Origin of the sequence: Lacrimispora sp. 38-1 (genome assembly GCF_049890855.1) — a bacterium.
Lineage (GTDB): Bacteria > Bacillota > Clostridia > Lachnospirales > Lachnospiraceae > Lacrimispora.
In genome coordinates, this window is the sequence record NZ_JBANEW010000064.1 from 57,672 (window position 1) to 102,636 (window position 44,965).

Annotated in this window: 42 protein-coding genes and 1 pseudogene (1 of these 43 running past the window's edge); 8 read left to right on the forward strand and 35 right to left on the reverse strand. The window is 44.7% G+C overall.

Going from position 1 to position 44,965, the window contains the following annotated elements:
- The 11 genes from V7D18_RS19235 to V7D18_RS19285 form a co-directional block, all read right to left on the reverse strand.
- On the reverse strand, positions 1–10 hold the beginning of the coding sequence (locus V7D18_RS19235; RefSeq protein WP_426156578.1) for a diacylglycerol/lipid kinase family protein. 887 nt of this gene lie to the left of the window's left edge; the window shows 10 of its 897 coding nt (coding positions 1–10); it begins with the start codon at positions 8–10; the stop codon falls past the left edge of the window.
- A 5-nt stretch (positions 11–15) separates the two neighbouring features.
- A complete protein-coding gene (mutY, locus tag V7D18_RS19240; protein WP_426156580.1) occupies positions 16–1,110 on the reverse strand; it encodes an A/G-specific adenine glycosylase in 1,095 nt (364 codons plus the stop codon).
- Positions 1,110–2,087 (reverse strand): biotin--[acetyl-CoA-carboxylase] ligase, encoded by a 978-nt coding sequence (locus tag V7D18_RS19245; RefSeq protein WP_426156581.1) that lies wholly within the window; start codon positions 2,085–2,087, stop codon positions 1,110–1,112. Before V7D18_RS19245 ends, mutY begins: the two co-directional genes overlap by 1 nt.
- A gap of 5 nt (positions 2,088–2,092) precedes the next feature.
- Entirely contained in the window at positions 2,093–2,401 is a 309-nt protein-coding gene (locus tag V7D18_RS19250; RefSeq protein ID WP_426156583.1) for a DUF6637 family protein, read from the reverse strand.
- A 2-nt stretch (positions 2,402–2,403) separates the two neighbouring features.
- Positions 2,404–3,339: an ornithine carbamoyltransferase gene (argF, locus tag V7D18_RS19255; RefSeq protein WP_426156585.1), complete on the reverse strand. Its 936-nt coding sequence runs from the start codon at positions 3,337–3,339 to the stop codon at positions 2,404–2,406.
- Between the two features lie 89 nt (positions 3,340–3,428).
- The gene (locus V7D18_RS19260) at positions 3,429–4,583 is read right to left on the reverse strand and encodes a patatin-like phospholipase family protein (RefSeq protein ID WP_426156587.1); all 1,155 of its coding nucleotides are present in this window, start codon (positions 4,581–4,583) and stop codon (positions 3,429–3,431) included.
- Between the two features lie 73 nt (positions 4,584–4,656).
- Complete coding sequence (locus V7D18_RS19265; RefSeq protein ID WP_426156589.1) at positions 4,657–5,586, reverse strand: SPFH domain-containing protein; 930 nt, start codon at positions 5,584–5,586, stop codon at positions 4,657–4,659.
- 1 nt (position 5,587) lies between these two features.
- Entirely contained in the window at positions 5,588–6,028 is a 441-nt protein-coding gene (locus tag V7D18_RS19270; RefSeq protein WP_426156591.1) for an NfeD family protein, read from the reverse strand.
- 113 nt (positions 6,029–6,141) lie between these two features.
- The gene (locus V7D18_RS19275) at positions 6,142–6,939 is read right to left on the reverse strand and encodes a TrmH family RNA methyltransferase (RefSeq protein ID WP_426156592.1); all 798 of its coding nucleotides are present in this window, start codon (positions 6,937–6,939) and stop codon (positions 6,142–6,144) included.
- A 13-nt stretch (positions 6,940–6,952) separates the two neighbouring features.
- Positions 6,953–8,863: an NAD(+) synthase gene (locus V7D18_RS19280; protein WP_426156593.1), complete on the reverse strand. Its 1,911-nt coding sequence runs from the start codon at positions 8,861–8,863 to the stop codon at positions 6,953–6,955.
- Positions 8,860–10,206 (reverse strand): MATE family efflux transporter, encoded by a 1,347-nt coding sequence (locus tag V7D18_RS19285; protein ID WP_426156639.1) that lies wholly within the window; start codon positions 10,204–10,206, stop codon positions 8,860–8,862. The genes V7D18_RS19280 and V7D18_RS19285 overlap by 4 nt, the downstream gene beginning before the upstream one ends.
- A 200-nt stretch (positions 10,207–10,406) precedes the next feature.
- Between V7D18_RS19285 and V7D18_RS19290 the strand changes: the two genes are divergently transcribed.
- Positions 10,407–10,835 carry an RrF2 family transcriptional regulator gene (locus V7D18_RS19290; protein ID WP_426156641.1) on the forward strand — a complete coding sequence of 143 codons (429 nt, stop codon included), beginning with the start codon at positions 10,407–10,409 and terminating at the stop codon, positions 10,833–10,835.
- An 81-nt stretch (positions 10,836–10,916) separates the two neighbouring features.
- Here the strand turns inward: V7D18_RS19290 and V7D18_RS19295 are convergent, their stop codons facing one another.
- The 8 genes from V7D18_RS19295 to V7D18_RS19330 all read right to left on the reverse strand — a co-directional run bounded on the left by V7D18_RS19295 (position 10,917) and on the right by V7D18_RS19330 (position 18,720).
- Entirely contained in the window at positions 10,917–11,186 is a 270-nt protein-coding gene (locus V7D18_RS19295; RefSeq protein ID WP_117417879.1) for a hypothetical protein, read from the reverse strand.
- A 111-nt stretch (positions 11,187–11,297) separates the two neighbouring features.
- Complete coding sequence (locus tag V7D18_RS19300) at positions 11,298–13,664, reverse strand: ribonucleoside triphosphate reductase (RefSeq protein ID WP_426156595.1); 2,367 nt, start codon at positions 13,662–13,664, stop codon at positions 11,298–11,300.
- 128 nt (positions 13,665–13,792) lie between these two features.
- A complete protein-coding gene (hflX, locus tag V7D18_RS19305) occupies positions 13,793–15,064 on the reverse strand; it encodes a GTPase HflX (RefSeq protein ID WP_426156597.1) in 1,272 nt (423 codons plus the stop codon).
- A 12-nt stretch (positions 15,065–15,076) separates the two neighbouring features.
- Positions 15,077–15,853: a tetratricopeptide repeat protein gene (locus V7D18_RS19310; RefSeq protein WP_426156598.1), complete on the reverse strand. Its 777-nt coding sequence runs from the start codon at positions 15,851–15,853 to the stop codon at positions 15,077–15,079.
- 34 nt (positions 15,854–15,887) lie between these two features.
- Positions 15,888–16,325 (reverse strand): dUTP diphosphatase, encoded by a 438-nt coding sequence (locus V7D18_RS19315; RefSeq protein ID WP_288828585.1) that lies wholly within the window; start codon positions 16,323–16,325, stop codon positions 15,888–15,890.
- On the reverse strand, positions 16,322–16,981 hold the full coding sequence (gene scpB, locus V7D18_RS19320; RefSeq protein ID WP_426156600.1) for an SMC-Scp complex subunit ScpB: 660 nt from the start codon (positions 16,979–16,981) through the stop codon (positions 16,322–16,324). The genes V7D18_RS19315 and scpB overlap by 4 nt, the downstream gene beginning before the upstream one ends.
- Complete coding sequence (locus tag V7D18_RS19325) at positions 16,974–17,780, reverse strand: segregation and condensation protein A (protein ID WP_426156602.1); 807 nt, start codon at positions 17,778–17,780, stop codon at positions 16,974–16,976. Before V7D18_RS19325 ends, scpB begins: the two co-directional genes overlap by 8 nt.
- A 79-nt stretch (positions 17,781–17,859) precedes the next feature.
- Positions 17,860–18,720 carry a metallophosphoesterase gene (locus V7D18_RS19330; protein WP_426156642.1) on the reverse strand — a complete coding sequence of 287 codons (861 nt, stop codon included), beginning with the start codon at positions 18,718–18,720 and terminating at the stop codon, positions 17,860–17,862.
- A 184-nt stretch (positions 18,721–18,904) separates the two neighbouring features.
- Here V7D18_RS19330 and V7D18_RS19335 point away from each other — a divergent pair, with 184 nt between their 5' ends.
- Positions 18,905–19,156: a helix-turn-helix domain-containing protein gene (locus V7D18_RS19335; RefSeq protein ID WP_426156604.1), complete on the forward strand. Its 252-nt coding sequence runs from the start codon at positions 18,905–18,907 to the stop codon at positions 19,154–19,156.
- A 70-nt stretch (positions 19,157–19,226) separates the two neighbouring features.
- Here V7D18_RS19335 and V7D18_RS19340 read toward each other — a convergent pair whose 3' ends face one another.
- The 3 genes from V7D18_RS19340 to V7D18_RS19350 form a co-directional block, all read right to left on the reverse strand.
- Positions 19,227–20,435 (reverse strand): serine hydrolase, encoded by a 1,209-nt coding sequence (locus V7D18_RS19340; protein ID WP_426156605.1) that lies wholly within the window; start codon positions 20,433–20,435, stop codon positions 19,227–19,229.
- Between the two features lie 147 nt (positions 20,436–20,582).
- Positions 20,583–21,254 (reverse strand): NUDIX domain-containing protein, encoded by a 672-nt coding sequence (locus V7D18_RS19345; protein WP_426156607.1) that lies wholly within the window; start codon positions 21,252–21,254, stop codon positions 20,583–20,585.
- 24 nt (positions 21,255–21,278) lie between these two features.
- The gene (locus V7D18_RS19350; protein ID WP_426156644.1) at positions 21,279–21,758 is read right to left on the reverse strand and encodes a COG2426 family protein; all 480 of its coding nucleotides are present in this window, start codon (positions 21,756–21,758) and stop codon (positions 21,279–21,281) included.
- A gap of 224 nt (positions 21,759–21,982) precedes the next feature.
- Here V7D18_RS19350 and V7D18_RS19355 point away from each other — a divergent pair, with 224 nt between their 5' ends.
- Positions 21,983–22,645, forward strand: a complete 663-nt coding sequence (locus V7D18_RS19355) for a phosphatase PAP2 family protein (RefSeq protein WP_426156609.1) — start codon at positions 21,983–21,985, stop codon at positions 22,643–22,645.
- A gap of 44 nt (positions 22,646–22,689) precedes the next feature.
- On the opposite strand, the gene V7D18_RS19360 is transcribed toward V7D18_RS19355, so the two are convergent.
- Both V7D18_RS19360 and V7D18_RS19365 read right to left on the reverse strand, forming a co-directional pair.
- The gene (locus V7D18_RS19360) at positions 22,690–23,709 is read right to left on the reverse strand and encodes a glycosyltransferase family 2 protein (RefSeq protein WP_426156611.1); all 1,020 of its coding nucleotides are present in this window, start codon (positions 23,707–23,709) and stop codon (positions 22,690–22,692) included.
- Positions 23,706–24,497, reverse strand: a complete 792-nt coding sequence (locus tag V7D18_RS19365) for a CPBP family intramembrane glutamic endopeptidase (protein WP_426156613.1) — start codon at positions 24,495–24,497, stop codon at positions 23,706–23,708. Before V7D18_RS19365 ends, V7D18_RS19360 begins: the two co-directional genes overlap by 4 nt.
- Positions 24,498–24,670: 173 nt before the next feature.
- Here V7D18_RS19365 and arcC point away from each other — a divergent pair, with 173 nt between their 5' ends.
- On the forward strand, positions 24,671–25,609 hold the full coding sequence (gene arcC / locus V7D18_RS19370; protein ID WP_426156615.1) for a carbamate kinase: 939 nt from the start codon (positions 24,671–24,673) through the stop codon (positions 25,607–25,609).
- A 57-nt stretch (positions 25,610–25,666) separates the two neighbouring features.
- On the opposite strand, the gene V7D18_RS19375 is transcribed toward arcC, so the two are convergent.
- Positions 25,667–26,569, reverse strand: coding sequence for a PhzF family isomerase (locus V7D18_RS19375; protein ID WP_426156617.1), 903 nt, complete (start codon positions 26,567–26,569; stop codon positions 25,667–25,669).
- A gap of 131 nt (positions 26,570–26,700) precedes the next feature.
- Between V7D18_RS19375 and V7D18_RS19380 the strand changes: the two genes are divergently transcribed.
- Both V7D18_RS19380 and pdaA read left to right on the forward strand, forming a co-directional pair.
- Complete coding sequence (locus V7D18_RS19380) at positions 26,701–27,030, forward strand: winged helix-turn-helix transcriptional regulator (RefSeq protein WP_426156619.1); 330 nt, start codon at positions 26,701–26,703, stop codon at positions 27,028–27,030.
- A 66-nt stretch (positions 27,031–27,096) separates the two neighbouring features.
- Positions 27,097–27,954: a delta-lactam-biosynthetic de-N-acetylase gene (gene pdaA, locus V7D18_RS19385; protein ID WP_426156620.1), complete on the forward strand. Its 858-nt coding sequence runs from the start codon at positions 27,097–27,099 to the stop codon at positions 27,952–27,954.
- 49 nt (positions 27,955–28,003) lie between these two features.
- On the opposite strand, the gene V7D18_RS19390 is transcribed toward pdaA, so the two are convergent.
- The 3 genes from V7D18_RS19390 to V7D18_RS19400 all read right to left on the reverse strand — a co-directional run bounded on the left by V7D18_RS19390 (position 28,004) and on the right by V7D18_RS19400 (position 32,175).
- Positions 28,004–29,641 carry a SulP family inorganic anion transporter gene (locus V7D18_RS19390; RefSeq protein WP_426156622.1) on the reverse strand — a complete coding sequence of 546 codons (1,638 nt, stop codon included), beginning with the start codon at positions 29,639–29,641 and terminating at the stop codon, positions 28,004–28,006.
- 111 nt (positions 29,642–29,752) lie between these two features.
- Positions 29,753–30,421, reverse strand: a complete 669-nt coding sequence (locus V7D18_RS19395) for a Crp/Fnr family transcriptional regulator (protein WP_426156623.1) — start codon at positions 30,419–30,421, stop codon at positions 29,753–29,755.
- Between the two features lie 20 nt (positions 30,422–30,441).
- Positions 30,442–32,175 carry a restriction endonuclease FokI C-terminal domain-containing protein gene (locus V7D18_RS19400; RefSeq protein ID WP_426156624.1) on the reverse strand — a complete coding sequence of 578 codons (1,734 nt, stop codon included), beginning with the start codon at positions 32,173–32,175 and terminating at the stop codon, positions 30,442–30,444.
- 275 nt (positions 32,176–32,450) lie between these two features.
- Between V7D18_RS19400 and V7D18_RS19405 the strand changes: the two genes are divergently transcribed.
- Positions 32,451–33,479, forward strand: coding sequence for an FIST signal transduction protein (locus V7D18_RS19405; RefSeq protein WP_426156626.1), 1,029 nt, complete (start codon positions 32,451–32,453; stop codon positions 33,477–33,479).
- Between the two features lie 9 nt (positions 33,480–33,488).
- The gene (locus V7D18_RS19410) at positions 33,489–34,424 is read left to right on the forward strand and encodes a methyl-accepting chemotaxis protein (RefSeq protein WP_426156628.1); all 936 of its coding nucleotides are present in this window, start codon (positions 33,489–33,491) and stop codon (positions 34,422–34,424) included.
- A gap of 86 nt (positions 34,425–34,510) precedes the next feature.
- On the opposite strand, the gene V7D18_RS19415 is transcribed toward V7D18_RS19410, so the two are convergent.
- The 7 genes and pseudogenes from V7D18_RS19415 to V7D18_RS19445 all read right to left on the reverse strand — a co-directional run bounded on the left by V7D18_RS19415 (position 34,511) and on the right by V7D18_RS19445 (position 44,843).
- Positions 34,511–35,674, reverse strand: a complete 1,164-nt coding sequence (locus V7D18_RS19415; RefSeq protein WP_426156629.1) for a DUF4317 domain-containing protein — start codon at positions 35,672–35,674, stop codon at positions 34,511–34,513.
- Positions 35,675–35,764: 90 nt separating this feature from the next.
- Positions 35,765–36,139 (reverse strand): desulfoferrodoxin family protein, encoded by a 375-nt coding sequence (locus V7D18_RS19420; protein ID WP_117417856.1) that lies wholly within the window; start codon positions 36,137–36,139, stop codon positions 35,765–35,767.
- An 87-nt stretch (positions 36,140–36,226) separates the two neighbouring features.
- A complete protein-coding gene (locus tag V7D18_RS19425; RefSeq protein ID WP_426156631.1) occupies positions 36,227–37,972 on the reverse strand; it encodes an ABC transporter ATP-binding protein in 1,746 nt (581 codons plus the stop codon).
- Positions 37,965–39,756: pseudogene (locus V7D18_RS19430) on the reverse strand (ABC transporter ATP-binding protein). The gene V7D18_RS19425 and the pseudogene V7D18_RS19430 overlap by 8 nt, the downstream one beginning before the upstream one ends.
- 98 nt (positions 39,757–39,854) lie before the next feature.
- Positions 39,855–40,472 (reverse strand): TetR/AcrR family transcriptional regulator, encoded by a 618-nt coding sequence (locus tag V7D18_RS19435; protein ID WP_426156632.1) that lies wholly within the window; start codon positions 40,470–40,472, stop codon positions 39,855–39,857.
- A 151-nt stretch (positions 40,473–40,623) separates the two neighbouring features.
- Positions 40,624–42,579 (reverse strand): methyl-accepting chemotaxis protein, encoded by a 1,956-nt coding sequence (locus V7D18_RS19440; RefSeq protein ID WP_426156634.1) that lies wholly within the window; start codon positions 42,577–42,579, stop codon positions 40,624–40,626.
- A gap of 209 nt (positions 42,580–42,788) precedes the next feature.
- Positions 42,789–44,843 carry a methyl-accepting chemotaxis protein gene (locus tag V7D18_RS19445; protein ID WP_426156635.1) on the reverse strand — a complete coding sequence of 685 codons (2,055 nt, stop codon included), beginning with the start codon at positions 44,841–44,843 and terminating at the stop codon, positions 42,789–42,791.
- Between the last annotated feature and the right edge of the window lie 122 nt (positions 44,844–44,965).

The following is a 44,965-nucleotide window of genomic DNA, read 5'->3' on the forward strand; positions in this document are numbered from 1 at the left end:
TCTTTTTCATTATTATCACCTAATCAACTTTGTATACGCCTTAAATGCCCCAGGCAGGGAATAAGTTTTATTCATCTCTTCCGGAGTAACCCACAAATAGTCACCTTCCGGTACTTCAGTCAGTTCCACACGAAAGCCAGTCATATGCCATTCCACATGGCTGAAAATATGTTTCGCCTCAGGAAGCGGTGTAATCTTCGCCTCATTAATCCCAAGTGTTTTCTTTATCATCTCCTGGGAAACCGCCCCGTCGAGCCCCGGCAGCTCATAAAGAGAGGCAAGAAGTCCTGTACTGTCTCTTTTACGGATAGCCACCCGTCCGTCCTTTGTCAGGATGAGAATTGTTCTGTATTCTGTTCTGCGGGCCTTTTTAGGGGCTTTTACAGGAATAGCCCCGGTAAGTTCTTTCTCTCTGGCTATGCATAAGGAGAAAAGGGGACAGCTGCCGCACAAAGGAGTTCCATTAGGCACACACACAATCGCTCCCACCTCAATAAGCGCCTGATTATAAGAGCCTGGATCTTCCTTTGGCATCACATCTTTTATCAGCTCTTCCATGGCTTTCTTTACAGACTGCCTTGTAATATCCTCCATACTCCCTGTCATTCTTGATATTACCCGCAGTACATTGCCATCCACAGCAGGAACCGGAATCTGAAAGGCAATGGAGGCAATGGCTCCTGCTGTATAGGATCCAATCCCCGGAAGTGCTTTAAGCTCCTCATAGGATGACGGAAGTTGTCCTCCGTACTTCTCTACAAGAAGCTCTGCCGCTTTTTTTAAATTTCTTGCCCTGCTGTAATAGCCTAATCCTTCCCAGAGTTTTAAAAGACGGTCCTCCGTCACTTCAGCCAGGGCTGCAACTCCAGGAAGAGCTTCCATAAAACGGTCAAAATATGGTTTTACCGCTTCCACTCTCGTCTGCTGAAGCATGATTTCCGATATCCATACACGGTAAGGCTCCGGTCTCTCACGCCACGGAAGGATTCTTCTGTGTTCGTGATACCAGGAAAGCAGAGGACGTCCTGCTGCCCTTAACCGTTCTTCCCGGTCCATAACCTGACCGGCCGGCTCTAAGACCTGTAATTTATCATATAGGGAATGATTCATTATACATATCCATAAATTCCCCGGACAGACACTTCTCCTGAGATCACATGTCTGACCTCACCATCCGGCATTTCTACAAGAAGCTCTCCTGTTTTATTAATTCCCAAAGCTCTTCCTCTGTATTCACCTGACGGATCCAGAATTCTTACTTCCTTTCCTGCATTGACCATATACTTATTATAGACACTTATCAGCCCGGATAAATCACCCTGGCTGATAAATTCTTCATAATAATGCTCAAATGCTTCTAAAACAGCGGCAATCAGCTGGCTTCTCACTACCTTTTTTCCTGTCTCAAGAAGCAGAGAGGTCGCTGTATCACTGACTTCCAAAGGAAATTCTTCCATATTGGCATTGATTCCGATGCCGACTACCACATAATGGATCCCCTCCAGCTCCGCACTCATCTCTGTTAAGATTCCGCACAGCTTCTTTCCGCTGGAAACAATGTCGTTGGGCCACTTAATAACCGGGTCCAGTCCCGTTACGGTCTCGATCCCTTCACGAACAGCCAGTGCAGCCACCAGCGTCAGCATGGAAGCTTTTGCAGGAAGAATATCCGGTCTTAAAATAAGACTCATAAATATATTCTTCCCCGGAGGAGAAACCCAGCTGCGGCCCCTTCTGCCTCTTCCCGCCTCCTGGGCATCTGCAGCCACAAGTGTTTCACTGCCGGCGCCTTCCTCTGCCAGACGCCTGGCTCTTATATTCGTGGAATCAATGGATTCATGGAAATCAACAATTCGTCCGAAACGCCCTTTTATACAGCTTTCTATCTCTGTTTTCGTCATTATATCACAGGAATCGAGTAAATGGTATCCCTTATTTCTCACTGCTTCAATTTGATATCCTTCTTCCTGAAGCTGGCGGATCACTTTCCAGACAGCAGTTCTGGAAACATGAAACTGCTGGCATATTTCCTGACCGGAGATATATTTATCACTTTCCTTTAATAGCTTTATAATCTCGGTTTTCAAGCCCTTCACCCCCACCAGATGCTTACTGCACTGATCACTGCAAGAGCAAACAGCAGGCAGCCTGCAATTACGGAGGCGCCTCCTGCCGCTTTCTTCCGCTTCTCTCTGCCGCTGAGCCTTATTTTATAAATTCCGTTAATGAAGTTCAAAGCTCCTGCCAGAAAAAATATAACCGGGAACATCAGCATATTGTCTTCCGGATTCAAAAAAGAAATCACCGCCAGTACCACAATTAAGATTCCTACCACAATGTGGGCAAAATCCACTATCATGGAAGCATTTCTCAAATTTTTTCCTCGTTCCTGTAAATACATTTCTACTCTCCTAACGTCGCAACCATCACTGCCTTAATGGTATGCATCCTGTTTTCCGCTTCATCAAATACTACTGATACGCCGGATTCAAAGACCTCTTCAGTCACCTCGTTGCCTTTAACTGCCGGCAGGCAATGCATAAATATGGTAGTATCCTTACCTGTTTTATTCATCAGTTCCTTATTCACCTGATATGGCTTTAAGAGTGCAACACGCTCTGCCGCCTTCTCTTCCTCTCCCATGGAGCACCATACATCGGTGTATATAATGTCTGCGTCCTTCACCTTCTCACTGTCCTCTGTCAGTGTAATGGTGCTTCCGCTTAAATCTGCATATCCCTGGCAGAGTTCTGTCAGTTCCTTATTTGGCCAGAGGCATTCCGGTGCCAGAATGGTAAAATGCACTCCCATCTTGCTCATGCCGATCATCAGGCTGTTAGCCATATTATTGCGCCCGTCTCCTGCATAAACAAACTTCAGCCCTTTTAAATATCCAAAATGCTCTTTAATAGTCAGTAAATCTGCAAGAATCTGTGTGGGGTGATAATCCTCTGTCAGACCGTTCCATACAGGAACGCCTGCATATTGGGCCAGAGCCTCCACTGTTTTATGTTTAAAACCGCGGAATTCAATGCCGTCAAACATCCTGCCCAGAACTCGTGCCGTATCCTCCACACTTTCTTTGTGCCCAAGCTGTATGTCATCCTTTCCAAGATATTCCGGATGGGCTCCCTCATCCACTGCAGCAACCACAAATGCACATCTGGTGCGGGTTGACGGTTTCTCAAAAATAAGGGCGATGTTTTTCCCTTTTAAGGAGCTCCCAGTAATCCCCTGATTCTTTTTTGCCTTTAAATCCGCAGACAGATCCAGTAAGTACTGAATCTCTTCCGGTGTATAATCCTTTAATGTAATAAAATTTCTTCCCTTCAGATTCATATAATTTCCTCCGCTTGCTGTATTTTTATACATTATTATAGTATATAGTGAATATTCATGCAAGTAATTTTTTTAAAAATACAAATAAGCTAAAAGGAAACCTCTGCTCCCAGCTTATGAATCTTTCTGCGTATCTCTAAAAGCAGCTCTTCCACTGTATAAATCCGGAAACGTTTCACCTTTAGCCGCTTAGCCAGATCCTCCAGAAGGCCCAGATACATATCCTTATAATTCCAGCCTTCCTTCAATTTAAAATCAACTGCAAGCTTCGGAAAAAGCGTCTCAGTAAACGCCCGGTACCCGGTCAGCGCTTCCAGTCCTTCTGCTCCAGTCATATCCTTAATATAAAGTTTTAAAAGTTCCATCTCCGACATCATTTTATCAAAATAATAGGGTTCGGTCTTTGGTGCATCAATATAATAGATTCGGCCGGCCAGGTCATATAAGAACCGCTTGGCATCGTAATATCCCAGTGTTAAATTCTTTCTTGCCTGTTTTTTATCGAATTCCAGTATTCCTCCAAGATCCTGTCTGGGGGCAATGTGGTAGACTTTAATCCCATCCGGTATCTTAACCACCCGTTCCTTGTCGAATCCCCAGCCATAAATCCGGATCACGATAATATCCTCATAACCATGGTCAATCAGAACATCTAACGGAACATTGTTAAACCCGCCGCCATCCATATACCGCTTTCCGCCCAGCTTCTCATTTTTAAAAGCCAGAAAATAAGCACTTGCCAAAAGCATATCCTTTACAGTGCCCATCTCCCCTTTTTTCAAATCAACCACCAGCTCTTTGCGGTCGGACACGGAATAGGTAACGGAATACAGCTCTCTGTCTGAGTTTACGATTTTCTCTTCGTTCCCCACCACATCAGCGATTAAATTTCTCAGAGGGGTAATGTCAAATCCGCCATCTTTTACAAGCTGAAAGCCTCTGGCAATCAGTTCCTGTAAATTCAGGGATTTAAAATCCTTTTTCTTTAACGCTTCCATGGTTTCATTGGTGACTGACATCACCTGGGAATAATCTATGTTTTTCCAGATCTCCTCTGCCCGTTCCAGGTCATCCATACAGATCAGGGCACCGTTTAAAGAGCCTACAGAAGCTCCTGCGACCCCCTTTATCTTCACTCCGGCTTCCCGAAGAGCCTTCCATGCCCCGATCTGATATGCACCTTTGGCGCCTCCGCCTTCCAGAACAAGCCCGTATTCCCGTTCCAAATCCAGTTTAAGCTCCATATAAACCTCCCAAATCCTGTCTGTGTCTGCAAAAACCGCAGCAAGAAGTCATATGACATCTGCTGCGGTTAACTCATTCTTTGGGTAACTCCGTAATGGAAGAAACCAGTCCTGCCAGCCCCTGAATCTCAGACGGAATAATGATTTTGGTTGCCTTGCCGTCAGCTGCAGCCTTAAATGCCTCCAGACTTTTTATAACAAGAACAGCCCTGTCCGCTCCTGCTTCTTTTATCATACGGATACCATCCGCATTGGCCTGCTGGATCTTTAAAGTGGCTTCTGCCTGACCTTCTGCCTCACGGATTCTCTTTTCCTTTTCGGCTTCTGCACGAAGAATCGCAGCCTGTTTTTCAGCCTCAGCATCAAGAATGGCGGATTCCTTTTTACCTTCAGCCACAAGAACCGTTGACTTCTTCTCTCCTTCTGCCCTTAAGATTGCTTCACGTCGTTCACGTTCCGCTTTCATCTGTTTTTCCATGGCATCCTGAATGGCTGCCGGAGGCATAATATTCTTAAGCTCCACACGGTTTACTTTGATTCCCCATGGATCTGTCGCAATATCCAGAGTTTCTCTCATCTTTGCATTGATGGTCTCTCTGGAAGTAAGAGTCTGGTCAAGCTCTAAGTCACCGATGATATTACGAAGGGTTGTTGCCGTTAAGTTCTCAATGGCCATGATGGGGTTTTCCACACCATAGGCATAAAGCTTCGGATCTGTAATCTGAAAGAACACCACGGTGTCAATTCTCATGGTAACGTTATCCTTGGTAATAACCGGCTGCGGCGGGAAATCTGCTACCTGTTCCTTTAAATTCACTCTTTTTGCCACTCTGTCAAGAATAGGCAGCTTAATGTGTACACCTACTGACCACGTCTCAAGAAATGCTCCCAGACGTTCTACAACAAGTGCCTGCGCCTGCGGAACAATTCTCACGCATGAGGCCAGTACTGCCAGAATAATAATTAAAATAATAATAACTGCTGAAAATCCAATTGCTCCCATCTTATAATTCCTCCTGTTTCCTGCTTACAATCAGCTTGACTCCCTTAATGTCCTTTACTTCCACCATGACTCCCACCGGATAGATGCTGTCATCATCCAATGCCCTTGCAGTCCATTCCTGTCCGTTTAAGACTGCGGCGCCTTTTTCTTCCAGATTATTAATCTCTGCGGTAACCCTGGCATACTTACCAATCAGACTTTCTGTATTGGTTTTAACTGTATACCGGTTAACATATCTTAAGGCAAAGGGTCTGGTAAAAAATAAAAGTACAAAAGACACAATTACAAACACTGCAAGCTGTACCTGCGTATTGACACCAAATAATGCAAGCACAAATGCAACCAGTGCCCCGCCTGCAAACCAGATGGTAGTAAGCGCCATCGTCGCTGCTTCAATTCCAAGGAGCACTACAAAACCTATAAGCCAATAGATCGCTGCCATTATCTCATTCCCCTTCCCTGCCATGATAGGCAAAGTATCACGGCGAATCTATCCGTTGACACTATCATACTATATGTTCAGGCATTTCTCAACATTCCCGCTGTAAAAAAGACTTATTTTTTTATTAAACTCTGCTCTCTGCGCTGTCTCGCAGTCTCAAACATCAGCACAGAAGCAGCCACTGCTGCATTCAGTGATTCCACCCTGCCCATCATGGGGATCTTAATATAGGCATCTGCCAGCTTTGCCGTATCTTCTGACAGGCCATTGGCTTCATTCCCGATTAAAAACCCTGTATCAACAGTATAATCTTCTTTTTCATAATTATTCCTGCCATCCAAATGGGCTGCATATAACTGAATCCCCCGATCTTTTAACTGAAGAATGGAGGCATTTAAATCACTGGTATAGGCAAAAGGAACCCGGAAAACAGAGCCCATTGTGGAACGGATTACCTTGGGATTGTAGATATCCGCAGTGGTGCTGTTCATAAGCACTCCGGTGATTCCCGCTCCTTCTCCTGCCCTTATGATCGTACCTAAATTTCCAGGATCCTGTATCGTTTCAAGTATGAGTAAAAAGGCAGGTCCGGGAGCACGGATAAGATCCTCCGGAGTATATGAATTCTGTTTTACAAGAGCGAGTATGCCCTGGGGGGTTCTGGTGTCTGACATCACTGAAAAGACCTCATCAGTCAGAACCTCATGTTTTAACCCACTGATCAGCCGTCTCTGCTCATCCTCTTTTAAAAAGCTTTCTGAAACAAATACACTGTCAATTAACTCCGGCGGAATCTCCTTAAATATGCGAAGGCCTTCTGCCACGAATAATCCGCTGTCATTTCTGGCCTTTGCTTTTTTTATCAGGTTCATCACCTGCTTTACTTTCCCATTGGCACTGCTGGTTATCATATGGTACCTCTCTTTATAAATTTTCCAGTTCTTCCAGCCATAAGCGGCTTACTGCATCACTGGGCATACGCAAATCCCCTCTTGGAGATACTGCAACAGAACCTACCTTTGGTCCATCCGGCATACAGGAGCGTTTAAACTGCTGGCTGAAAAATCTTCTGTAAAACACCTTCAGCCACTTTAAAATGACCTCCGGCCCGTATTGCGTTTCAAAAGCTGAAACCGCCAACCGGTATACCTTTGAAGGACGGGTCCCGAATCTTAAGATCTGATAGAGGAAGAAATCGTGAAGCTCATATGGTCCCACAAGATCTTCTGTCTTCTGGGCAATCTCTCCATCCTTAGGAGGCAGCAGCTCCGGGCTTACAGGCGTATCCAGAACATCTAAGAGAACTTTCTTTAAAGCTCCCTCCTCACAGGTATCCGCATAGTAGCGGACCAAATGGCGGACCAGAGTCTTTGGAACCGATGAATTGACTCCATACATGGACATGTGATCACCATTGTAGGTGGCCCAGCCCAGAGCCAGTTCGGACATATCTCCGGTACCGATGACGATACCTCCCAGACGGTTGGCAAGATCCATGAGAATCTGCGTCCGTTCCCTTGCCTGGGAATTTTCATAGGTGACATCGTGCTGCTCAGGATTGTGGCCGATATCCCTGAAATGAACGGATACTGCCTCCCTGATATTTACTTCTGTTAATTCTGCCTCCAGCTTTTCCGTCAGAAGGCAGGCGTTTTGATAAGTACGGTCTGTGGTACCAAAACAGGGCATGGTCACCGCATGAATCTGATTTCTTGGAATTTGAAGCATATCAAATGCCCTGGCTGTAACCAAAAGAGCAAGAGTGGAATCAAGACCTCCGGAAATACCGATTACTGCATCCTTACAGCCAGTATGCGCCAGTCTCTTTTTTAACCCCATCGCCTGTATGGAAAGAATCTCCTCACATCTGCGGTTTCGCTCTGCCGCTCCATCCGGAACGAAAGGTCTTGGATCTATCCTTCTTTTTAAATCCAGCTCTTCCTGTTTCATGGAAAATGGAACCACCAGATAATGTTCTCTGTCAGGTGCCGGAAACGTCGTCATTCGTCTGCGGTCATGAATAAGACGTTCCAGATCCATATCACCGTAAACAGTCTCATTGCCAAAACGCTTTGATTCCGCAAGCAAAAGCCCGTTCTCAGCGATTAAGTTCTGCCCTCCGAATACCAGATCCTGGGTGGACTCACCTTCTCCTGCATTGGCATAAATATAGCCGCAGACCAGAGTAGCAGAATGTCCTGTAATCAGGCTTCTTCTGTAAAGGTCCTTTCCGGTTGTCTCGTCACTTGCAGAACAGTTTACTATGACGGTAGCTCCCGCAACTGCATGGCGGATGGAAGGCGGATTCGGAACCCAGGCATCCTCACAGATTTCCGTTCCGATTACAAGTCCGGGAATCTCTTTACAGGCAAAGAGCAGATCAGTTCCCATGGGAATCTCATATCCCTCCCAGGTTATCATGACCGTTTTTGTGTTTCCCGGCTCAAAATACCGCATTTCATAGAATTCAGAATAATTCGGCAGATTTGTCTTCGGAATAAGTCCAATCACCCTGCCGCTGTGTACTGCCGCAGCGGTATTGTAAAGCTTCCCGTCCCTCTCCCAGGGCAGTCCCACAAACACAAGTATATCACTGCCCTCTGTCTCTTTGGCAATCACCTTTAACTCTTCTTTTGCACCGGCAAGCAGCGCATCCTGCCCGAATAAATCTCCGCAGGTATAGGCAGTGAGACAAAGCTCCGGGAACACCATGATTTTTGTCTTTCTTTCCACACCTTCCCTGATGAGTCTCACAATATTCTCTCTGTTAAACCGGGGATCTGCAACTTTTACGTCGGGGGTCGCAGCCGCAACCCTGATATATCCATGTTTCATTGACTTTTTTCTCCTATCTGTTCTTCTTTCCCTTTTGGTATCCATTTTGCTTTCCATGCATAGATACAGTCCATTCCCATGGTAGTAAGCCATGTTATAGGATAACACCACATCACCGCTTCAAAACTGGGGAATAATGGTACCAGCAAATTAATATAAATCATTCGCAGAATACACATGTTTCCCACTCCGATCAGCATGGTGACCATGGTTCTGCCGCTTCCCCGAATGCTTCCCATTAAGATCTGGTGTATGGCCATCGTCCAGTAAAACGGAAGCAGAATCAGCATGGAGGTATATCCGTATGCGATTACATCCTGATCAGGGGAAAATATTCTTAAAATGCGCTCCGCATTCAGATAAAGAATGACGGAAATAAGAATGGTATAAATCATACTGATGACAAGTCCCTGAAAAACCCCCTGTTTCACCCGTCTGGTTTTTTTGGCTCCGATATTCTGCCCGGTAAATGTGGTTGCTGCCATGCAGAAGCTCTGAAGCGGAAGCATGGCAAAGCCGTCAATCTTGCTATAGGAACCAAATCCTGCCATGGCTGCTGCACCGAAGCTGTTGACATTCGCCTGAACGATTACGTTGGAAAGGGAAATAATCGACTGCTGTATGCCGCTTGGAATTCCGATTTTTAAAACGCGGGCCATCATGCGCCGGTCAATTTTTATTTTACTCAGTTCCAGACGGTAACTATCATCTGTTTGAACCAGCGCCCTGACTGTGAGGAGTGCCGATACTCCCTGGGCTGCCACTGTTGCATATCCCACTCCTGCCGTTCCCATCTGAAAAACAACTACAAACGCAAGATCAAGTACGATATTAATGACAGAGGAAATGCACAGAAATATGAGCGGACGTTTGGAGTCCCCCACAGCCCTGAGAACACCCGACCCCATATTATATACCAGATTAAACAAAGAACCGCAGAAAAAAATCCGCAGATATGCAGCAGAGGCCGGCATTACCGATTGAGGTGTTCCCATTAAAACGAGAATGAGCGGGGATAAAAAAACGCCCAGCACGATCAGGATGAGACCTCCCACGATGCTTAATGCCATGGTGGTGTGTACCGCCCAGTGCAGCTTCTGCTTTTCTCCGGCCCCGTAATACTGGGATATAATGACTCCGGCTCCGGTGCCAATCCCCATAAACATACCGATAATTAAGTTAATCAGGGAATTACTGGAACCCACAGCTGCCAGTGCATCACTGCCGATAAAGTTGCCTACTACTACAGAGTCCACTGTATTATAAAGCTGCTGAAATAAGTTTCCAACCAGTAAAGGCAGAGAAAAAGCAAGAAGCTGTCTCCAGATTACGCCTTCTGTCATGATCACCTGAGTTGTATGCAGTTTTTTATTCACAAATAAACCTCCTACTTTTTTCCAATCTCCCAATGAATATTAGTATACATCCTTTTTCGACAATTTGGAAGCCGGATAATTTAAGGTTTACTTTTTCATGCTGATCGTGTAAAATACTTTAATATCCTACTAAACAGATAAGAATAATCAGGGGGGGATTTATTTTGATGAAATTTTCTACCAAGGGACGTTATGCGCTCCGAATGATGATTGAGTTTGCCCTTCATCCAGGTGAATGCACGAAGATTAACCACGTTGCAGAGCGGCAGGACATATCTGATAAGTACTTAGAACAGATTGTTACGATTCTAAGCCGTGCCGGATACGTGAAAAGCCGGAGAGGCGCACAGGGAGGCTATTATCTGACTAAAGACCCTTCCGAATACACGGCAGGCATGATTCTGCGCCTTGCAGAAGGCAGTCTGGTCCCGGTATCCTGTATGGAAGAAGAAGTCAACTCCTGCAGCAGGGCCGATACATGTGCCAGCATGCTGGTCTTTAAGAAACTGGATCAGGCCATCTCCGATGTGGTAGATAACATCACTCTTGCCGATCTTGTAGAGGAGCAGAAACGTCTGGAAGGAATAGAAGACTGACAAGCCGTATTGCCATAAAAAATCCGTTGGATTGCAGCAGCAGAGCCTGGCTGCAATCCAACGGATTTTTGAATTTATCTGTCAGATCCGGTCCGCTATTTCTTCAAACAGGCGGGCCTTGTCACGAAAATAATCTCTTGAAAATCCATCAGCCTCCTGTAAAGCTTCTTCCAGTGTCTTCGACTGAAGCTCTACGGATACCGCTTCAATTCCTGCCTCGATCACCAGTGTAAAAGCACCGTCTCCATGTGTCTGTATCTGCAGGCTGATGTAATGATGTTCTGCTTCAATACTCTTTCTGGCTACTGCACCCATCTCCCCAAACAGGACCCACGTATTCTCATATTCCATCTGCTATGCCCCTTTCTGTCTGAAACATCAAAAGATTCTGTACTATTATAGCACAGAATCTTTTGACTGACTACCATATATTGGCGTATGTATCGTAGATGGGACACAAAATCAGCATGGAATGCTTTCTGCAAATTTACGGATATCAGAAGCATTGGTGATCTTCTGAATCAGTCCGTCTTTTACCAATACAAGAGTGGGTGCCTGCATAATTCCCAGCTTGTCTGCCAGCTCTGCATTCTCTTCTGCATCCACTGTTTCATAATCTACATTCTTAAGGAACTGCTTTGCCAGCCTGCAGTTGGGGCAGGTTTTTGTAGTAAACAGATAAGCACCTGACGGCATCTCCGGCTTCTTGTCCGTTCCCTTTTCTGCCTTCTGCTCATGAGTAGCATTTTTTAAAACGGAGCCGGAAATATTGTAGGTAGTACGGTTTTTATACTCCTGCGTCTTTCCTTCATTCCAGTTTTGTACCGGACGGTAATAACCGGTAATACGGCTGTAAACCTCAGCTTTCTTTCCGCACACCGGGCAGACACTGTGCTCTCCTGCCAGATATCCATGCTCTGCGCAGATAGAATAGGTTGGAGACAGGGTGTAGTAAGGCAGCTTATAATGATCGGCAATGGTTTTAACCAGCTTTGCAGCTGCTGCCCAGTCAGGCAGCTTCTCACCCAGGAATGCATGAAATACAGTTCCTGAAGTATAAAGTGTCTGAAGCTCATCCTGAATGTCCAGGGCATCAAAAATATCGGCCGTGTAATCCACCGGAAGATGGGAACTGTTGGTATAATAAGGGGTATCTCCCTCATGGCCGGCTGTTTTAATGTCCGGATAATACTTCCTGTCATGCTTGGCCAGACGATAGGTTGTGGATTCTGCCGGAGTCGCTTCCAGATTGTAAAGATCTCCGTACAACTCCTGATAATCGGAAAGCCGTTCCCTCATATGATTTAAAACGGTTTTTGTAAACTGCTGTGTCTTTGTATCGGTTAAGTCTTTCCCCAGCCATTTTGCATTTAAACCAACCTCATTCATGCCGATCAGTCCAATGGTGGAAAAGTGATTTTCAAAGCTTCCAAGATAGCGCTTTGTATAAGGATAAAGCCCCTGATCCAAAAGCTTTGTAATAACCTCTCTCTTGGTTCTTAAGGATCTGGCTGACAAATCCATCATGTGGTTAAGACGCTTGTAAAAATCCGCTTCATCTTTTGCCAGATAAGCAATTCTCGGCATATTAATGGTTACCACACCAACAGATCCTGTACTCTCTCCTGACCCGAAGAAACCTCCGGTCTTCCTTCTTAATTCTCTTAAATCCAGTCTGAGACGGCAGCACATGCTTCTAACATCGCTGGGCTCCATATCACTGTTGATATAATTGGAAAAATAAGGAGTTCCGTATTTGGAGGTCATTTCAAACAGCAGGCGGTTGTTCTCTGTATCACTCCAGTCAAAATCTTTGGTTATGGAATAGGTGGGGATTGGATACTGAAATCCTCTTCCGTTGGCATCTCCCTCAATCATGGTTTCAATAAATGCCTTATTAACCATGTCCATCTCTTTTTTACAGTCTTTATATTTGAAAGCCATCTCTTTTCCGCCTACAATGGCATTCAGCTCAGCCATATCAGACGGAACAGTCCAGTCCAGGGTGATATTGGAAAATGGTGCCTGGGTGCCCCAGCGGCTGGGAGTGTTCACACCATAAATAAAGGATTCGATGCACTTTTTCACTTCCGGATAGGACAACCGGTCACTCTTTACAAAGGGTGCCAGATAAGTGTCAAAAGATGAAAATGCCTGGGCTCCCGCCCATTCATTCTGCATAATTCCAAGAAAGTTAACCATCTGGTTGCAGAGTACAGATAAATGCTTGGCCGGAGAAGAGGTAATCTTTCCCGGAATTCCTCCCAGCCCCTCTAAAAGCAGCTGTTTTAACGACCAGCCTGCGCAGTAGCCGGTAAGCATGGACAAATCATGGATATGAATATCCGCATTCCTGTGTGCCTCTGCTATCTCGTGATCATAGATCTCTGACAGCCAGTAATTCGCCGTAACTGCACCGGAATTGCTTAAGATCAGTCCTCCTACGGAATAAGTCACCGTTGAGTTCTCTTTTACACGCCAGTCCTCAACCTTAACATAACTGTTCACCACATCTTTATAATCCAGAATGGTGTTTTTCATATTCCGTATCTTTTCCCGCTGTTTTCTATATAATATGTAGGCCTTAGCCACATCCGTATATCCCGCGTGCTCCAGCACATGCTCCACGCTGTCCTGGATCTGTTCTACAGTTATCTTACCTTCATTCATTTTCTCCTGGAAATCTGCCGTCACCCGCAGAGACAGAAGCTCTAAAATTTCGTTGTTGTACTCCTTTCCGGTTGCCTTAAATGCTTTCTTAATGGCTTCCGTGATCTTCCCCAAGCTAAATTCAGCTTCTTCCCCATCTCTTTTCACTACCTGGATCATCTAACCTTTACTCCTTTCACAAAAACCGTCACGACTTTTTTTAGCATACAGATGTATTATAGCAGAAGAAAAAAGAAAACACAATATGTGGATTTTGTTTATTTCAAAATCTACATATTGTGTTTTTGTCATTCGTCGAAAAAGTCCTGGCTGCCTGCCAGACCTGCAAATAATTCTGCCGGTACATAAGCATTCACCAGTATTCCGTCTTCCTGGTATTCTTCTTTTAAAAGCTGGCCGTATTTTCGGATCTGCTGGATCTTTCCCGCGTCTTTATAGGAATAAACCTTCTCTAAGTAAATCCTTCTGCTTCTCAATATAGATTCAATCAGGTTCTCCAGTTCATCTATCCCTTCTCCTGTACGCGCGGAGATCCTGACCTGATAATCCGATGAGATGTCCTTAAGGGTGGTATCAGGTCTTAAAGCATCAATTTTATTAAACACGGTAACCATGACCTTATCCGTTACACCCAGCTCCCGCAGCGTCTCATATACCACATGCATCTGGATTTCCATCTGGGGATTGGAGCAGTCCACTACATGAAGAATAATATCACTGTATTTGGCCTCTTCTAACGTACTTTTAAATGCTTCAATCAGATGATGGGGCAGTTTTCTTATAAAACCAACCGTATCAGTTAAAAGAATCTGCTGGCCGCCCGGCAGGCTTAAGTTCCTTGTTGTGGGATCCAGTGTTGCAAACAGTTTGTCCTCTGCCAGAATTCCGGCACCGGTTAACCGGTTTAACAGAGTGGATTTACCGGCATTGGTATAGCCGACTATAGCAGCCACAGGCATGTGATTTTTATCCCTCTGCTGTCTTGCCACCTCTCTGTGGCGCTTTACATCCTCTAAATCCGCTTTCAGAACACTGATCCGGTCATGAATCAGCCTTCGGTCTATCTCCAGCTTTTTCTCGCCAGGTCCTCTGGTTCCGATTCCTCCGCCAAGTCTGGATAACGAGCTTCTTAAGCCTACCAGCCTTGCGGAACGGTATCTTAACTGGGCAAGCTCCACCTGGATTTTTCCTTCTCTGGTGGTAGCTCTTGCAGCAAATATATCCAGAATGACCATGGTTCGGTCCATCACCTTTATCTGCAGGGCATCCTCTAAATTACGCATCTGGGCCGGTGAGAGCTCATCATCACAGACCACTCCCGTTGCACCAAGTTCATAGATCCTTTCCCGGATCTCTTCAATCTTACCTTTTCCAAGATAAGTTCCCGGATGAATCCTCTCCCGGTTCTGAATGACCTTATCCACAGTAACTGCACCCGCTGTCTTAACCAGCTCTTCCAGCTCATCTAAGGATGCGCTCACGTCTGTGCCGTCTCCCGTACTTACTGCTGTTAAAATAACCTTTTCTTCTATCTCTTTTAGCTCTATCAGTTCTGCCATTCCCTCTCCAACCTATCTTGACTCCAAAAATGTAATTTCCCGTTGTGCTTCCTCATCCGGTCCATGTACAGAAACATATTGCTCCATGGTATCCAGAGCCTTCTTAAACTCTCCCTTACGCTCATAAACAACAGCGGTGTTAAACAACAGCTCCGGTACTTTCGACGCTTCCGGTGCTGCCAGGCCCTTTTGAAATGCCTCCAGCGCTCCATCCCAGTCCTTTTCCGCCATCCTGCATAATCCCATTCGGTTGTAGATCATGGGGCCTGCTTCTCCTGCGGCGGCTGCACCTTCATAGAGAGTCATTGCATCCGATGGAGATCCCGCATTTTCCATAGCTGCACCTGCTGCCATGAGTGCATTCATTCTTCCAGGCGCTGTGCTGTCCGGGTCAAGTTCACTGCTCCGGTTGTAATCAGCTATGGCACCGTCATTATCTCCCGCACCGGCTTTTGAAGCACTCCTCATATTCAGATATTCCGGTTTTTCGCCATCAACCTTGATTAAAATATCATAGGTACCTACAGCTGCCTGGTAATCACCGGAAAGATACTCCGCTTCCGCTCTGTATTTTAATACATCCATATCGAATTTTCCTACCAGGCCCTTTTTCACATCAATGGCCCGGTTAAATGACGAAATGGCGTCCTTGTAGTTTCCCTCCTCAAGGGCCTTAATTCCATCATCCCGGTAAGTGTACCGATTCTCTTTTTTGCCGCAGCCAGCCGTCACTGTAAGAATCAGAATAAGAACAATTAAAAGCGTTCCATATCCGGTTTTTCTTTTCATGTTAATATCTCCAACTTTAACAATTCTATAAATGTTATTGTATTCCAGTACTTCCGTGTCCGCCTCTGTCCTCATGATTTAAAGAATCCACAGCCTCAAAGCAGATGGCTGGCTGATGCTCTGTAATACGGAACTGGCAGATCCGGTCATTGACATGGATCACGGTATCCCGAAGTGCATACGCCGGGAAAAACCACTGGTCATTGTCTCCGCAGTACGTTTCATCAATAATTCCCATGCTGTTGGTCTGAATAATGCCGTAATTTTTAAAAGTACTGCTTCTCGGGACCACATGGGCTTCATAACCAGCAGGAAGTTCCATGGCTATTCCAAGAGGGATCAGTTTGAATTCACCGGCCTTTAACTCCACTTCTTTCGCAGCCCGTAAATCAATCCAGTCGGATTTGCCGTCTATGTATCTCAGTTTTTCTATCTCATCTGTAAAATATTTAATTTTTATGTTCGCACTCACTGTATGTCCTCCTGCTGTCTGCCGCCGTTTTCTTCTTCCTTAAGCAATACTCCGCTTCCGGAAAGTTCTTCTTCCACTTCCATTCGAATCTCCGCTGCTACCATAGGATCCGCCGCCGGTAAATTCTGAGTGGAACCAATGCCAAATCTTCTTAAAAATTCTTCTGTTGTTGCAAAAAGTGCAGGACGCCCCGGTGCATCCAAACGCCCGACCTCATAAACCAGATTATATTCTACCAGCTTGTTTACCGCATGATCCGACTTTACTCCGCGGATCTTCTCTATCTCAAGCTTTGTAACCGGCTGTTTGTATGCAATGATGGAAAGTGTCTCCAGAACCACTTCCGATAATACCTGTTTTTTCGGAGCACAGGCAACACGGATTAGATTCTCATAGTACTCCGGGCGGGTGCACATCTGAAAGCTGTTCTCCAGTGCAATGATCTGCATTCCCTTTTTGCCCGTCTCATACCGCTTCATCAGGCGAAGCACCGCTTCTTTTGCTGTTTCCTCATCCTGATCGATGGCTGCAGCCAGCCGGCCAAGCTCCACCGAATTTCCCATGGTAAAAAGAACCGCCTCAATGACCGCTTCCCATTTCTTTTCTTCTTTCGCGCTCTTTCCTGACCCGTTTGCTGTCAGAGTTTCTTTATCCATTGACTTTCTCTTCCTCTCCCAGATCCGAAAAATCCAGTTCCCCTTCCTCACCTTCCGGCTCCAGGGTTTCAATCATCATATCATCAAATAAATGCTCCTGGGTCAGAGTGATCTTGCCGATCTTCATGAGCTCCAGAAGCGCTAAAAAAGTGACCACTACCTCAATCTTGTCAGGCTGTCCCTCAAGCATCTTCCGAAAGGAAAACTTCCGGTTTTGTCTGGCAAAATCCATAACCGATTTTATCTTATCTTCCAGGCTTACTGCTTCCTTGCGGATGTTGCCAAAACGGCTTCTGATGGGATCCACCCGGTCCTCCGTCCGCTTCGTCACCGCACGGAAAATTTCCTGCAGCTTTGCCAGAGTAAGTCCGTCAAGAAGCTTGTCTAAATCTACGGGAGGCTCATACTTCGCCACCTGAGCAGGTACAGTAGGGGTCTTAAAAAGCAGGCGGTCTGCTCCTATCTCCCTGTCTCTTAACTCCGACGCCATATATTTAAAATATTTGTATTCCAGAAGGCGGGCAACAAGCTCTGCCCTTGGATCTTCTTCCTCCCCTTCTTCATTGATCTCTTTCGGAAGAAGCATGCGCGCTTTAATGTCAATAAGCGTTGCAGCCATGACAAGAAATTCGCTGACAATATTCAAATCCTCAGTTTCCATATGATTCATGTAATCTAAATACTGTTCTGTAATAGTCACAATGGGAATGTCATAGATATTCACTTTGTTTTTATCAATCAAGTGAAGAAGCAGGTCAAGAGGTCCTTCGAAATTATCCAGTTTATAAGAGATTCCCATATATTCCTCCAAAGCAGATTGAAAGCATGCTAAAAAGCAGTATACCAAATCCGGACCAATCTGTAAATATATGGAAGGTTCAAATTAAGGATTTGGGTTTTAAATCCACAACCACCACCTGGGGTTTGTTATTCAGCCGGATGTTAATGGAGTGGGTTCCAAGGCCCCTGCTTACAATCATGTATTTCTCATCTTTCTGAAACGTCCCTGCACAGCAGGGGTTAAAAAACTGATATTGAGGGGTCATGACTCCTCCCAGAAACGGAAGGCGTATGGTGCCCCCATGAAAATGACCGGAAAGGGCCAAATCCGCCCCCCAGCCCTGATAAGCCGGAAAATAAAGGGGAGAATGGGACAAAAGGATCTGAAACCGTTCTTGTGATGCCTTCCCTGCTTTTTGTTCCAGCTCATCTGGAAAAAGACGCTCCGGACGAAAATCCTTATAGCATCCTTCCTTTAAATCAACACCTGTAATCGCTATATCCTTCCGGTATAATTCCGTCCGGTCTCTTAAAACAATCACACCAAGCTTTTTTAAGCTGCTCTCATACGTATCATACTGGTCTCCGTAAACGGAACGCTCCCGGTCCATCCGGTTTTCATGATTCCCATTGCCGTAAAAAACAGGATATCTGGACGTCAGCTTCTCCATCAGTCTTAAACTGACCGACGTATCTGCTGTTTTCTTTACAACCATCATATCACCGCCGACAAGCACCACATCCGGATTCACATGATCAATTGTCTTTAGCAGTCTCTCATTGTCTGCTCCAAAACAGTGACTGTGAAGATCCGAAAGGAATACCAGCCTTAAGTTTTTTCCGATCTTACTGCTTTTTACAACTGTCTTCTCTACGGAAAGCTGTTCTCTCTCGTATTCAGAGCGCAGCAATGACACTGCGCCTGCAGCAGCACAAAAAACTCCGGCAGCAAACCACATCTGTTTATTCCTCATCTTTTCTCATTCCTTCTTTTGCTGTCCTTTCATCATACAATGAAAAACACGTCTGAGTCAAGTAAAAGGCTTTTATAATTGTAACCGATACCCGTATAATGGATACCAATTATGGATAATATGCAATACTGGATAATCACGGTTTAATAAGAGTGTGAGGTGACTAACTATGATTGTTTATGACAGACTGTGGGAAACCATGAAAAAGAAAAACGTCAGCCAGTATCATCTGATCAAATATTGCAAGGTCAGCGCTGGACAAATCGGACGGCTTAAGAAAAACAATTTCGTATCTACTCATACGATTGACATGCTTTGCAAAATTTTAAACTGCGGCGTGGAAGAAATTATGGAATATCGGGCCGATATTTGCGAGGCAGCAGACATGACCTGTGATACTGACCCTGAGGAAAATAAATAACAGGCTTTTCCTTCAGAGGATTTGGCATGAAAAAAGAGCCGGAAGGCTCTTTTTTCATGCCAGATCCATCTTAGGAGATCCAGACACCGGAGGTATCCAGGCGGTATCCATCCGGTGTAACCGTATCCTTTAACATAACACCGTCACTGCCAAGGTAATACCACTTATCATTGGTTTTCACCCAGTAATTGCATGCCATGGTTCCATCCTGCCGGTAATAATACCACTTATCTCCTGACTGCACCCAGCCGCCGGAAGCATTCGCTGTTAAATTACTGCTGCCTGTCCCTTTTAAGGCAAAGCCATAATCAAGAAGAGCTTTTGTATCGCCATAATGGGTTGATTTGCTTTTCATAATAACTACAATTAAGCGGGATCCATTCTTTTCCGCATATGTAACCAGTGTATTGCCTGCCAGAGATGTAAAACCTGTCTTTCCGCCCACCACACCGGGATAATAACGGGAGTCGGAAGAATTAATCATCTTATGTCCCATGGTTACGGTTCTGGCGCCTGCCTTCTTAGTGGCTGGAATCTGATAGCTGACAGTAGAGCACACTTTTCTTACCACACTGTTTTGAAAGGCAGCTTTTGCAATCAGCGCCATATCATGAGGCGTTGTATAATGATTGGAATTATTAAGACCGTTGGGATTGACAAAATTTGTATTGGTACAGCCAAGTTCTTTCGCTTTAGCATTCATCAGCTGGGCAAAGGAACTGACACTGCCGGATACATGCTCAGCCAGGCCGTTTGCCACATCATTGGCGGACTTGAGCATAAGACCATAGAGACACTGCTCCACTGTCAGCTTATCGCCTTCTGCCATATTTAAGGTGACCGCCCCTGCTTCCAGATTGGTAGTGGCTGCCTTCGAAAAGATAACAGTATCCGAAAGGTTCGTCCGTTCTGCCACCAGAAGCGCCGTCATCAGTTTGGTAATGCTGGCCGGATAATACTTCGTCTCACTGTTTTTGGAATAAAGGAGTGCGCCGGTATCGGCATCCATTAACACTGCTCCCTCTGAAGAAATCTGGGGCACACTTACGCTTAAAGCTGCTGTGGAAGTCCCCGTGGAAGCCGGTGCGGATTTCTGGCTGTCTGCGTTCTGGTCTGCCTGTCCGCTTATAACCGCCCCCGGTCCGGCTGCTGCCTGTGTTTCCTGTGCGGAACCTGGGAAGGGCGAAACCGTAGGTATCTCTGTTGCGTAAGAGATGCCGGATGCCATCATGGAAAAGCTGATTACCAGACTCATTAATCTGCATGTGTTTTTTGTCATAGCCTATTGTCTCCTGTATCTTTCTGCCTGTTTTTTCTTATATCAGTATATCATATAATCCAGTAATTTCTGCTTAAAATTTTCTTACAATCAAAAAAAAAATGCATCACTCATATAAGTGATGCATGATCTGTAAAATCCTCTGTATCAGTCCTCTTTTTCCAACTCTTCCAGCCTGTCCATGGCAATATTTAAAATCTCCGCATGGTCAAATGCCAGTTTCTCCTGGTCTAACATGTCAATTGCAGGAAGAAGTTCAATGTCAACATCTCTCTTCCACATCATGCCATCCCGTTCAAAAGTTTCCGTGATCCGATAACTGATAAAAATATGTTCGTCCTCATTCTCTATGGTAAGCGCATATGTCGCTCCGTTTTCAAGGTCGGAAAGCTTCTTTTTCTTTACTTCAAACCAACACGCCTTTTTGGCATCATCACCGGCCTGTACAGTCAGCTGATCCTTTGATACAGCAGCTAAGTAAGAAACGGAAATCACTCTGGTCCTGGGATCCCGCTTTACGCTGCCCCAGGTATAAAGCTGTTCCATATAGATTCCTTTTAACCCGGTTTCTTCCAGCAGTTCTCTGGCTGCTGCTTCTTCCAGGGATTCATCCATGTTCACAAATCCTCCCGGAATCGCCCACTGGCCTATGCAGGGGTGGTTTTTCCGTTTGATAAGAAGAATATCTGTCTTTGACTCCTCCTGGTCCCATGCAAATATCAGCATATCCACCGTTACCGACGGGCGTTCGTAATCTCCCGGACGGTATTGTAAAAGAAACTCTTTTTCCGTCAGCCCTTCTTCATTCTTTCGTTCCATTCTGCCCTTCTTCCTACCAGTTTTTTAAAATACAATGGACTGAAGCGCTCCAAGTACACCTGCACTGGCAAGTCCCATAATAACTCCTGCCATCAGAACGCCTCCCATCACAGCTAAAATACTGGATTTAAAATCAATATCAAGCAGGCTGGCAGCCAATGTGCCAGTCCAGGCACCGGTACCAGGAAGAGGGACTCCAACAAATATCAACAGAGCAATGAACAATCCCCTTCCGGCTTTCGCCTGCAGTTTTTCTCCGCCGCGCTTTCCTTTTTCCAGACACCATGTAAAGAATCCGCCGATCACCGGCTTATCTGCTCCCCACTCAAGAACCCTCCTGGCAAACAGATAGATAACCGGTACTGGAAGCAGATTACCGATTATCGCAATAAGGTAGGACTGGAACAAAGGCAGTCCCATCACTGCAGAGTAAGGAATCGCTCCCCTTAGCTCGATAAGAGGAACCATGGAAATTAAAAATACCGTTATATATTTTTGTAACATCATCTATTCCTTTCATAATAAAAGTCTGCTTTTATACTATACACAAAGATGGACCGTCTATCAACTGTTTTATAAAAAGATTATATTTACATACATGATTTGAAACCTTTACTGAATAAAATATTAACATTTATGAAATACTATTGTACTGACAAAACGAGTGTGATATAATCCTCAAAAGTTGATTATTATTATCCCACACACAGTTAAGAAGGATGTCTTTTATGAATATAAAACAGTTATTAACCAAATACCGGCATGTATGGATTCTCAGCTACGCCTTCCTCTATATACCATGGTTTTTCTACCTGGAAAAAACGGTGACCAGCAACTACCATATCATGCATATAGCCATTGATGACTATATCCCGTTTAATGAATATTTCATTATTCCATACCTGATGTGGTTTGCTTATGTGGCAGTTTCCATCTGTTATTTTTTCTTTCATGATGTAAAAGAATATTACAGACTATGCACCATGCTGTTTACTGGTATGACCATAAGCCTTGTAATCTGCACCGTCTTTCCAAACGGAACGGATTTCAGACCGCTTGTTGATCCGAATAAGAATATTCCATCTGCAATTGTTTATCTTCTCTACTCTGCAGATACCTGCACCAATGTATTTCCAAGCATACATGTGTACAATTCCATCTGTGTGCACATCGCAGTCTGCCGGAGTGAACGTTTGAAAAAGTACGGACTGTTAAGAGCGGGATCCTTTGTTTTAATGATTTCAATCTGCCTGGCAACTGTATTCTTAAAGCAGCATTCTGCTTTTGACGGTCTTGGCTCCATCGCCATGGCATATATCATGTATCAGTTTGTTTATTCTGATTCCCTTGTTCCAAACAGAAAAAAGGTTTCCGAAAAAGCAATCACTTAAAAAAAAGACCTTCCCATGCCGGGGAGGTCTTTTTTAGAACCATTTTAATTAAAGCCAAAAAATTTCTGAGTCATTTTATAAATGGCGATGGGGAATTTCATTCCGCCCTTTCCCGGCAGATTGACTCCCTGTCCCAGGAATCCGTAACGAAGCCTTAAATAGAGCTTTAAATTCTGTTTTCGCAGGCTCTGCCATAGTTCTTTCTTTTTCTCCATATTTTCCTCTGTTCCGGACTTAATTGCAAGAATAGAAGTTATAACCATCATAATCTCTAAATACCTCACCATGTAACGGCGAAGCTTGCGCTGCTTTATCTTCATTACGTCATAATAGGAAAGCATCAGCTTTGTTACACGGATCTGCTGGTCTATTCTCCCTATCATGATCTGTTCATTGACTGACTGATCCTCCCTGCCTATGAAATAGCGGTAAAAGTTCACGTTTAAATAATACATGGTCTTCACATGGGGAAGCGGCTGGTATACAAAAATATTATCTACGTAAAAGGTATGCTTGGGCAGTTCCAGACCGCACTGCCTTAGAAGCTCGGTCCTGTAAATAACAGAGTGCATAAGAATGTATTGTCCCAGTATAAATACCTTCACGTCGTCCCAGTCTATCAGCTCATTCTCCGGAAGTGCAGTCCGGTAATTCATTACTTTTTTCCTTTTTGAACCCTGTTTTTCATATACAAAATTGCTCACCAGCATGTCAAGTGTCTTTTCACCGTAGACAAAACGCCTGAGCGTATTGAGAATTTCCTTATAAGCTGATTCATCCACCCAGTCATCGCTGTCCACTACCTTAAAATAGATTCCGGATGCATTCCTTAATCCTGCATTAACCGCTTCTCCATGTCCGCCGTTCTCCTGATGGATTGCCCTGCAGATTCCCGGATAATTCCGTTCATATTCATCTGCAATTTCGGCTGTACGGTCCTTTAGAGAACCGTCATCTACAATAAGGATCTCCACCTCATCACCGCCTGGCAGCAGGGAATCGATGCAGTTCCTCATATAGGCTTCTGAATTATAACATGGAATTGCTACAGATAAGAGTTTCACACAATATCCTCCTTTAGGTTGTTTTTCCAATAAATCCGGACAATACAAAATACAGTCACAACAACTGCCGCAGCTACAACAGCCACAGTCACTGCAGCATGTCCTCTTTGAAACAGAAATCCGGACAGCTTTGTGTTGGTTATGAAAAGCGAAAGTAAATTAGCCGGGATATGAAGCATGAAGGCTGCTGACAGGGCTTTTGTTCTCTCATAAAGCCAGGCTGCCGCAAGACCGATTAAAAAAGCATAAACACCCTGGGGAAGATTTCCGTGGTAAAGTCCAAATAAACCGGCTGATATGACAGCCGAAAGCCCAAACGAAAATTTATCCCGAAGGGGTGCAAATATCATCCCTCTGAAAATCAGTTCCTCTGCTGCCGGAATAATAAAACCGGAAGCCAGAAGCTGCAGCGCAAACGGCGGGGAATACAGGGCATTGGCCGCTTCCTGATATGCCTTTGATATCCTGGTCAGTCCCATGACTTCCACAACAGAATTACCCAAGATGCAAAGAGCTGCCCCAAGCAGCCATATGGAAACAGGACTGTTTGTAAGCTTAAAACTCTCTGCCAGCGAATATCCTCTGTTTTTCTGATCATAATAATAGACCCAGAGCAAAACCGGAATATTCAGCGCTGCAGATAATCCCGTAGCCGAAAGAGGACCCAAAGGCACCGCCAAATACAGGAAAGTGGTGGCTAACGTATAGGTAAACAAAGGAAGAATCAGATGCAGAATGATTACTATCATAAGTACCTTTCCTTTCATTTTCTGTATCTTCTTAAACATTATACCACCTGATTTCAGGATATCCACTTAATTTTTTTAAAATTATTTCTAAAATCTATTGAAATCTTTTCTCATATCCCTGTATGCCCGAAAGCGGTTGCTTTTTTTAACCGCTGATAATATAATGTCTTTATAATTTCTCATTAAACTACATGAAACTGAGAGGAAATGATATGGCAAAAAAACGTATTGTGATAGCTTTGGGACATCATGCTTTGGGAACAAACCTTCCGGAGCAGAAGACGGCAGTTGCCAGGACTGCCAAGGTAATTGCAGATTTTATCCAGTCCGGCTGGCAGGTGGCCGTTACTCACAGCAATGCTCCACAGGTCGGAATGATCCACACTGCAATGAATGAATTCGGAAAGCAGCATGACGGATACACCTGCGCTCCCATGTCTGTCTGTTCTGCCATGAGCCAGGGATACATCGGCTACGACTTACAGAACGGCATCCGTGCAGAACTCATGACCCGGGGCATCTATAAATCCGCAGCTACGATTTTAACCCAGATGATGGTAAACCCATATGACGAGGCTTTCTACACACCCATGAAGCCCATCGGCCGTTTCATGTCTGCAGAGGAAGCAAAGGAAGAAGAGGAAAAAGGGAACTATGTGGAAGAGGTTCCCGGCAAAGGTTTCCGGAGAGTTGTCGCTTCCCCAAAGCCAGTTTCTATCGTTGAGATTGATATCATAAAGGCGGTTATGGATGCAGATCAGATTGTGATCGCCTGCGGAGGCGGCGGCATTCCTGTTATGGAGCAGGGCTGCTACTTAAAGGGCGCCAGTGCTGTTATTGAGAAGGACAGAGCTGCCGGACTGCTGGCGAAAGAAATCGATGCCGACGTGCTAATGATTTTAACAAACGTGGATAATGTAACCTTAAACTTCGGGAAACCGGAGGCCAGACCAATCGGCCGCATGAGTATTAAAGAAGCTGCCGCTTATATTGAGGACAATCAGTTCGAATCCTCCTCCATGCTTCCAAAGATTGAGGCCTCCCTGGATTTCATTGAACATGGCAGAAACCGGAAAGCGATCATTACTTCCCTGGAAAAAGCAGAAGAAAGCCTGGATGATAAAGCAGGTACCATTATAACAGAATCATAGACAAAGAAAAGGATTTTTGCCCGGATAGAATACGCCGGACAAGAATCCTTCTTTCTATTACAGTTCCATTTCCGTTGAAAAGACAGTCACAGCCTTGCCTGTGATTTTCACTTTAACCGGTTTGCCTCCTTTTATTGCTACAGTAACTGAAATTTTCCCCATACGTCCGATGGCTTCTCCCTGTACCGCCTCAAAAGAAAATTCCTCTTTATTCTTTCCAAACAGTCCATATGTAACGAAGTAAGCCCCTAAAGGTCCATTTGCATTTCCTGTCACCGGATCCTCTGCAATCCCAATGGCAGGTGCAAACATCCTCCCATGAACAAGGGTTGCTTCCTCCGGATGAAGCGTGAATACATAATATCCGTTGCAGCCGGTCCTGGAGCTGATTTCTGTCAGTTTTGCAAGGTCAGGTTTTAAGCTGTGCAGCAGGTTTAACTCAGTTATGCCAATCATCACCTTGGAATGACCGGTTGATGCTATGGCAATGGGGCAGTCCCTTCTGAGTTTTTCTTCCGGTATCCCAAGGGCTTCTATAATCTCCATCTGAACCGGCAGCGGCAGCGGCTCTCCCACTTCCACTTCTCCCTGTGTCATAGTGATGGTATAATCTCCATCCTCTGACCGGATTTCAACAGGAAGGATTCCCGCCCCTGTTTTCTGTATGACCACTCCGGAAGCCATACCGCGCTCCAATGCTCTTACATAGTGGGCTGCAATTGTCGCGTGACCGCAGATGGGCACTTCACACCGGGGTGTGAAAAAACGCACATGAACGTCATACTCTCCCTCTGATCCCGGAAAAAGAAAGGCTGTTTCCGAATTATTTAATTCTCTTGCTATTTTAAGCATCATACTGTCACTTAGACCGTCGGCATTGGCCACCACACCTGCCGGATTGCCGGTAAACCGCTCTCTGGTAAATGAATCCACCTGGTAGATCCGATATGATTTTTTCATAAAAATCCTCCTCATGCTTGTTTTTTCTATCTTAATACGGTTAGTTCCTCTTGACAAGTAATTACATTTTCGTTATATAATTACCTTAAAGATACTAACTATCAAAATAATAATATCGAGGCAGACTAACTATGAAGAATAAAGAAATAAAACCCAAAACCCTGGAATGCCATGTAGAAAAAATGTTTAATATTATCGGCGGAAAATGGTCCTTTCTTATTATAAAAAATCTCTTTCCAGGCACGAAGCGATTCGGAGAGCTTCGAAGCAGCTTACACGGAATCAGTCCCAAAACACTGACTGCCTGTCTGCGTTCTTTAGAATCACATGGCATTTTAACAAGAGAAGTCATCCCAACCATACCGCCTGAAGTCCATTATACGCTGACAGAGAAAGGCATGGATTTACAAAACGTCGTCAATCAGATGAAAATCTGGGGAGAAAAATGGTCTGAACGTTAATCCTGCAGCATATATCTCCGAAACTCTGTCATATATTGAAACAAACGTACATGACGGAGTTTTACTATGAAATGGTTCAACCGATTAAGACTGACGGAAAAAATCAGAACATTTTCCGTTTCGCCAGAAAAGGGAAAGAAAGTCCTGAAGGCATTTCTGTTTCTTTTATGCGCCTTTTTTGCCGGGCGTCTGGGGGCTATGCTGACCGAACATCATCGTGCTGTGGAAACTGCAGCAGAGGGAAACTGGGGATTAAGCTTCCAGCAGGAAGGGCAGGCTCCGGTGGCCAATGCCACCATGGACTATTTAAAACAATACAATGCCTATTATGCACAAAAAACCCCGGATAAGATCTTATATCTCACCTTTGATGCCGGATATGAAAATGGAAATACTGCCGCGATTCTGGATGCATTAAAAAAACACCACGCACCGGCTACCTTTTTTGTTGTGGGAAACTACATAGAAACTGCACCGGAGCTGGTGAAACGAATGATAGCAGAAGGACACACAGTAGGCAATCATACCTACCATCACCCGGATATGTCCAAAATGAGCTCAAAGGAAGCCTTTGAAAAAGAGCTTGGGGATCTGGAAACATTGTTTGAACAGACCACTGGGCAGCAGATGAAAAAGTATTACCGTCCGCCCCAGGGCAAATACAGTGAATCCAATTTACAGATGGCTAAAGATATGGGTTACAAAACCTTTTTCTGGAGCCTGGCCTACGTGGACTGGTACCAGGATAAACAGCCTTCAAAGGAAGAGGCCTTCAAGAAACTTTTAGGACGGATTCACCCCGGCGCCATCGTGCTTTTGCACAGCACTTCCAGTACCAATGCCCAGATACTTGATGAGCTGCTGACCAAGTGGGAAGAAATGGGTTATCAGTTTAAATCTCTGGATCAGTTAGTAAGTCAATAAAAAAAAGCCGAGGTTCAATAATTGAACTTCGGTTCTTTTTTATAGAAGGTTAAAGATCAGCTGCAAAAGAAAGCGCCTCATCAATACATCCCGCCAGATTCTCCTTTCCCACTGACTCCAGAAAGCCCGCCCGCTCCATCATGGACATGGGCTGTTCATTGACATGGGATAAAATAAGGGTTATATGCTTCCTCTTTAAATTCTGATATAGTTTTTCCAGACTTTTTAACGCCGTCGCATCCATTGCAGGTACACTTCTCATTCGAAGAATCATGACTCTCTTTCCTTCTTCTATAATCAGCTGGGAAATCTTCTCCGCAGCACCGAAAAACATGGGACCGCTCACCTCAAAGACTGCCACATGCTTCGGCACAGGTTTTAAGTCTATGGACTCGCTGCTGTTTTCCTCTTCATCCTCTATATATTTCCAGCTGCTTATTTCAGTCACATCTGCCATACGTTTCATAAACAACAGGGAAGCAAATAAAATTCCAACTGCAATGGCTGTAACCAGATCAAATGCAACGGTTAATACAAAGGTGACAAGAAGCACGGACCAGTCACTTTTGGGAGCTGTTTTCATGATGGAAAGGAATACTCTCCACTCACTCATGTTATAAGCCACCATAAAGAGAATGGCTGCTATGGCCGGCATGGGAATTAACGCAGCATAAGGCATTAAAAATACAAGTACCAGCAGAAGCATCGCAGCGTGAACCATGCCTGCAACAGGTGTTCTTCCGCCGTTTTTTATGTTTGCCGCAGTTCTTGCAATGGCTCCTGTCGCCGGAATTCCCCCAAAAAGGGCGGAACAGATATTGCCGGCGCCCTGGGCAACCAGCTCCATGTTGGAATTATGCCTGCTCCCAACCATCCCATCTGCGACAACGCAGGACAATAAGGATTCCACGGCTGCCAGTACCGCTATAGTCATTGCATCCGGCATTACCGTCTGCACCATACTCATAGAAAATACGGGAAGATGAAATGCAGGAAGGTCCGATGATATGGTATATAAATCTCCAATGGTATTTACAGGAAGCTGAAACACTTTTACAAGCCCTGCTGTAACGATGACTGCAATCAGTGACGGCGGTATGGTCTTAAAAAATCGGGGCCATACAATGAGAATCAGGAGCGCTGTCAATCCGACTGTAAGAGCCATAGGATTAAGCGTACCCATGCTGTGTACAACCTCACTGACTTTTTCAAGAGTTTCGATGGGTGCATGCTCAAAGGTAAGTCCCAGAAAATCCTTGATCTGTCCGATGAAAATAGTAACTGCAATTCCAGTCGTAAATCCTGTGGTAATGGTGTAAGGAATAAAACGGATCAGGCTTCCCATCCGCAAACTTCCCATAATAACCAGAAAGATTCCTGCCATAATCGTTGCAATAACCAGTCCGTCAAAGCCGTTTTTTGCAGCAATCCCCGCCACAATTGATGCAAATGCAGCAGTGGGACCAGCGATCTGCACCTTGCTCCCTCCCAGAAAAGAGATCACAAAACCGGCTGTAATGGCCGTGTAAAGTCCCTGTTCCGGAGTGACGCCACTGGCTAACGCCAGAGCAATGGAAAGCGGAAGGGCAATGATGGCAACAATGATTCCGGAAACGAAGTCTTTAAAAAACTGTTCCTTTGTATAATGCTTCATTGATAAAAAAAATTGAGGTACCAAATCTTTCATTTCTTCATCCTTTGTCTATTATAAAATTTTTATAAACTTTTTATAATATAACGTTCCAGATAGAAGAAAGCAAGCCTATTTTCCATGTTCCTGAAATAATACAATAAAATTTTATCTCAGACTATGGGCAGCCAGTACTTCAAGACCATCTTCATCAAGCAGTTCCACCGTTCCACGGGTGATCTTCACCAGATTTTCTCCCTGAAACAGGCGAAGCAGACGGGTTACCACTTCTCTGGCAGTACCTAAATGCCGGGCAATCTGTTCATGGGTAATGGAAAGTTCCTTTGTTTCATTAAGTCTGCACTCTTCCAGTAAAAATGCAGCCAGCCTTCCATCCATTTTCTTGTTCATCACCTGATCCATCAGCCACATGACATCAGAGAATCTCGATGCCATCAGTTCATTGGTGAAGTTTGAGACTACAGCCGACTCTTCCATTAAATCACGATAGACATCGGGGGGAATCTGGAACACTATCGTATCCTGTTCTGCCTCCACTGTCACATCAAATTCAATATTCTTCACCATACAGGAACCGGAAAACAGACAGATATCCCGTTCAAACAACCGGTACAAAGTCAGTTCCCGCCCTTCATCCGATATGGTAAACACTCTTAACTGACCTTCTGTTACAAGAAGAAAGCCGCTGCATTCATCGGAATCCCCATGTACCAGCATTCCCTTTTCAAATCTGATTTTATTTGATTTCGTTGACAGCCTCTCTCTCTGTTTCTCTGTCAGCTTGTTCCAAAAGGGAAGATAATCTCCCAGTGTCATATTATAAAACCTCCCTGTCATTATTCATGTAAAAATAAAATCTCATCATTGGTATCAAACAATCGAAAGAATTCTCCGTATCCCATTGTTCCCGCTTTTAACTTTTCTGCCATAATAAGCAGATTAGCGGAATTCACTGCTGCCCCTTTTAAACCGGAGCGCATGGAAATATGGTTTAATCTGTCCCGGAAACCGCCTGTAAACTCTCCTGACACAAAGGCAAAATGAAATGTTTTCACCTCTTTGCCGAAAACGTTCCACCAGCAGTTAGGGTTTAACAGCTGGCTGCGCTCCTTATTTTCTTCTATATAGCGGTACATCTCATCTGCCTGCTTTATGGGAAGGGAATAACCCTTTCCATATGCTTTATTGTCGATGATCAGTCCGTTGTCTTCGTAGTAAATACACACATCAGGCTTTCTGGTATCCCCAAGCCTTCCCCCGTGAAATGAAAGCTCTGCTGTAAGCAGCTGGGCTGTCTGAATCTCGTAATCCCGGTCTGAAGTGCCGTCAAAGCCTAAATCTACAAGAATTAAGTATTTGTGGTCTATATGGGTTAAATGGGACCGCAGATAATCCTTCAGTATGGAAACTTCTGATTTCACCGGAAGGAAGGACTTAAGCGTCTCTGGGAACAAAAGCCCCGTAATCTCATCTGTAATCCGGTATGTATCTCTGGTCTTTTGAATCTGCAGTCCGATATTTTCCAGACTCTTTAGATCGTCAAGGATGGTTTCCGTCTCTTCCTCCAACCCCTTCTGTTTTAAATATTCCTGAATCTGCAAAGGAGTAAGGGCTGATTTTTCCAGGCCCATAATAATATGGGCTCTCCGGTTCCGTAAATATTCCCGGTCTGCTGCTTTGGTCGCCAGCATATCCCACATCACCCGCTTTGGTATCTTCCTGCATCTGGATCCCCCGGTTATATGGTTGCATATGGTCCTTCCCTTTAAAGTCAGCTGATAGGACTGGGGAATCACCTCTGTATTTATCCCGCTCCCATACAGTCCTTTAATCTCTTTTGGTATTTTCTTCACCCAGCCCACAGAAATCAGCCAGCTGCAGATCGTTCTGACGTACTTATCGCTGGTTCCTTCCGTATCCTGAAGCAGCTTTGTCTTTTCTTCCTTCTCCTGCGCTGCCGCAAGCCCCTCCACAATCATGGACTGGGGAATGGAAGTAAATCCCGCTTCTCCGATAAATCCAAGCTTTGCACCTATCTCAAACTTTGTCATATGCCCTTCCTTCATCAGAAGGGACAGCACTCTGCACACCGGAGGATAGGAAAGAAGGGCTGTCTTTAATACTTCTTCCTCTTCTTCGCTTCCCTCCTCTGCCTTGGCATACTGACTTCCCAAAACGGATAAGGAGCATTCATCAGCCGCCCTGTCATAATCCAAAAATCCAATGCTGACCGCCCATCTTAAAAATGAATCTGCCGGCCAGTCGGACTGATACTCTTTTCTCTGTCCGGGAAGTACCGCCTGTATGATTCCGGAACAGGGTGCGTTGCTTCTGGTATAGCCTTTTGGTGTACCTTTTCCTTTTAAATGGGTATAGGGAATGCGGATTTCTTCCTGATCCAGTTCTTTTATGAATTCCTCACGTTTGTCCTTATCCGGAATGAGCCTTGGAATCTTATCCGTTTTCAGCAGCCGGTTTATTCTGGAATCCGGTACAAATACGGATACCACATTTTTTAAATTGTCCAGGGTATAGGCCTCCTGTACCCAGCCAAATGTTCTCTCAGCCACGTTTCATTCCTCACTGTAGTTTTCTTACAGTATAGCATAGGAAAAGCAGATAGGCAAAATAATTTGATCTCCATCTCCTCTTCCTGTATCAGGATACATTCAATAATTTTGTGTAAAACTATGGTAAATTTTTGTCATTTGTTGTATAATATAGGGAGATAACGTCGTTATTCAGCAAAATGTAACGTCATTTTTCGACTACTTTTAGACATCAGTGCGTGGAATAAAAAATTATAAAGGAAGCAGTCGTTACAACCAACAAAAAGGAGAGACGAATGAAATCAGTTTATTTCAAAGACAGCCGCACTGCTCTTGATACTGTTAACCATAGCAATGCTGCTTTTGTATTATTTTGTGCACCTTCCGACGTGCATGAATTATCTCAACAGATCAAGCAATCCACTGTCTTATGTTCAGCAGCAGGTGAATATTGTTCCCAGGGTTATCAAAACGGTATTATATCCGGATTCGAATATGATCCCCAGATGGCCGAAATTGTACCGATTGATCCCGTTCCTGCCCTGAGCATAAAAGACATGAAACAAGCCTATCAGAAAGTAAAGAATAACCCAAATGCATTTTTACTGTTATTATGTGAGGGTCTGTCTAAAATTGAGGAGAAGATAATGACATCACTCTATTTTATGGACAGGGATTTTAAGGTGATCGGAGGTTCCGCCGGAGACGATTTATCTTTTACAGAAACTCCTGTTTATATAGGAAGAGAAAAGGTACATAGTGTGGGGTTGTTCTTTGACTGTAAAAGAAAAACGTATTTAGTCAGGGAGAACATTTACAGGCCATCCGGTAAAGAAATGCTGGTAACCGATGCTGACCCTATGAACAGAATTGTCAGATCCTTTAACGGCAGCCCTGCAAGTACGGAATATGCGAAAAATCTTGGAGTTTCTGAAAGGGATTTAAATAATCATTTCATGAATCATCCGTTAGGTATTGAATACGATTCAGAAATCTATATTGCATCGCCCCAAAAGATAAACGGCAATCAGTCACTGTCTTTTTATTGCCAGATCATGCCCAATTCCTTTGTGAAAATCTTAGAACCGTTATCGCCGGAAGAAGTCATTAAAGAAACGCTGAAGGGAATTCCCTTTAAGCCCCAGTTTGTACTGGCAATTAACTGCATACTGAGATGTCTCAAATTCCAGCAGGAAGGTCTTTGGCCCGCAATTGATCAGAATCTGACCGGCGCATGCCAGAATACGACCGGATTCATCAGTTATGGCGAACAATTTTATCAGCGACACGTGAATCAGACCATGATATTGCTGGCAATAGAATAGGAGGCCGCTATGTTTAAATATGGGTATGAGAAGAAATTAATTAACCAAACTCAGAACAGATCCGAAGATATACAGGAATTAATTGGCGATTTAGCAATCGATGCCGACCGCAACATGAATGGTCTCTTAAAAGAAGAGGGGAACTTAACTCACGGGTTAAATGAACTTCTGGCAGGAACTGAATTTACACTGAATGAAATACACAAGGTTGAGATGCAGCTGAAACGTCTTGATGACAGCATTAATATAACCAATGATTCGGTAGAAGCCGTATCCGGCAGCTTAAAGTTATCCGCAGAAGCGATTGAGGATACGCGGAATGCTTACATTCGTATGTCAGGCAAGATGGATGAGGTTTTAAATGTATTTAAAGATTTCTACAGCCTGTTTGAACTGCTGAAGCTTCAATATAATGAGATCACCGGATTTACCAATATGATAACCAGTGTTGCCCAGCAGACCAGGCTTTTGTCGTTTAACGCATCCATAGAAGCTGCCAGAGCCGGTTCCGCAGGCGTGGGATTTGCCGTTGTGTCAAATGAAATAAAAAAACTTTCTGATGAATCCCAGAAAAATGCTGACGATATCATAGAATCATTAAAAAACATGACGGAAACCTTCGAAAAACTGATTGAGAAATCCAGTGACGGCGGAAAGGTTGTGGAAGAAGCAAAATCTATGGTTGAAGAATCAGAAAAGCTGATCGACGGAATCGTAGATGCTGAGAATCATGTAGGGGTTAAAGTTACCCATGTAAAAGAGTCTCAAAGCACAAATTTAGAGGCAGTGAAAAATATTACAGAAAACATGGCAAATGTGGCTCATAAATCGGCTGAGGAACGACTGAAGTTAAATGAACTGGTGATAGACGTCAACCGAAAGACAAAATTTTATTCCTATATTTTAAATCATTTAGATCAGATAAAAAACATAATCAAAGGCTGAGCCTTTTCTCTCTTCGGCCAGACAGTTGTATATTTCTTCCGGAAATAATTCTCCCGTCTGGTCCGAATCCTGACAGGCAATGAAGGTTATTCATCCGCCTCTTCTTCATAGGAGTGTTGTGCAGCAATGGGTCTTACAGTTATCCCGTTAATCTCCACATGCTCACTGATCCCGATTACAATACAGGGGCGCCCCTCGATCATCCGGTTCTCCACCAGGTAGGTTTTATCCGGAGCCACCTTTATGCTCACATCCGTGGTCTTGATTTCAAAGCTTCTTGCGTTTACGATATTGGAGGCAAGGAATCCCGGATTCTTTTCCTGTTCTTCCTGGGTTAAACGCTGTTCTAATTCCTCAAGCTTCTCCTGTGATGCGCCGTTGTTTTCCAAAAGCTTCTTCATCTGGTATTTATCAATGGTAAAGGGAGCCGGTTCATCCTTTGTTTCTTCCAGCATCTCATTGATGGTTTCATGAATGTTCTTTACTGTCTCAAAATCACAGTTTTCTCCCAGGGTTTCCTCTATAATCGTCTGAAACGTCTCCTTCTGGCTCTTTGCAGTCATTGGAATGACGCAGCCTAATAGTTCGTCAATCAGACGCTCCGGCAGCAGCTCCGGATTTTTGGAATAATAGACAAGTCCGTGAATGTCCGTGTTACGGTCTGTAAATGCCGGAAATAAAAACCCTGTTTCCGGAGCCTCCACGATCCAGTCCCTGTTCCTGTTCTCAATTACATTCGCCTGGGAATTATAACAGAGGCCAGCCTTTGACAGTTTTACGGGGCAGATGGTACACTGGATAAATTCATAGACAAAATCAGAGGCATCGTACATCTCAAGTCCGTCGGAAGATCTTGCCGGTATATCGTAGGCACAATGAATCAGGATTATGTAATAGTTCTCACCGTAATCATAGCTTGCAATGACTTTATCATAAAACTCGTCAATCAGGCTGTCATCCTTTAACTGGCTGTCTCTCAGCTTTAACAGGAAATTCTGGGTACCTCCCTCTTCCTCAGTATGGAGGGGAAATTCCATATTCACCAGATTCTTTCCAAACGTACCTGATAGAGCGCTTTTAAAGATGGTGAAATATTTAAATGCCTCATCTTCCGGAAGAGAGAGAAAGGCCTCCTTTAACTCTGTCCGTTTATTCTTTTCTGCGTCTACATAGCAGCCGCAGATCCGGCTGATGGCGCAGTTGGCTGGCGTAAAAAGTTTTTTTAACTCACTTGCTTCTTTCTTATTCATTCAAGATATTCTCCTGTCTAATGCTGTCTGTTTCTTTAGATATCGCCAAAAAGCCCACACACCAGAGGTCTGTGAGCTTTTTCATTCAATTTATTTCTCTGCTTTCCACAAACCGTGAAGATTGCAGTACTCATAGGCTGCCAGGACCTCATCGCCTTCGCACATCATGAATTTTGCGACCGGTTTGTCACCCGGGTTTAAGATCTTTCTCTGGTTACCCATCTTTGTCTCTAATACGATCCAGCCAATGAAATGTTCAGGAAGCATGGGATGTTCTACAGAACCAACCGTAACAGTAACGCTCTGGCCATCAATTTCAATAACCGGAACATGTTTTTCAGTTGCCGCATCTGTGGTATTGGCTTTCATCTCCTGCATGTTGTCTCCGCAGCAGGTAATGGTGCCGCCTTTTTCTTCTACAACCGCTACAATATTTCCGCAATGATTACACTTTAAAAACTTCATGTGAATACCCTCCTTTTTCTTTTGACTGCTGTAAAACTGCATGGCAATTATACCATAAATTCCACAATCTTACAACAGAATCCTCTGTTAGCCGATTGACCAGTTCTGGCTCTGATTCTGTAAGTCAGTCATATGGCGGTAGATGCCTCCCTTCTTATAAAGAACTTCGGGTCTGCCTTCTTCTGCCACTCTCCCGTCTTTTAAAACCACGATTTTATCCGCCTGGGCAACGGTTCTCATCCGGTGGGCGATAATGAGAACGGTCTTGCTGCGGATCAGATTTGATATGGCACTCTGGATCAGCGATTCGTTTTCCACATCAAGAGAAGCGGTGGCTTCATCAAGAATAATGACAGGAGCATCCTTTAATAAAGCTCTTGCAATGGAAAGCCTCTGCCGCTCTCCTCCGGAAAGTGCAGACCCGTTCTCACCGATCCTGGTCTGAAAGCCTTCCGGCAGACGGCTGATAAAGTCCATGCACTGGGCAGCCTCTGCCGCTTCCATCACCTCTTTGTCTGATGCATCCTTTCGTCCGATCCTTATATTTTCCATGACTGTGTTATTAAAAAGCATGACATCCTGGAATACCACTGAGATGTTCTTTAGTAGATGTTCCGGATCAATCTCCTTTACATCTGCGCCTCCAATTGTGACTCTTCCCTTTTCCACATCCCAGAAACGGGCTGCCAGTCTGGCTGCTGTACTTTTTCCTCCGCCTGAGGGGCCTACCAGCGCGGTAACCTGGCCCTGTCTGGCGCAAAAGGACACATCCTCTAAAACAGTCTCGTTCTGATGGTAGGAAAATCCTACATGATCATATACGATATCGTATCCATTCAGCTCTTTTGTCTCTGCTCCGTCCTGTACCGGCTCCTCCTCAATTGCCCTCATCCGCTCAACCTGCAGCAGTGTGGAATAAACAGCTGATAAATTATTTAAGCTGCCTGTGAGCGGACCGTAGATGCGGGTAGCCGCAACCATGAAAATGAGAAATACCATGAGATCCAGCTTCTTCTCCGTCATGAGAAACGCACCGGAGAGAACCGTTGTTGCCATTCCAAGACGCAATACCATCTGGGATGCCGTCACAAAGCTGCCGTTTAAGGTCTCCATTTTAACGGTTCCCTTTTCCACTGCAATAATCTTTGAATCTAAATCCTTTAAATAAGACTCTCTCTGATTGTTCGCCTTGATATCCTGAATATTCTCGATACACTCCTGGATACCATCGGAGGCCGCCAGCTTCTTACATTTTTCCCTCCGCTCCAACCGGTCAATGACTGGTCTGGTGCCTGCTGACAGCATAAATGCCGTGGGAATCACCCACAAAAGGGCCAGTGCCATCTTCCAGTCCAGGAAAAACATTCCCAGTCCGACAAAAGCGGTGGAAAGGAGCGCACCGATGAGTTCGGGAATAAAATGGGAGAATGCGGTCTCCATCCATGCGCAGTCTGCCATAATGGTGGTTGTTAAATCTGCTAAATCTCGTTTTCCAAAGAAAGAAAGGGGGATTTTTCTTAATTTTTCCGCCAGCCGGATACGTAAATTGGCACTTTCCTGATAGGAGGCCAGAAACGTTTTGTTATACTGGATATACTGAAGAACAAAAATAAGCAGCAGAAAGAGCACACTCATTCCAATAAACCCAAAAGGTCCCATTTCCGTTGTTTTTTCTCCTGTGACAGGCATCAGCAGCTTCTCAAGAAAAAGAATGATCAGTCCCATGGGGAAAATAAGTCCCACATTCGCCGCCGCACAGGCAAAAACTGCTCTTGTAAGATCCTTTCCTCCCTGCTCACTAAGTGCAAACCGTCTCTGTAAATACTTACTCATGCTTTTCACCTACTTTCCATGAAACTGAGGTCTGATAATCCCCCCACATAGCGGCATACAGTCCCTGCCGGTGAATCAGTTCCTCATGACTTCCCCTCTTCGATCCTCCCCTGATTCATGACTAAAATCCGGTCTGCCCCCCGGACAGTGGAAAGGCGGTGGGCAATCATCAGTACTGTCTTTCCTTTTACCAGGGTTTCAAAGGCTTTCTGAATCTGATATTCATTGTCAGGATCAGCAAATGCCGTTGCTTCATCAAGAAGAACGATGGGGGCATTCTTTAGTACAGCTCTGGCTATGGCAATTCGCTGGCATTCTCCGCCTGATAAGTAAACGCCTCTGGTTCCTACCACGGTCTCATACCCATCGGGGAATTTGTCAATAATGTCCTGACAGCAGGCCGCTTTTACCGCCTGTTCTACTTCCTCTCTCGATGCCTGTGGCCTTGCCGCCCGGATATTATTAAGAATCGTATCCTTAAAAAGATGGCTGTCCTGAAATACAAAGCTGATATTCTCCATCAGTTTTTCCGTATTCATTTCCCTGATATCCACGCCTCCCACACAAATACTGCCATTATCTACGTCATAAAAGCGGGGAATGAGACTGGCTGCCGTCGTCTTTCCGCCTCCCGATGGACCTACAATTGCCACAGTGGCTCCCTGGGGGATTTGAAATGACACATTCCGTAAGGCAGGCTCCTTTCCCTTTTCATAGGTAAAGGTTACATTTTTAAATTCCACAGAGGAATCCCCCGGAGCTTTTGGTTGATCCGGCTCTTTTAGCGGGGGCTCTTTTACAATGGCCATAACCCGGTTCAAGGCATCCTTCGCTTTTAAGGTATTCTCACTGGTCCACATGATTTTATCCATCATGGTAACGCAGACAGGTGTGAACAGAACATAAAAGAGAATATCCAGAACCACCTTGAGATAAGAGGCGCCATATCCTAAATCCGCAGTCAGAATAAGACCTGCCGGAATGAGAAAAGCGAAAATTCCATTAATACTTACGGTATAAGCACACATGGGAATCCTTAAAGAAACGGTATAGGCAACTGCCCAGTTTTTATAACGGAGAATGGCCTCATGAAAATTTTTAAAGGAAAAAATGCTTTGCTGAAATGTTTTTACTACCGGGATTCCCCTCACATACTCCACAGCCTCATTGTTCATATCCTCTAAGGCGTTCTGATACTGTGCCATGGCATTTTCCATGTCTCCCATCATTACCCGGGTTAAGACAAAGAGTCCGGCTGCCATAGGCAGAAGGCTGATCAGTCCAAACCTCCAGTCGAAAAACAAAAGGAGCAGTAACACCGCGGCAGGAGTCACCATGGCCCCCGTTAAATCGGGAAGCTGGTGGGCCAGATAGGTTTCCGTCTGTCCTGCCCCGTCATCAATGATCCGGCGCAGTTTTCCGCTTCCCGCCCGTTTCACGTAACCGACTGGCAGCTTTGTTAAATGATGAAGGGCAACTGTCTTCATATTCCTGGCCGTACGGAATGCGGATAAATGAGTGCACATAAGAGCACCAAAATAAATGATCATACTACCAAGGGCAGCCGCCACAGAATACCAGCCATAAGTGATCATCTCACCCGCTGCGCTGATATCCGGCCAGGCTGTTACTGCTGCTTTCACCGCCTTCCACATAAATACATACGGAAACAGTCCAACCACAGCACTGATTCCGGACAGAAGACAGCCGAGCCACGTTAAATACTTATAATTTCCTGCAAACGTCAGGAGTGTGACCTTCCCGGTATCCGTCAGCTCTGTCATCAGATTCTTTTTTTCTTCCACCTTTTTTCCTCCTTAGGAATATTCTGGTCAGCCATTGGTTAGTTATGGCTAATCAATATTCAAAATAATATGGAGCATCAAAGCCCCATAATTTTTTTCCAGCCCGCATGCTGGAAGGTTCCAAGTACCAGCCCGTAAGACAGGGCCTTTTCCCTTGGAACGTCATGTGCTACAAACTCCCATAACTGCTGAAAAAACGACCGGGACAAAATATGAATGATGGTGCTGTCAATATCCATGACCTCATGCCCCAATTCCTTCATCGCCTTAACAAATTCCCAGGTTGAGGCTTCTTCAATTTCAGTCAGCTGGCTTAAGTAGCTGTCACAGTATTCTTTGCTGCTTTTACAGAAGATCAGTTTAAATAAATCAAACCGGTCATAAACATAATCCACCATCCATGGAATATTTTCGTCTGAGATCACATCAAGGGCTGCTGCCTGCTTTTCGGGAGGCAGAGCGGCAAAATCCACATGCATCTTTCTGTATCCTTCCATCAGCCCGTCTGCAGCATTTCCGGTCAGTTCCTCAAAAAGTGCCTCCTTGCCTGGAAAATATCCGTATATGGCTCCTGTTGTTACACATGCTTCTCTGGCAATCCGTCTTAAGGACGCCCCAACGTATCCGTATTTCAAAAACTCCTGTTTCCCCGCTTCCAGGATAGCGAGGCGTGTATCATTTGGCTGAGTACCCATTTATTCTCCTTTATAACACTGTTATATAACGATGTTATTATCGTACAAAAAATGCAGGGCGTCAACACGCCCTGCCGGTCATTTTTTCTCAATAACGCTTATTTTTATTTCTTCGATAAAAATTATCATGTCTTATTGATAAACCTAAGTATTAAAGCTGATCGGACGCATTAGAAAGCCTGAATTCCATAATCAGTTCCTTTAACATCTGCATCTGGCTTAACAGCTCTTCACTGGTAGCAGCGCTTTCTTCTGCTGTTGCTGAGTTTGCCTGGGTAACCATGGAAATCTTTTGCATACCATCTTCTAACTGGGACACACTGTCTGCCTGGCTCTTTAATGACTGAGACACCTTGGACACAAGGGTATCGATGGTATTAGTCTGCTCCACGATCTTATTAAATACCTGGGCAGTCGATTCGGTGTTTCGTTTTCCCTGTGCAACCGATTCCATGGTGCTGTGTATCAAATCCGTTGTCTGCTTTGCAGCATCAGCACTTTTTCCAGCCAGTTCTCTCACTTCATCGGCAACAACGGAAAAGCCTTTTCCTGCCTCACCTGCACGGGCTGCTTCAATGGCTGCATTTAACGCCAGAATATTGGTCTGGAAAGCAATATCATCAATAATATGAATGATCTCCTGAATCTTCTTGGAGGATGAATCGATGCTTGCCATGGATTCCAGCAGCTTTTTCATCTCCTCATCTCCCTGTCTGGTCTCAAGGATGGCGGATTCCGTCATGTTCTTTATGGTAAGGGAATACTGGGCATTGTCCTTTATATGGGTGGAAACCGTCTCCAGGGATAAGCTGAGACTCTCCGTGGTAGCCGCCTGTTCCGTGGAATTGGCAGCCAGATTCTGTCCTCCCAAAGCGACCTGGGCAGAACTTGCTCCTACCTGGTCTGCAGAGCAGGCAATGTTATGTAACGTCTTGTTAAGAGAGGACAGAATCTTACGAAGAGCAGTCTGGATAGGAATAAAATCACCCATGTACACTACGGAACTTGTCACCGTCAGATCATTATTTGCCACAGAATCTAACACATGGGAAATATCCATAATGTAAGACCGAAGCTCTCTGATGGTATTGTGAAGCGCAAGAACCAGACGGGCACTTTCATCTTTTCCATTGGTAAGCTCCACATCCTCCTGCAGATCTCCATGAGCCAGACGCTCAATACGCTGTGTCGCTTCAATGATCGGCTTTGTAATCCGCTGTGCAAATGCTCTTATAATTAAATTGGAAGCTGCGAGGAGAACCAGACCGGTAAACGCGCACATAAAAAGCGTGAAACGTACATTTCCCTCAATCTGTGTCAATGGCGTAGTTACTGCAACAGACCAGCCCTCCGGGCCGTCCAGAGGAATGTATCCCACCAGACGGCGGACTCCATTATAATAGCTGAAGCCCGTACCTGTTTTTCCAGCCATCATCTCCTGGAAAATCTTAGCCGTAGGTTCATAGGATGCATCCTTTTTTGCAAGTTCAAGATAATCTTTCGGATTGATCACATTCTCAGCATCAGGATGAATGACAGTTCTTCCCTCCTTATTCACTACAAATGCGTATCCGCTTTCTCCAATTTTGATCTTTGTCAGCTCATCACTGAATGCTTTGTAAGGAAGCAGGCCATACAGCACTTTTCCAGTGCTGCCGATTGGCGCACCAATATAAAACATTAAATTATTATCTCCCTTAAGGAACGGACTGGAAATATAGGTCACTCCGCTGACTGCCTGTTTAAAAAACTCCTGATCTGCAATCTGGTCTCCCATATCATTGCTCCCATTGGAATCGGCAATGGTAATATACTCAAAACCGGAAGCCTGAGCCTCCTCCTCCAGAAGACGCTTCTGTTCTGAAGCAGATGTTTTTCCATCTGTAAGAAAGCTCTTTGAAGCGGTGATCTTAATCTGGTTCCGGTAAATGTCAAGCACTGAGTCGATCCCCTGCTGATACGATGCTGCCAGATAAGAAGAGTTTTTCTTTGCTTCCACCAGAGAACTCTGGTAATAAAAAAATGATGAGATTGCCGTTAAAAATGTTACTGTAGAAACCAATAATAATGAAATAAAAAGTATAAGCTTATTTTTTAAATACTTCATAAATCCTGGTGCCTCCTCCGTAATAAAATCCGGAAACCAGATACTTCTCTGTCCTGTGATTTCCGGAGAAAAAAAGGGAGATTACTCCCCCTTTTTTCCATATATCACCAGTATAATCCTTTTTTCGCCACGTGTCAAAAAGGTTTTTTAAATTTCCCGCAGATTTATTGATAAAAATTATCACAGCCGACTGCACTTGCTTATGTGTTTCAGCTGAGCTTAAACTTCCCGACTTCATCCCTGAGAGTCTGGGCCTGGGCGGCCAGTTCTTCGCTGGAAGCGGAGCTTTCCTGTGCAGTTGCTGCATTGGACTGCACCACTGCTGATACCTGGTTAAGTCCCAGTGCCATCTGTTTTGCCGATTCTGCCTGTGATCTTGATGCAGCTTCGATTTCACCAATGACCTGTTCAACAAAACCAGAGCTCACCGCAACCTCATTTAAGGTCTCAGATGTGATGCCAACCAGTTTTTCTCCTCTTGAAACGGTATCGGAAGAGTGCACAATGATGGCTGCAGTCTGCCCTGCTGCCTGTGCTGACTTCTCAGCCAGGCTGCGGACCTCGTCAGCGACTACTGCAAATCCCTTCCCGGCTTCTCCTGCTCTGGCAGCTTCCACTGCAGCATTTAAGGCAAGAATATTCGTCTGGAAGGCGATATCTTCAATTACCTTTGTAATGCTGTTTATTTTATCGGAGGAAGTGCTGATATCTTTCATGGCTGTTCTTAACTGTTCCATAAATTCATTACTCTTTGAAAGTCCCTGTGCTGATTGAAGGACAGACTCTGCTGCTTTTTTCACCTTCTCCAGATTCAGTTCCGCCTGCTCTGACATTCCTTCAATGGAAGCGCTTAATTCTTCAATGGTGGCGGCCTGTTCTGCCGAACCTGATGCCAGAGTCTGGGCTCCCTGGGATACCTGGTCTGCTCCGATCCCCACCTCATCTGCACTTGCCTGAATCAGCTTCAGAGTATGGTTTAACGACTGGGAAATGGTTAAAAGTGCCTCTTTTACAGGGGCAAATTCCCCTTTATAATCCTGATGAAGCTCTATCTGCATATTCCCGTCCGCCATCACTTCAAGCACCTGGGTGATCTCACGGATATATTCAATATACCGGTTTAACTGGACTACCGTGCGGTTTAATGCAAACGCCATCTGCCCGGTCTCATCACTGGAGCTTACATCTGCCGATATATCCAGCCTGCCGTCAGCGATTAAGTCAGCCGTTTTGGTCAGCTTCTTAATTGGGGCAACAATCATTTTGGAAATCAGCAGGATCATGACAACTACCACCAGCACTGCAATCGCAAATACCCCGATCATAGAGACTGTGATTGCCCTGTAACCCTCATAAAACTCCTTTACCGGAAGTCCCGCAGCTACAGTCCAGCCCGTATCTCCTACCTTACGCACATACCCCTCAGCCTCTGACTGTTTTGATGTAAAGGAAAGGTATCCTTCCAAAGAGGAGGTAAGAGCATCTTTCATGTTCTGTGACATATCTAAATCGGCAATTTTTTTATTTACCATCTCCTTGTCCGGATGGTAAATAACCTGTCCTTCTTTCGATGTAAGTATGTAAAATCCAGTATCTCCAAGCTGGTATGAGCCAATGGTTTTTACAAGTCCATCCAGAGAAAAGTCAATTCCTACGGCTCCTATGATATCCTTGCCATCTGCTCCAAAAACAGGGGCTATAATACTTACAATCTGTGCCTTTGTTGCGAAGTCCTCAAAAGGCTCTGTCATAATTATACTTCCCGAATCCACCACACTCTGATACCACGGACGCTCTGTGACATGATAAGTCTGATCAGACACAAAGCCGTCCGACTGGGCCAGCTGGCTGGAATCTATGTCTGCAATCCAGAAAGCCACGATAGAATCCTTATCCTTCTCATAAGACCGAACCATGGTCTGTTTGATATCATCAAATCCTGATGCCGATGTAATGACTGTGCCTGGCTTTAAATCCTGGAAAAATTTCTGAAGCGTCACCGTATCTGACAACTGGCCGGCTTTGTGTTTGTATTGATTAAAGTAACCTTCCATCTCCTCAGCCGCTACCTGTGATTTTGCAATCAGCTCTTTTTCAGTCATGTCTTCCACACTGGATTTTACTAGAAACAAGATGACCGCACCCACAATACAAAAGGACAGAATGACAGGGATTCCGACAAAAAAAAGTATTTTAGTCAGAAGACTTTTTAAACCAAATTTGTGAATCTTTCTCACGTTTTTTCCTGAAGCATGCTCCGACATAGTTTTCTCCTTTTTATTTAACATATTGCTGGGCGTGCAGTGCTCTCAGCTCTCCGGCTTTTAGCAGGATACTGCGAAATGCAGTTATGGAAGTGTTGCATAAAATACACGCCGATAATATT

Coding starts and splice junctions, on each gene's coding strand:
- mutY (WP_426156580.1), bottom strand. CDS start 1,110: ATGAATCATTCCCTATATGATAAATTACAGGTCTTAGAGCCGGCCGGT.
- V7D18_RS19250 (WP_426156583.1), bottom strand. CDS start 2,401: ATGTATTTACAGGAACGAGGAAAAAATTTGAGAAATGCTTCCATGATA.
- argF (WP_426156585.1), bottom strand. CDS start 3,339: ATGAATCTGAAGGGAAGAAATTTTATTACATTAAAGGATTATACACCG.
- V7D18_RS19260 (WP_426156587.1), bottom strand. CDS start 4,583: ATGGAGCTTAAACTGGATTTGGAACGGGAATACGGGCTTGTTCTGGAA.
- V7D18_RS19265 (WP_426156589.1), bottom strand. CDS start 5,586: ATGGGAGCAATTGGATTTTCAGCAGTTATTATTATTTTAATTATTATT.
- V7D18_RS19270 (WP_426156591.1), bottom strand. CDS start 6,028: ATGGCAGCGATCTATTGGCTTATAGGTTTTGTAGTGCTCCTTGGAATT.
- V7D18_RS19275 (WP_426156592.1), bottom strand. CDS start 6,939: ATGATAACCAGCAGTGCCAATGGGAAAGTAAAGCAGGTGATGAACCTG.
- V7D18_RS19280 (WP_426156593.1), bottom strand. CDS start 8,863: ATGAAACATGGATATATCAGGGTTGCGGCTGCGACCCCCGACGTAAAA.
- V7D18_RS19285 (WP_426156639.1), bottom strand. CDS start 10,206: ATGACAGAAGGCGTAATCTGGAGACAGCTTCTTGCTTTTTCTCTGCCT.
- V7D18_RS19290 (WP_426156641.1), top strand. CDS start 10,407: ATGAAATTTTCTACCAAGGGACGTTATGCGCTCCGAATGATGATTGAG.
- V7D18_RS19295 (WP_117417879.1), bottom strand. CDS start 11,186: ATGGAATATGAGAATACGTGGGTCCTGTTTGGGGAGATGGGTGCAGTA.
- V7D18_RS19300 (WP_426156595.1), bottom strand. CDS start 13,664: ATGATCCAGGTAGTGAAAAGAGATGGGGAAGAAGCTGAATTTAGCTTG.
- hflX (WP_426156597.1), bottom strand. CDS start 15,064: ATGGCAGAACTGATAGAGCTAAAAGAGATAGAAGAAAAGGTTATTTTA.
- V7D18_RS19310 (WP_426156598.1), bottom strand. CDS start 15,853: ATGAAAAGAAAAACCGGATATGGAACGCTTTTAATTGTTCTTATTCTG.
- scpB (WP_426156600.1), bottom strand. CDS start 16,981: ATGGATAAAGAAACTCTGACAGCAAACGGGTCAGGAAAGAGCGCGAAA.
- V7D18_RS19325 (WP_426156602.1), bottom strand. CDS start 17,780: ATGGGAATCTCTTATAAACTGGATAATTTCGAAGGACCTCTTGACCTG.
- V7D18_RS19330 (WP_426156642.1), bottom strand. CDS start 18,720: ATGTGGTTTGCTGCCGGAGTTTTTTGTGCTGCTGCAGGCGCAGTGTCA.
- V7D18_RS19335 (WP_426156604.1), top strand. CDS start 18,905: ATGATTGTTTATGACAGACTGTGGGAAACCATGAAAAAGAAAAACGTC.
- V7D18_RS19340 (WP_426156605.1), bottom strand. CDS start 20,435: ATGACAAAAAACACATGCAGATTAATGAGTCTGGTAATCAGCTTTTCC.
- V7D18_RS19345 (WP_426156607.1), bottom strand. CDS start 21,254: ATGGAACGAAAGAATGAAGAAGGGCTGACGGAAAAAGAGTTTCTTTTA.
- V7D18_RS19350 (WP_426156644.1), bottom strand. CDS start 21,758: ATGTTACAAAAATATATAACGGTATTTTTAATTTCCATGGTTCCTCTT.
- V7D18_RS19355 (WP_426156609.1), top strand. CDS start 21,983: ATGAATATAAAACAGTTATTAACCAAATACCGGCATGTATGGATTCTC.
- V7D18_RS19365 (WP_426156613.1), bottom strand. CDS start 24,497: ATGTTTAAGAAGATACAGAAAATGAAAGGAAAGGTACTTATGATAGTA.
- arcC (WP_426156615.1), top strand. CDS start 24,671: ATGGCAAAAAAACGTATTGTGATAGCTTTGGGACATCATGCTTTGGGA.
- V7D18_RS19375 (WP_426156617.1), bottom strand. CDS start 26,569: ATGAAAAAATCATATCGGATCTACCAGGTGGATTCATTTACCAGAGAG.
- V7D18_RS19380 (WP_426156619.1), top strand. CDS start 26,701: ATGAAGAATAAAGAAATAAAACCCAAAACCCTGGAATGCCATGTAGAA.
- pdaA (WP_426156620.1), top strand. CDS start 27,097: ATGAAATGGTTCAACCGATTAAGACTGACGGAAAAAATCAGAACATTT.
- V7D18_RS19390 (WP_426156622.1), bottom strand. CDS start 29,641: ATGAAAGATTTGGTACCTCAATTTTTTTTATCAATGAAGCATTATACA.
- V7D18_RS19395 (WP_426156623.1), bottom strand. CDS start 30,421: ATGACACTGGGAGATTATCTTCCCTTTTGGAACAAGCTGACAGAGAAA.
- V7D18_RS19405 (WP_426156626.1), top strand. CDS start 32,451: ATGAAATCAGTTTATTTCAAAGACAGCCGCACTGCTCTTGATACTGTT.
- V7D18_RS19410 (WP_426156628.1), top strand. CDS start 33,489: ATGTTTAAATATGGGTATGAGAAGAAATTAATTAACCAAACTCAGAAC.
- V7D18_RS19415 (WP_426156629.1), bottom strand. CDS start 35,674: ATGAATAAGAAAGAAGCAAGTGAGTTAAAAAAACTTTTTACGCCAGCC.
- V7D18_RS19420 (WP_117417856.1), bottom strand. CDS start 36,139: ATGAAGTTTTTAAAGTGTAATCATTGCGGAAATATTGTAGCGGTTGTA.
- V7D18_RS19425 (WP_426156631.1), bottom strand. CDS start 37,972: ATGAGTAAGTATTTACAGAGACGGTTTGCACTTAGTGAGCAGGGAGGA.
- V7D18_RS19435 (WP_426156632.1), bottom strand. CDS start 40,472: ATGGGTACTCAGCCAAATGATACACGCCTCGCTATCCTGGAAGCGGGG.
- V7D18_RS19440 (WP_426156634.1), bottom strand. CDS start 42,579: ATGAAGTATTTAAAAAATAAGCTTATACTTTTTATTTCATTATTATTG.
- V7D18_RS19445 (WP_426156635.1), bottom strand. CDS start 44,843: ATGTCGGAGCATGCTTCAGGAAAAAACGTGAGAAAGATTCACAAATTT.